Below are 57,671 nucleotides of genomic sequence, written 5' to 3'. Positions count from 1 at the left end.
CTGGGTCTATCCCCAGAGTCTTTAAGATTGCCAGTGATTGAGACGCAAAAGCTTCATTCAGTTCGAACAAATCAATTTGATCCAAGGTCAAACCAACTTGTTTTAGAACTTTAGGAATAGCCTTAATCGGGCCAATACCCATAAGCTCCGGTTCCACACCTGCCATGGCAAATCCACGCCAGACAGCCAAAGGGGTTATGCCTAAATCCTTAACTTTCTGTTCCGACATTAAAAGAGTCATTGCCGCTCCATCACTGGTCTGAGAAGAATTTCCAGCCGTGACTGAGCCACCGGCCTTGAAAGCAGGTCTTAATTTTGCCAAAGACTCAACCGTGGTTTCCGAGCGTATCCCCTCATCTTTGCCAAACCATTTTTCTCCCGGTTTTCCCCATGTTGGCAATGGAACAGGCACAATCTCATCATCAAAGCGCCCACTGGTTTGAGCAGCCCAGGCTTTCTTATGGCTTCCGGCGGCAAACTCATCTTGTTGTTCACGGCTCACTTCATACCTTACCGCTACATTCTCAGCAGTAATGCCCATGGAAATATATGCTTCAGGGCAGTTTACAAGCATATATGGATTCGGAGCAGGTTTGGCGCCACCCATGGGAACCATCGACATGCTCTCAATCCCTCCGCCAATCATAACATCTGCTTCACCCAAACGAATTCGGTCTGCTGCCATGGAAATAGCCTGCAGCCCTGATGAGCAAAAGCGATTAATCGTTACTCCGCACACATCAATTGGGAGACCTGTGCGCAAAGCCATAATCCTGGCAACGTTCATTCCCTGTTCTGCTTCGGGAAAGGAACAACCAATAACAAGGTCTTCAATGTCTTTGGTGTCAAGAGCCGGAACACTTTTAAGGATGTCTTGGATAACATAAGCGCCTAAATCGTCGGGTCTGACTTGGGCCAAGGATCCTTTCCCCGATTTTGCAATAGCAGTTCGTTTAGCTTGTACAATAAAGGCTTCTTGCATTCTTCTCCCCCCTAATTCCGTAATGGCTTGCCTTTGGCGAGCATATGACGAATACGATCTTGAGTCTTCGCTTCGCCTAGTAAGCTCATAAAGGCTTCTCGTTCAAGATCCAAGAGATATTGCTCATCAACGAGCATTCCCGCAGGTCGATCCCCACCGGTCATAGCATAAGCAAGTTTTTCACCCATATGTTGGTCATAATCCGAGATATAGTTTCCTTGGCGCATGCCATATAAGCCCAGTTCCAAAGTACCACGAACACCGGAACCAGCAATTTTAACCTTCTTCGGCAGATTCGGCCTGAAGTTTCGTGCCAAATCAATCACTCGGGCCTTAGCATCTAAAATGATATGTTCAGAATTCATGCTATAACGATCATGATCACGCAAGTAACCCAGCTGCCGGGCTTTTTCGGCACTTGTTGAAACTTGGGCCATAGCAATTGCTTCAAACCGCTTAGCAAAGAAATAATCTGGCGCCACTTGAATACCAGGAAGAATACCTTCCATTGCTCTTACAGCCATTTCTTTGGTCCCACCGCCGCCGGGGATTAAGCCAACCCCCATTTCCACGAGTCCCATATAGGTTTCTGAAGAGGCTTGAATAGCGTGAGTATGCAAGCAAATTTCTGCGCCGCCACCAAGTGTCATGCCAAAAGGAGCCGCAACAACAGGTTTCTTAGCATATTTCAAAGCCATCGTCTGATCCTGTAAAGCACGAATCATTAAGTCAATTTGATCCCAATTCTCTTCTTCCGCTTCCATTAGAATGAGCATCAGGTTTGCACCCACGCAGAAGTTCTTTCCTTGATTTCCGATAACCATACCCAGGTAATTCTTTTCAACTTCTTGAAGTGATTTTTGGATCATGGTTACGATATCTTCACCAATAGAATTGTTAGGGGAGTGAAATTCTAAGCAAGCGACTCCATCTTCAAGATCAATTAAGCTTGCTCCGGCGTTCCCCATAATAACCTTACAAGCTTTATGAGCTTGCTTAAAGGAAAAGGCATAAGGGCTTACGGTTTTTTGATGATAATTCCCATCCCCATAATAGGCTGTCTGTCCGTCTTCAGTCTTTTGATAGAAACTTGTATATCCTTTAGAAAGTAGTTCTTCCACAAGGGGTGGAATGGTGCCGCCTTCGGCTAGGATACGATCAGCAATTGCTTTAACTCCCAAGGCATCCCACAATTCAAAGGGACCCATTTCCCAGTTATAACCCCACCTCATGGCTTGATCGATGGCAGTAATATCCTCGGCAATATCCTTGACGATGGTAGCAGCATAAAGCAGGGATGCTTTCAACACATTCCAAGCAAACTCTGCTCCCACATCGTCACCATTAACTAAGGTACGAAGCTTTTCCTGCAACCCTTTAGCCTGTTTTGCCTTTTCTAAGGAAGCAAATTGAACCTTCTTCTGTGGGCCATAGGTCAAAGTATTAATGTCCAAGACTTCGATGACTTTACCTTGTGGCCCTTTAGTCTTTTTGTAAAAACCCTGCTTGGTCTTATCCCCTAACCAACCATTTTTCAACATAGTATGAATAAACTCCGGCAGTATGAAACTGTCTTTTTCGCCAGGCACGCCTTCAGCAACATTATTGTTTGAATGAATAAAGGTATCCAACCCAACAAGGTCTATGGTGCGGAATGAGGCACTCTTTGGACGACCCATAACCGGTCCAGTTAAGGCATCGACTTCCTCTACAGTTAATCCTGTTCGGAGCATTTCCTTAAGTATTACCGGTGAACCTATAGCACCGATCCGATTGGCAATAAAGTTAGGGGTATCCTTGCACATAACCACTCCTTTGCCTAAGACACGTTCTCCAAACTCGACAACGAATTTGACAACCTCAGGATCAGTATTGGGGCCAGGTATGATCTCCAGTAGTTTCATATAACGTGGCGGATTAAAGAAATGGGTTCCCAAGAAATAATTAGTAAAGCTCGCTGGCAGCCCCTCAACCATTGCTTTTAGGGAAATCCCTGAAGTATTTGAACTAACAATAGTCCCCGGCCGAACAATCTCAGCAATCTTTTGGAATAGATCAATCTTTATATCGAGGCGCTCGACCACAACTTCAATGACCCAATCTACTTCATTTAAGCGTCCTAAATCATCGCTCAAGTTTCCTACCTCTATACGATCTGCAAACTCTGGCACTAAAAGTGGAGCGGGATTCATTTTTATCAGCTTGCCTTTATTCCCTTCGGCAATGCTATTTCGAACCTTAGGGTCTTCAAGGGTCAATCCTGCAGCCTCTTCCTTTGCTGAAAGCTTAGATGGTACAATATCCAGTAACAGGCTTGGAATCCCGGCATTAGCCAAAAGTGCTGCAATTGTACTTCCCATAACACCTGATCCTATTACCGCAACTTTATGAATCTGCATTTAAATCCTCCTCTCATTTCTTGAGTTTCCTGGTACTTTTTACCTCCTATTTAATGGTTTCATAATTATTCAATTGACCAATCCCCAATTTTAAAACCATCCGCCTCTTTGTAACGACCTATTAAGTAGTGCCGAAAACGCACATACTCTTTATAGTCGCACCTAATCCCCTCTTCATCCAAGGCCTCAACGAACTTTTCTAAATCAGGCGGACACCCCCAAAGTGGGATAGCCTTCTTAATATTGGGATTCTCTTTATTCAAGTGACAAGCGCACTTGCCAAAGAGAACTGTCTTGTCAAAACCGCTGGAGGCGAGCTTCTGCTTGCCGCTGACTAGCTCTACATTAGGGAAAGGCTCGCCCTTAAAGGCTGATCCTAAAAGTATCAACATTGGATTGTACTGAACTGAACAGCCTGTGCACAAACTGCTGTCATACTTGCGAATTGACAGTCCAGTTATTCCCCTTTTTTGAAATCCGATGGGCCCGGTGTCATTTTCTGACCATTCCCAATCATAGTCAACATATTCCTGATGATCTTTAACACTTTCCCCTCTGACCTCATAATCTGCCAGTTCTAAACTATAGCCGTGACGTTGGGCATAATTGGTTAGATGGATCACCTCCTTCGCTTCATAACCTAAGACAGCCGACCCTACAAGATCACAAGCAAAAGGATCACGAGACGCTATCAAGAGATCTTTTCTAAACGCCTTTCCAGTTGGTCCGGGACCTTTTTCTAAGGTATAAAGGCCATCTATTATAGTCAAGGCGACGGGTAACTTTTCAATAATTCGAGGAAACATGCTGCTTAGTTCCTTATCACCCACACCATGACAAGTCTGTTTTGACTTCTTATTGAGGCACCCTTTGAGATTTTTGATGCCCAAAGACACTTTTGCTATATTGTGAGTTTTTAAAACCGGTACGTTAATAATTTTGTCTGCTTCCAAAGCAGATTTGGCCATATCAAGTATTAAACCTTCTCCGTAGTCTACAGTTGTAAATTCTGCTTGGTTAAAGTCCACAAGTTTAACACCGAAACGTTCTTGTAACTTTTTATATCCAATCCTGTCATAAACAGCATCTCCCTGCGGCTTTGACGTAAGAACTGCACCTTCACCAATTGTCAAATCATTAAAACCATGCTCCGCCAAAATACGAACTAAAGCACCCATCACTGCACTAGTGGTAATGACACCGTAAGGAGGAAAAGGCAAATCAAAGTCCCAACTGACGATGTTCGGTTTAATTAGGATCTTATCATTCGTATTTAGACCAGCAAGTCCATCGCACAATCTCAGACATTCTTGAAGAGATTCATAAACATCCTTTACTTTAACAAGTGAAACTGCTTTTTTGATCATTGAAACTACCTTCTCCTTTGAAAGATTGATTGGTGAGATGGCGGAGTTCACTCATAAGCGTAAAAACCTTTTTTCGTCTTCCTACCCCATTCTCCCTTAGCAAACTTCTCTACAATTAACGGCGAAGGCTTATCTTTAGGATCTTGAGTCTCTTGATACCTTTCCATACCGATATAATAAGCTAGGTCTATGCCCGTGAAATCCAGCAAACGGAAAGGGCCCATGGGATGACCTAAGGCATTGGTTACTGCCACATCAATCTCCTCAGGTGTGGCAATCCCCATATCAGCCAGAAACTGAGCCTCATGGTGAAGTGCTGCAAGGATTCGATTAACTAAAAATCCGTAGATCTCCTTCTTGAGTAAAACACCATTCTTGCCCATCTTTTCGCATAAATCCATTGTTACCTGCGCAGTTTCCGTAGAAGTATGTGGGCCTTGCACTACCTCAACAAGCTTCATGACAAGGGCAGGATTGAAAAAATGCATATTGCATACTTTATCTGGCCGTTTCGTGGCATCTGCTATCTTAGAACTAACAATAAAAGAACTATTGGTTGCCAAAATAGCTTGAGGAGGTGTAATCCTGTCTAAGTCTGCAAAGAGCTTGCGCTTTACATTAATCATTTCCACAGCAGCCTCAATGACAAAATCTGCATCTCCCGCTGCCTCTTCAAGGCTTTGGGTAAAGGAAATATTGGACAATCCTTGGTCTGCCGTTTGTTGAGTTAATTTGCCTTTGCTAACTCGCTCCGGCAAATAGGTGCGGGCAAATTCTTCGGCTTTTTCAAGCATTTGGAGGCTAATATCCGTACAGATGACCTTAAAGCCAGCTAATGCTGCACTCAAAGCTATTTGATGCCCCATATTTCCTGCGCCAATGACACATATTTTCTTAACATTCTCTATTCTCATTGTTACCCTCCTAAAGAAAACTTGACTGTCACCCGAAGACACTGTCTTCTCACATGTTGCCTGAGGACTAGAACCGAAAAACCCCGAACAGTTAAAATGCCCCTTCCGGAATATCAATAGCCGAAGTATCTGCTTCCTTAATAATCTTCACAGTCGCCATGACATCAGGCAAAATATTTAGGATATAAAATCTGGCACTCTGTACTTTCCCTTGGTAGAAGTCTTTATCCTCATTGCCTTGGTTTAGTTTTGTCTGCGCCACAATTGCCTGTTGTATGAGTAAATAACCGCTATACAGTTCCGCAGTAATCCTAAGAATTCTTGTACTGTACAAAGGAACAAGTCTGATATTTTCTTTGAAGTAGCCTAACACTGTACCTAACAAGTCTTGATATGCCAACAATGCTTTGCCCAGCACCTGGAACTCCCGGGCAAAGGTTTCATGATTCTGGTTCACCTGCACAAACTCAGCTATTTCCATAATCCATTCTTTGAAGATGGTTCCTTTATCCAAATTCCATTTGCGTGCCACTAAGTCCATGGATTGAATGAAATTGGTTCCTTCCCAGATTGAATAGATCTTGACGTCCCTTGCTTGACGAGCCACCGGATACTCCTCTGTGAAGCCGTACCCTCCTAAAACCTGAATGGCTTCGGTAATCATCAACCAACCTTGGTCAGAGCAGTAGGCTTTAACAAGAGGTGTTATAACTTCAATGAAACGTTTTGCCTTAGCTACATCAGCAGGATCATCCCCAAATTCAATTAAATCCTGAAAGAAGTAGCCTTGAAAAATCATCGCTCTCATTGCTTCCAAGGTTGCCTTTTGAGTCAGCAACATACGACGGATATCTTCATGTTGAATGATCGGAACTCTATCCCCTTTGGGATTGTGAATGGGTCGACCCTGAACACGTTCTTTAGCATAATGTACGGAATTATTGTAGGCTACAGTTGCCACTGCCAGGGCGCTGTGTCCTGTATCTAACCGTGATCCATTGATCATCTTAAACATCTGGGCCATGCCCTGTCCAAAACCTCTCTCATCAGGTGCGCTTCCTAATAACACACCCCGACATTGACCTTCTTCTCCAAAACTAAGCACTGCCGTCGAAGATCCCTTAAGACCCATTTTGTGTTCAATTCCAACTGTAGAAACGTCGTTGGACTCTCCCAAACTTCCGTCTTCATTAACCCAGATCTTGGGTACAATGAATAAGGACAAACCTTTTGTGCCAGGTGCCGCTCCATCGACCCGAGCTAATACTAAATGAATGATGTTTTCAGTCAGATCGTGATCTCCGCCGGTAATAAAACACTTTGTGCCTTTCATCTTATAAATTAGGGGATTCTCTGTCGCATAAGCTTTTGAGGTCATATCTCCAACATCAGAACCCCCACCGGGTTCAGTTAAACACATAGTTCCTTCCCAAATCCCCTGGAACATTTTTGGCGTATAAAGGGCAATCTGTTCCGGTGATCCAAAGGCTTTAATCACCGAACCAATACCACCACTCAAGCCGATATAGGGGGACATTGACGGGTTAGAAGCAATAATAAACTCCCGTACAGCTTGGTTAAGGATCTCCGGAAGTGCACCCTCTCCTTCTACGTCACTATTGCTGGCCCCCCACCCGTTTTCTTGGATATATTTGTAGGCCTTATGAAAGGATGGCGGAACAGATACTTTTCCATCCTTGAAAATTGCTCCTATTGTGTCCCCATCATCGTTTGTAGGAGCGACAACCTCTTTGCACACTTTTAAAGACTGATCGAGAATTCCATCGACATCCTCAATACTCAGATAGTCCTGAAAGCGTTTTAAGCCTAGAATTTTCCCTCCATCCAGCCACTCTTTGATGATAAATTTATGATCCCGATTGCTAAAAAGGAAATTACTAGCCATGGCAACCATCCTCTCTGTTTAGCCATTAATTACTACATTTCTTGATAAAATTCTGAAATCTTTCGTATAAGAATACATCTTCTTACGGTTATTTTTTTGTAGGCCTTGCTGACATACCTGCAATTGCCCGCACAATATCCTTTTTTGATTCAAGATCATATTGGGATGTAATGGCAATCTGCTCCATAATTGGCGATCCACCGCCATGATAAGCACCATATTGAGTAGGCCCAGAAAAACTGGAAAGTCCAAAGTCAACAAAATTCAGCCAATACTTGATTTGATCCTCAATGGGGATTTTTGGATTTCTGTTCAGGTATTTTTCCAACAATTGTTTAGTTTCTGGATTTGCAAGGTCTTTTTCATAAGGGAAGGTTGCCGGCATACCACCAGCAATATTGCAGAGAATTTCTTGCTCATGGAAAACTGCCTCTCCGGTTAGACACCTGCCTACGTTGGCATAGATTGAATTGGGAATATAGCCGCCGGGCCCATACTTCATAACTCCAACACCTGGAATATAGACTTCAGGCTTACCTAAATCAGAAGCAGTATAACCTGCTGCATAACCCAGTTCACCTGTCATGATTAGTTTCGATAACATCTCACGCACATGGGGCGTATTCTCAATACCATTAATTTCTGCTGCCAGACCGCTCAGACCGATGACATAATCGAGCATGGCCGGCTTACATCCGGAGTAGGAATGCCTATGGAACAAGGCAAACAAAAGAGCAGCAATACCTCCGTGCTGAACTTCCCCACATAGGAAAACTCTTTCCCAAGGAATGAAACAATCCTCAAAGATGATATAAGAATCGGTATAGCCATACTCAATTCCCCTCTCATAATGGTCACGCTTACGAGGATTGTGTATATGAACAACCTGCTTTATTCCTTCGTAGTCAGATGGTACAGCAAAAGCCAAGGCATAAGCTTCTTCACCCTTTTTGAGAGCCCGATTAGGAACAACCAGGATTTCATCAGAGATGGAGGCTTCAGAGATGTGAACTTTAGAACCACGAACTATGATGCCGTCGCTCCTTTCTTCCACCACGTGCACATACATGTCAGGATCATCCTGTTCTGCCGGTCGTTTAAGACGTGCACCTTTAACGTCTGTCTGGGCGCAGCTTGCGACTAGATCCTCCCTCTGAAACCTTTCCAGCCATTTAAGCCAGTTATCGTGATAAGCAGTTTTAGCTTTTGGTGACTTTTGTGCTTCGTATGAAACTGCATTAATGGCATTTGCAGCATCTATTCCCATACACCTTTGAATACACTGCCCCACCTTATTACACATAAATCTAGTCATATCTTGCTTTTTGTGCAGATCCTCTACGCTCTGATGAATATGGTTAAACCGATTAATAATTTCTCCGGTAAGATGAGATGTCACAGTACATAGTTCCTTACTAGCCGGATCCCAAGCTGCATCAAAGGTTAAGCCCATAACATTAATCGTTCCTTCTTGACGCTCATCAAGCCTATCCATTTTCTGTCCATTGCAATAGAGGTTGTTGTTCATCTTTCCTAATCTCTCAATATACTGAGCTCTAGTCCTCATATTCAAACCCCTTTCAATTCATGGTTAGTTTTAAAATCGACAGGATTTTCTAAACAATCTAACCCATTAAGTATTCCTTCATAGATTCCTAACGGCCCAGAAATTTTGCCGGTCTCTTTTCCAAAAAAGCTTTCATCCCTTCTTTTTGATCCTCAGTTGCAAAAAGAAGGCTGAAACACTTATGTTCATACTGCAGCCCTGCTTCAAGATCCATTCTAAGCCCCTCATTCACGGAGGATTTAGCCATACGTAAAGCCACAGCCCCTCGATCAGCAAATCGCTTGGCCATTTTCTTAGCTTCAGAGAATAACAGATCAGCAGGCACGACTTTATTGACTAGACCTATGCGTAAGGCCTCTTCAGCTTTGATAAAATCCCCGCTGAATATAAGTTCTTTTGCTCTACCAGCACCAATTAAACGAGGTAAACGCTGGGTTCCTCCTGCTCCCGGCAGAATGCCCAGCTTTATTTCCGGCAAGCCAAACTGGGCGTTGTCCGCTGCTATGCGCACATCCGCTACCAGGGTCAGTTCACACCCGCCTCCCAAAGCATATCCTGCAATGGCAGCAATGACAGGCTGAGGCATATTTTCAATGATCTGGAGGGCTCGATGGGAAGGTCTGTCACTAATTGTCACTTCAACTGCGGTAGCAGAAGCCATCTGCCCAATATCCGCACCGGCTGCAAACACCTTCTCACCACCGGTAATAATCATTACCCTTACCGAGGGGTCATTCCCAATCTTCGCAGCGGCTTCTGCCAGTTCGCTGAAAACTTGATCATTAAGAGCATTAAGTACCGCAGGACGATTAAGCGTAAGCATTGCAATCCCGTCCTCTATTTCTACAAGGATTGTTTCATAAGCCATTTCATTACCTCCCTACAAGAATAGACTTCTTTAAATTTTCTGAATACTGACTCAGCATTCAAGACTAGCAAAAATCATGCCTGATTAGAAACTTATTTTAACAAACTCCTAAATTGGTCAAATTTGAATAATAGAGACATTAGCGCTAGAATCCTTACCTAGTAGTAAAACCAGCACTAGTCGGGTTCCTCGTTACTTATAACAGGGAAAAGTTACCCATAAAAAAACCAGCACTATCAAGTTATTTCTGCCAAGTGTAAAATAAACCTCCAGTCAAGCAAATTTGCCTGACTGGAGGTTTACAATCTGTATGGAAATTGGTACAAAGCTTAATTCTCGATTTTAAAACCGTGCGCAAAACGCACAAATCATTGTTAGTCTATACCATATCTGTGTAACTTATCGTAAAATACTCTCCTTGAATAGCCCAGAGCCTTCATTGCCTTCGTACGGTTGTTTTTATGAGTTACTAAGGCTGAGAGGATTAGTTCTTTTTCAACGGAAGCAACAATTTCTTTAACCGAAGAAGGTTTCTTCTGTTTTAATTGCTCCTCATGCGTTGGTAATATTTGACCTGGCAGATGATACATCTCTATTGTCAGGCCACTGCACACTATACTTGCGTGCTCTAAAACATTCTGCAACTCTCGAATGTTGCCCGGCCAGTCATACTCTTGGAAAAAACCAACAACCTGGGGAGAGAGAGTTAATTCATGCCCAACCTCACGGGCAAACTGATCCAAAAATGTTTTAGCGAGAGCTAAGATGTCATCTTTGCGTTCTCGTAAAGGATTTAGATTAAGGGGAACAATATTTAAGCGATAATATAGATCTCGTCGAAAAGTACCTTGTTTAATCATACTTTCCAAATCTCGGTTGGTGGCCGCGATCACCCGAATATCTACCTTGATAGTTTTAGTTCCCCCGACTCTTTCAAACTCTTTCTCTTGCAAGACTCTTAGTAATTTCGCTTGCATTGTATAGCTCATATCCCCAATTTCGTCTAAAAAGATTGTACCGCCATGGGCCAGCTCAAATTTACCAAGTTTACCTCCTTTTTTTGCCCCGGTAAAAGCTCCATCTTCATAGCCAAATAGTTCACTCTCGATGAGATCTTCAGGGATTGCAGCACAATTTACTTTAATCAGAGGTTTATCTTTACGACGGCTGCTATTATGTACCGCTCTAGCTAATACTTCCTTACCAACACCACTTTCACCACGGATTAATACGGTACTATCCGTGCGGGCAACCTTAGCAGCCAAGATTAAGGTCTCTTTTACATTTCTATTTTGTCCTACATATTCTTTAAAAGATAGGGGCAGGTGTTCCCATTGTTCTAACTGCTCTTTTAAATAATCGGCCAAACCTTTTGTTTGTTGAAGTTCACGGTTTAATTGAACAACTTCTGTTATATTCTTGAATGTTGAAACACAACCAATAATTACTTCTCCATTATATAAAGGGAAGGAACTGCCTACTACATCGATACCTAAAGATTCTAAGTAGTCTCTGCCACTGGTTGCCTTACCTGTATGTAATATCTCTATAGCTGCTGCTTTTGGCTCAATTTTATCTAATCTCCGTCCTAATACTTTGGCCACAGGTACCCCGAGAATTTTTGCATAAGCCTCATTTGCATAAACAATCGTTGTATCGGAATCAATAACGAGCACAACATCATGGATACTATCCAATATTTGGAACAAAAGTTCTCTATCCCATCGTGGAAAATCGCTGGTTGTGACTGCATGGGCTCCGACACTCATGATTATCCCCCATTTAAACTTATTTTGTAATTATTATATAGGAGTAAGCCAATTGAAGTAAAGGAAAATCTCTAGTAATAGTTTAAATATTCTTAATATTACATTATATTTAATGCCCCAGAAACACAAAAAAGACCTAATCTAAGTCTTTTTTGTTTCTGGGGCATTAATTTCTTAAAGAGTATACAAATCCGCACAGAAGGATCTTGAATGAACGTTCATCGCCTGAGTGAAACATGTGCTAGTCCTGACATAACTCGTTTCTGTTGGTTGTTAAAGGCCTCCAAATTACAAACCAAGGTGTTTTCAGAGCGGACTTTTATATTACCAGAACATGTTATTATATCTCCTGGTCGTACTATTTGTTCAAAACGCACATTGAACTTACTGATAATTCCTTCTTCACCCATCCAATCTGTTACCATGGCCGCCATTTGGGCCATAGTTAACATTCCGTGTACAATTGTTCCCTCCAAGCCTGCTTGGCGTGCATAATCGTCATCAAGATGAATAGGATTAAAATCCCCTGAAGCTTCGGCATACTGGCGAACTTGCAAATCGCTTGGGATCCATTCACGGACAGGAAGTTGATCTGAAACCTGATAATCTAGAAGACTTTTCATTCCCCTTCCTCCTTAGATGGCTGGATTAGGACAGAACTACTGGAAAATACCAATTCCCCAGCCAAATCATACCCCGTTGTTTCAAGCACGAGAAAGGTGTTCTTTCCGAACTTTCCGCGACCTTCGTAAACATCTTTGATGCTCTTCTTATAAGTAAGGCTATCCCCCACATTGAGTGGTCGATAGTATGTTATTCTCTGTTCACCGTGAATCATACCGGGAGTCGGCAATTGTACTCCCGGTATGTTTGCTTGAACCAATGTTCCTACAAACGTAGCAGGAACTCGGTCATCGAACCGCACTCCTATGGCTTCAGCAAACCTACGTACATCTTCAAGTCTAATTTTAAAAGCTATTGCTTCACTTTCGCGGCCGATTAATTCTTTATTAATCATACTCCTCTGCCCACCTTTGCTAAATGGTATAGCCATTTTCTTTAAAGGCCCATCTTTCTTTTCAGTTCACTAAGCTTTTCAATAATAAATTCAGAGTCTGGATCAAGGGCACCGGCTACCATATACTCATTTAAAGCTTCATAAAGGTAACCGGCACGCTCCTTGAGAATCCCCTCTCCTAGATGCCTCATAGCCAAACTTTCATGATCCAGATCATCTGCGTTATGTCCGATGTGCACAGTTGGCCTCCTTATTGCTTTTGAAAAGCGAGTTCACATAGCCCGCTGTCGTTAGCATCGTTATTACAAGTCATTTTGACTGGAACTCCAACCTTTTCTGCTGCTGCTTGATAAGCCGCGAAGCAGAATGTTTGGCAATTACTTATTCCTTTTTCAGCAAACTTTTTTCCTAAAGAGCAGTTAAAACTGCGAACCTTTAATTGTTTTGTAGTGGCTTCGGTGACAGTCCAAGCATCTCGGGGACGCAGAGCCAAAATTGCATGCTCAACATATCTTTCAAAGACGTGAGGAAAACGAATTCCGGTTTGCTCTGCAACTCGTTCGATCATATCCGCAGTCCGATCTCGGAAGGCTTCTGAATCTGTGTTCTTTATCAGGACTGCCATAAAAGACTTTCCCCTTTCTTCCAAAAAATCCGCGCTAATTTCTTTATCCGAGTTAAAAAGGCTTTCCACAGGAAATTCTGCATTTACAGCATAAATTAATTCCTTAGGCAAATCATAGACATAATCCTGTCCGGGGTTAATCTTTAACCTTCGCTCAGGGGCTACCTCAGTGCTAGGGTTGCCTTTTATTTTTTGCAAGACCTTAAAATCCACAGCCATACTAAAAACTCCCCTTCAAATTCATAGTTTCAGTTCCGGGAATGTTAAGAATTGCGTTCTTTAATTTGAGCCGCTCTTTCTTCTTTGAATTTCTGGACTAATTGATCACGGGGGACAAAACTGAGCTGTATAGCATTGAAAGGACACACCTTCACACAGTCGCCACACCCTGAACATTTGTCAAAATAACGACCTACGATCCGATATTCACTCGGATCACTCTCTCTTCCCTTCCAGACCTTTGTAGGGCCGCAAACGAAGACCACTGATGGACATACACTTAAACACTTTCGACAGTTCAAGGGATCTTTACATAAGTTATAGTCAATGCCGATTTGAGCAATCATTAACAGGTCCCTCCCCTTACCAGTTTTCAGCTATTCCAGGCAAACTTTGTCTGTCTACTAACTCAATAGCTTCACTTGGACATGCCGTCACACAGAGTCCACAACCAAAGCATTGATCCAAATCTATATACGCTTTGCTCGTATAGACTTCAAGATTTAGTGCTTTAAACTGACAACGGCCTAGGCAGCTTTTACAGCCAATACATTTTTCTCGATCGACTTTAGCAACTGTATGCCCTTTTAATAGAAACTTAAAATCATAGTCAATTCTATTTCTTACTGCAACACATCCAGGATACTCACATTGACAAAGCCCTCCGATATATGGAGTACCAAACACATCTACTGTTTGCACACGACCTTCTTTGTGGTTCATCATAGCCCATTCTTTAGCTTCTTCCGGTGTGACAAACTCTACCCCACCATGATAAGTCTCAGGCCAACGTTCCCATTTATACATACCGGGTCCAATACCCATGCAGGTGAAGTTCTCATCATCAGGCATACCCCTTTGCACTCGACGACATCCGCAGGTCATTTTCGCTAAAGGATAGGCAATATCTAGAATTTGAAGATATTCATCAAGTGTAACCACTTGTCCGAAGTGAGTCTGATAGGCATGTTCTAGGGCATCGCTTTTGATCTCGTTTTCCCACTCCAAGTCCCCACTGATACGGGCTTTGACTAACTCTGCCACCACACCCGCACCCATTCCTGCTGCCTGAGGGTCGGCATCTGCTCCAGCAGCTTCTTTGCCTTCTTTGCGCACCTTATACAGGCGCCGCGCATAGTTTTCCGGGTTGAGATACCACTTTTCCCCATTACCATATTTATCACATACCCAACACATTACGTAACCTCCTTTTTCTTTGCTCGAATACGTCCTTTTCGCAACTGAGCTACCAATTGGGCCTCATTACGAATTGAATCTTCAAACACGGTTATACAAGATCCAACACTGAGTATATTGTGTGCATCGCTTCCTCCGGTTCCAATCTTACCTAAAATGCTCACAGCATTTCTCGCGGCACGGATTTCCTGCCAATTGCTTCGACCATTGTAGACCTCTAAAGCATCTACAAAGTCAAATATTGGCCTCCGGTACATCACCTCCACTTCGATTGGCTCCAAGCCACGTTCTTCCCTTGAAAATACGGAATAGGCAAAATCGGTTCTAAAGGGATGAGCAGCAACCATCACGCCCTTCGAGTCATGCACAAATTGTGCTAACCTGGGTAAGTCATCGCGAAGATTTAATAATGATTGGTGAACTCCATATACCAATATTTCCCCTACTGAGGTACTTAGTTCTATTCCACCATAAATTTGTATACCACTTTCAGCACTAAATTTGGCCAGTTCTCTTGAATCCCAACAATAATCATGATCTGTAACACAAATGCCGTCTAGACCCTTCTGACACGCTGCTTGAATCAAGTCCCAAATGTTCATACGACTGCAAGCTGAACCTTGACTGGTATGAGTATGCAAATCAAACTCCATGCTAGATTCCTTCAAATCCTCCCTTTTTAATTAAATGAAAGGTTTTACATCTCAACAAGCAAGTTTCATGCCACTTTTAACTCTGACGAGTCTCAACGGTTTCCCATAGGCTATTCCGAGAATATTATCTTAATAAAGTCGCTAATCCCCATGCACCTTCTTGGTTCGTTTGAATAAAATATTATATTACCTAATTAAATCTAAAAATTCTGAAATAATTTTTCCCAGAAGGTTATTAATGTCCTGAGATGTTTTAATAACGTACATTTTATTAATTCAATGTTTCCTTTTTTGTACTATCAGCTTTAGAAGTGCAAAAAAGAAGGGCCGTCTTATAATGAGTGTCCTCAGACATTCATTATGAGACGACCTTTGATGTTTATAACCTAGGAGTAATTTTACAATGATAACTCTTGTTAAACTGACAAAAATAAACCTAATCCAGGGCATGTCCAACAATTCGACAGCGCTGTCGAATTGTTGGACATGCTTAATTGTCTTTAGCTGGAATCCCCCGAACAGATCTGTCTCATAATGATGTCCTCGGACATCATTATGAGACAGCGATCTTGGTTCTGAAACTCGATGTATAGCTTAGCTTAAGAGTTGACGAAACTTGGACCAGATTAATTATGGCATCTGTTCAACGATAAATGCACATCCAGGACCTCCGCTGGCACACATTGTTGCACATGCATAGCGCCCGCCGCGCCGATTCAACTCATTGATAGCCGCCATTATTATGCGCACACCTGTCATGCCTACCGCGTGTCCTAAAGAAATACCAGACCCTACTGCATTAACCCGTTCAAGAGGAATATCAAGTTCCTTCTGACAACCTAGGAATTGAGCTGCAAATGCTTCATTGATTTCCCAGTAGTCGATATCATTTTTCTTGAGACCCGCAAATTTCAGCGCTCGCTCTACAGCAGGGACTACACCCATTCCCATAATTCTGGGTTCAACAGCCCCAGAAGCAGATGCCACTACACGAGCCAACGGTTTTAATCCTAATTCTTTGGCCTTTTCAGAGGACATCATAATTATTGCTGCAGCACCGTCATTTAACCCTGAAGCGTTAAAGGCTGTAACCGTACCGTCCTTTTTAAATACAGGTCTGGCCTTAGCAGCTATCTCGATGGTTGCATTGGGATTGGCATGTTCATCAGTGTCGAAAATTTTAAGACCTTTTCTCGTCTTAATCTCCACTGGAACAATCTCATCCTTAAATAAACCTTGTTCAATAGCTTTACATGCTCTTTGATGACTGAGCAAAGAATACTCATCTTGCTCTTCACGAGTAATCTTGTACATTTCCGCAATATTCTCTCCCGTAATACCCATGTGGTAGCCCTCAAAAGCGCACACCAAACCGCCAATCATTAAGCTATCCTGGATCTTTTCAGCATCATTCAGTCGATATCCCTTGCGCGCTTGCATAAGCAAGTAAGGTGCGTTAGTCATGCTTTCTTGACCCACTGCGGCAGCAACATCAATCCTGCCTAACATTATCTCCTGAGAAAGAATATCTGCCGCACGCATGGAGGATGGGCATTGTTGATGAATGGTCGTTGATATAGTTTCAACAGGACATCCTGACTTAAGCGTTACCCAGCGGGCCGAGTTTCCTGGAGAACCCGCTTGATTACATTGGCCCACCATAACCTCTTCAACAACGTTAGGGGAAATGCCGCCCTTCTCCATGGCCCCTTTAAGAGCTATTACACCTAAATCGTGGGCTTTTAAGCTTTCCAAAGAACCTTGGAAATCACCAACCGCAGTCCTGGCAGCGCTGACAATAACAACTTCTTTCACAATTCGAGCTCCTTTCAACATAACTCTGCCAAAAACTATTATTTAAACTCAGTGTTGACTTATTAAAAGTAAGAATTACTGCCAATCAACGTCAGTATTCTTCTGAACCCCCGCAAGTCTCTCTGCCAGGTTCTTGCGATGTGCTAAGTTAATCATTCGACTGATCATTATACGTTGCGCCTGAGGGGAACCTGCTCCGTGCATTGATTCAGTTAAATAACCGACAGCTGCTGTACCCATTGTTAAGTTTTCTACTAATCTCAGCATGCGCTGCCGGTTTTCCGCTGAAACATCAGCCTTACCTATAAAGTATTTCTTAATTAAAGCTCCTACTTCTGAATGGTCAAAATCTTTTTCGGATGGCATTGTAACAAATGCTCCACCGGCAACATCTTGAGCTAAGCGTGCAATTTCATAGGGAAAACGTGTAACATTCTGTTTGCAAATATTAGCTAACAAAATGTCAACAAGATAATTGCCTGAGGCTGTTTTATGTCCCTCTGCCGAGCAAGCAATTCCGCAAGAATACAAGGACTCGTTAAGATGGCACATCTCCACAATCTTGTCCTTAATATGGGATGCTTTAGAAACACCATTGTACTCAGCCATTGCTTGAGTAGCTCCAATTAAGGCATCTCCCACTCCAACTTTACACCCCCCATAACTCTGGCGGTGATATGAAGCGAATCGCTCAACCAGCATAGTCGAAAAATCCGTTTCCCCATCCATAAATACCCGATTCCAAGGTACGAAGACATCATTGAAAATCGCCATAACTTCTTGCCCACCGAAATATTGGTTACCCACATCGATGCTGCCGCCTTCCAATTTACGAGTGTCACAGGATTGTCGTCCATAGACATAAATAATTCCTGGGGACTCAAGAGGTATGGCAAAACTGACTGCCCACTCTTTCTCATTTTCTTTAAGTGAGTTATTAGGCATTACTAGTATTTCATGGGAGTTAATCAATCCCGTCTGATGCATTTTACAGCCTCTGACAATAATGCCCTCTTCATTCCTGCTAACTATGTGAACATAAGCATCTGGATCGACTTGTTCTCCGGGGCTTTTTGAACGATCTCCCCGTGAATCAGTCATACAGCCATCCACAGCAAGATCGTTTTCTTGCACATATTTTAAAAACTCAACAAATCTTTTATGATAGTTTGTTCCGTGTTTTGCATCAATTTCAAAGGTTGTGTTAAAGACAGCATTAAAAGCATCCATGCCGACACAACGTTGGAAACAACAGCCTGTCTTTTGTCCTAAAAGACGTTGCATTTTTACTTTCTTTACCAAGTCATCGGTACTTTGATGTAGGTGTGTGAAACGATTGACCTTTTGACCTGTAAGATTAGAGGTTGCAGTCATAACATCTTCGTATTCGGGTTCCATAGCCAACTTATAGGTCAAGGCCATGGCGTTCAATGAGGGCCGTACCATGGGATGATCAACGTAATTTTCAATTTTTTCACCAAACATGTAGAGATCAATTTTCATATTACGGATGTCATCAATATATTCTTGCGGCGTTTTCAAAGTCATCCTTGTCACCTCTTTGTTAATATTGTTTAAAGCCTTCTCCGGTCGAACCCCAGGGAATGGTAGTCACGCCAGATTAGGCCCCTGTGTGGTTGCAGTAGATAATAACTGCAATTACTGTGCCAAAATCCGATAAAACTGTATAATCTAGCCCCTTCATAACAATATTGCACTTAATATAAGTAGTTATCGAATCCAAAAAAATTGCAATCTTCAAGAACTTTTTTCCCTAAGCTCTTTAAAGATTGCAATACTGTATACATTTGATACAACAATAAAAGATTAGCGAAAATTCAGTATATAAAGTACACAAAGATTTCTTATACTCTATTGTAATATCTATGGAGGTAATCTTTAGAATAATCCTGACCTAAGTCTACTTCATAGATAAATAATTCCTTTCTAAGTGAAACTCCTTATACAAACGTCAGATATTAGTCTTGACTTGCAGCTGCGGCCTGCATTTTGGCCTTTTCTTCTTCAACTAACTGGCGACGAAGCACCTTTCCAACAATAGTTCTTGGCAATTCACTTCTGAACTCCACTAAGCGTGGAACCTTATAGGCAGCCATCCTTGATCTACAGAAATCTACAAACTCCTCTGCTGTTGCTTCTACATCAGGTTTTAAGACTATATAAGCTTTGGGAGTCTCTCCTCGATATTTATCCGGAACACCTGCTACCACTACTTCCTTAACCTTGGGATGTTCGTAAAGAACCTCTTCAATGTCACGCGGATAAACATTATAGCCCCCGGCGATAATCATATCTTTTTTACGATCAATGATATAAAAATATCCATCCTCATCTTTTTTCGCGATATCCCCTGTATGAAGCCAACCGTCCCGCAATGTTTCAGCAGTTGCCTCTGGTTTTCCCCAATATCCTTTCATAACTTGTGGTCCTCGGATGCATAATTCTCCTATTTCTCCTGCAGGAAGTTCTTTTTCCCCTGTCTCTAAATCTACAATTTTAGAATCCGTGTCTGGGAATGGTATACCTATCGAACCGGCTCTGTTTGGTCGATCAAGGGGATTACTATGGGTTACCGGGGAAGCCTCAGAAAGTCCATATCCTTCAACTAAATTCCCTTCTCCATCTGTCAGTTTTGCAAACTTTTGAGCAACTTCCAAGGGCAGTGGAGCAGAACCACTATTACACACTTTTATTGCCGCTAAGCTATCTTTATAGTCCGAGATTCGAGGGTGACTATTAATAGCCATATAGACAGTTGGTGCACCTGGAAAAAGGGTGGGTCTATATTTATCAATTGTTTCCATAAAATGATTCAATTCAAAGCGGGGTAAAAGAATTTGAGTAGCAGCTGTGGCCACGGCGTAGTTTACACAGTTTGTCATTCCATAAACGTGAAACACAGGAAGAATTGTTAAAATACGTTCTTCTCCATACTTTAAATCAAGAGACCATGATATACTTTGGATTGTATTGCAGACAAGATTTTTATGAGTAAGCATAACCCCTTTGGATACTCCTGTTGTTCCACCCGTGTACTGTAGAACAGCTACGTCTTCTCCATGATCAATCACTACTTGAGGAGGATTTGGTTCATACTTGGCAATTAACTCATCGAAGGAATGCAAATCCGGGGTAGATTTAACCGGAGCAAGAAAGTTAAAGCCAATAACCTGTTTCAATGAGGTGTTTTGGATAATATTCTTCACTCTAGGATACAACGGTTCAAAGACAATGATTGATGTCGCGCCAGAATCATTCATTTGATAAGCTATCTCTCGCTCTACATACATCGGATTCGTTTGTACCACGATGGCCCCCAATTTGAGTAAAGCGAAGAAAGCAGTTTCCCATTGGGGACAATTCGGCCCCATCAGCCCAACTCGCTCACCTTTTACAATGCCCATGTCCGCCAAAGCTGTTGCAAATCGATTAACTTGATCGCCAAATTCTTTATAGGTAATCTCTCTTCCTTCAAAGATTATGGCTAGAGTATCAGGCATCTTTTCAACAGTTTCATCAAACATTTGCCCGAGAGTTTTTGCGGGATAGTCTAAGTTTGGGCTGACATAGGAAGGATAGCTTTGTAACCATGGCATCTCTTTAACTTGCATTCTGACGAACCTCCTCAATTTCAATGATATCCACTGATTAAACATAATATTTCAAACCTTTAGAATATCTCCTTTCTTCATAATATTCTGATAACTTTTTGTATTGATATAGCAATATCTGTGCCATCATATAAAGAGTTTTGAAAATGCCTCTTTAGGCAACTCTTTACTATTCATATCTATTACATATGTATGTATTGTATACACTTCATGTGATTATTCGCCTTATTTGTATGTAAAATATACATGACCATGCAATGATTAGTGTGCCACAATCAACGCATGGTCTGCAGTCCCCATTTTATCCTTTTCATTACCACACATAATAGTTTTTAGCATATTTATGCACATAAATTATTAGGAATTCTAAAACCGGTCTGGGTAATTACCTTGAGCATTTAAGGATAAGTATAGCATTTAGAATTATCCGTATATTAAATATACAATTATATGTTTGGACGCTCATAGGGAGTAATCAACCATTTGACACAGCCATCTTCATGATCTCCAAATATTTTATAACCCTTTTCCAGATCATTTAACGAGGCACGATGAGTTAGCATGAATTTGGTGTCAATTTTCCCGTCTTTAATCCACTCCAACATTTCCTCTAAACCTTCGCTCTTCTGAATCCCCATTTTTAATTGAATATTTCTGAGAATCATATCCAATAAGGGCATAGGTACTAAAGGTTCACTAAATACTGCAATCGTAGATACTATTCCGCTCGGCCTTGTTGCCGCAACAGACATTGCCATGGTTTCTTCAAGTCCCGGAGTTTCAAGAACTACATCAACCCCTAACCCACCTGTTGCTTCCTGAATTTTCTTTACAACTTCATCCGTATTAGGATTAAAGCCTAAATCAGCGATACCTTGGTTTAAGGCCATATCCACTCTGTTTTGTAGTATATCTACTGCTATTACCTGTTTTGCACCAAATACCTTTTTCGCTAAAACACAGGCACTTAGTCCAACCGGCCCAACACCAATCACAGCAAGAGTTTGACCCTCTTTGAAATCTGCGTTTTTCAGTCCATACCACGCAGTCGCCAGCATATCGGGAAGTAGAATAACATCTTCCTCAGTCAAGCCTTCCGGGATCTTAATCAAACCGTTCTTATGATGGGCATAAGGAATCTTTACATACTCGGCATGACATCCTTCAAGTGGTCCACGACTGCCAAATACTCCGCCATTTTTGCACGCCACAACAATCCCCAGCTTACATGCCAAACACTTTCCACAGGCTACGCCGGGATTAACAATGCACAAATCTCCAGGCTTAACATGGGTTATTTTCGATCCAACCTCAACAACTTCCAGACAACACTCGTGCCCCATAGTCTTAGGATAGTGAACATTTTGAAGTTCGCCTTTGACTGTATGAATATCACTAGTGCAGATTGCTCCCAAAGTTACTCTGCCGATTACATCATGTGGATCAGAAATAACGGGCATTGGAACATCTTTGAGGCTATACTTATCGGGCCCTTCATATACTAGTGCTTTCATAGTCTTTTGTTCCATCAGCCCAGTCCTCCTATGGCATATCATTTATTTATCCTCGTTTATTGCTATTACGCCATAATTTTAGTTTGTCTGCTTCTTTTATAAGATCTTCACGGAAATCAGGGTGAGCTACACTGATTAATGCCTCTGCCCGTTGCCAGGTGAATAAGCCCTTCAGGTTAACTATCCCATGTTCAGTAACCACATGATGGACTGCTGGACGAGTATCAGTAACAACGGCTCCATGTGCTAACAGCGGCTTAATGCGAGAATGAACTTGTCCTTGCTTATCTGTAAAGGTTGAAGCCATACAGATGAAACTACGTCCGCCTTTAGAATGGTAAGCGGTTTCAACAAAGTCTAATTGTCCACCGGATCCACTAATCATGCGAGGACCAACGGATTCTGAACAAACTTGACCAGTAAGATCAATTTCTAGGGAATTGTTAATTGATACAACATTGTCATTTAAACTCGCAATCTTGCGGTCATTAGTATAATCTGCTGTATAACCTGCAACAGCAGGGTTATTATCAATAAAGTCATAGAGTTTTTGGGTTCCTAAGGCAAAGGTATAGACGATCCGTCCTGGATCAAGCTGCTTTTTCCTCCCGTTGAGTACTCCTGCATCGACCATATCCACGAAAGCATCGCACAACATTTCCGTATGAGCACCTAGGTTTTTTAAATCAGATTTTGCAATTAACTGACCTAAAGCACTAGGCATAGCTCCAATTCCCAGTTGCAAACAGTCTCCATCTTTGATTTCTTTGATAACATAATCTGCAATTTTCGCATCCACTTCGCATGGATCTTCTGAAGCGACCTGAGGCATACCGCAGTGACCTGCTTCAACAATATAATCAACTTCAGAAATATGAATAAAATGCCCATATCCCCCATGTCCAATAGGCATATCTTCATTGACCTCAACAATAATGATTTTAGCAACATCCATTGAAGCTCTGTAATGGGAAATAGTCGGTCCGAGATTAAAGTTACCATGCTTATCCATAGGAGCTACTTGAAGCATTAAAATGTCTACTGTCAAATTCTCACGAATGTAGCGCAAAATTTCTGAATATTTGAGGGGCATATAAAAGACACTACCTGTTTGAGCCATATAACGGTCTGCAGCAGAGAAATGAGAGCAGTTCCAGGTAAAGTGCTCACCATGTGGGTCAGCTTTAAACCAATCGTAGATCCTTGAAGATACTCCGCCGATAAGTTTAATGTCAAAAAGTTCAGGAGTACGTGCTGCCAGGGCCTTGTCCAAAACCGGTAAAACATTTGCAGCATACGAAGAACCGATCCAATCACCACTTTTTACTACACTAACGGCTTTCTCAGGGGAAACAAGCTTACTTTGGTATTCCTTTAACCATTTAGACATTGCTATCTTCCTCCTCCATCTTATGAGCCTCAACTCCTGTGGTATCCCCTACAATTAACTTAACAATACAAGCACGGTCCCTGGTTCCTAACCCGGGTCGACCAGAAACTAACATATTTGAACGGGCAATTAGCCCCTTACTTGGACGACCCCAATTTGACCCTTAACTTTCACACCCCACGTCCGTATCCCAGCTCCGCTGCCTGAAACTAAGGGGCCAATTGCACAGTGAACACTTTAGTGAAGTTCGCGATACAGCGAGTGCCGATGCTGAAGGCCAATTGCGCCCAGGTTCACTCCCTCGAGCGACCCAGAGGTTGGCGCAATTCCTTCTGCATCCAACGAGCCAGCGAACGTAACGTGTGTGAACGGGCAATTTGACCCTTACTTTCACGACCCCACGTCCTTATCCCAGCCCAGTCGCCAGAAACTAAGGGGACAATTGCCAAGTGAACACTTTAGTGGAGTTCGCGATACAGCGAGTGCCGATGCTGAAGGCCAATTGCGCCCAGGTTCACTCCCTCGAGCGACCCAGAGGTTGGTGCAATTCCTTCTGCATCTAACGAGCCAGCGAACGTAACGTGTGTGAACGGGCAATTTGCCCCTTACTTTCACAAGACCCTAAAGTAACTCGTAAACTCCTGCGGCTCCCATACCTCCACCGATACACATGGTTACCATACCATATTTCAGCTTCCTTTTCCTCATTTCAGATAATAAGGTTGCTGTGAGTTTAGCACCGGTACAACCGAGGGGATGCCCAAAGGCAATCGCTCCACCATTAACATTCACTTTTGCCGGGTCAATCTCCAGCGTCTTTAAGATCGCCAGCGACTGTGAGGCAAAAGCTTCGTTTAATTCAAATAAGTCAATTTGATCTAGAGTTAAACCGACTTGCTTCAGAACTTTAGGTATTGCTTTAATCGGTCCAATTCCCATAAGCTCCGGCTCTACGCCAGCTACAGCGAATCCGCGCCAAATTGCGATAGGTTTAATACCCAAGGACAATGTTTTTCGTTCTGACATCATAAGAGTCATAGCAGCTCCATCACTAGTCTGGGACGAGTTCCCAGCCGTTACCGAACCGCCTGCCTTAAAGACCGGTCTCAATTTACCCAATGACTCAACAGTAGTCTCAGGACGGATTCCTTCATCTTTATTGAACCATTTTTCTCCAGGTCCTCCCCAGGTTGGCAGAGGAACCGATACGATCTCATCATTAAATCGTCCACTAGTTTGAGCGACCCAAGCTTTTTTATGGCTTGACGCAGCAAATTCATCTTGCTGTTCCCTGGTTATCTCATATTTTGCGGCTACATTCTCAGCTGTTATACCCATTGAAATATAGGCTTCCGGTGTGTTTACAATCATATATGGATTGGGTGCTGGTTTTGCTCCACCCATCGGAACCATGGACATGCTTTCAATTCCGCCACCGATCATAACATCTGCTTCACCCAAACGAATTCGATCCGCCGCCATAGAAATAGCCTGCAGTCCCGATGAGCAGAAACGATTGACAGTTACACCGCAGACATCAATTGGAAGACCTGCACGCAAAGCCATGATTTTAGCTACGTTCATTCCTTGTTCCCCTTCAGGGAAGGAACAACCGATTACACAGTCTTCAATATCTTGAGCATCAAGAGCAGGCACATTTTTAAGGATGTCCTGAATAACATAAGCACCTAAATCATCGGGTCTGACTTGTGCCAAGGAACCTTTGCCGGACTTTCCAATAGCCGTCCGTTTGGCCTGAATTATATAGGCTTGTTGCATTCTTGTCCCCCCTAATTCCGTAATGGTTTGCCTTTAGTAAGCATGTGACGAATACGATCCTGGGTCTTAGGTTCGCCAAGCAAGCTCATAAAGACTTCACGTTCAAGATCTAAAAGATATTGTTCTTCAACAAGTGTTCCTGCAGGGAGATTTCCACCAGTTATGGCATAGGCCAATTTATTTGATAGATATTGATCATAATCAGATATGAAGTTTCCTTGACGCATTCCATACATGGCCATTTCTAATGTAGCGCGAACCCCCGAACCAGCTGTTTTATACTTTGTTGGCAGGTATGGCCGGAAATTTCTAGCTAGGTCAATTACTCGGGCTTTTGCATCCAAAATGATATGCTCAGGATTCATGCTATAACGATCGCTAGCTCGTAAGAAGCCGAGTTGTCGAGCTTTTTCAGCACTCGTGGATACTGCTGCAGTAGCAATCATTTCGAAGCGCTTAGCAAACAAGAAGTCAGGAGCTACTTGAACCCCAGGAAGGATTCCTTCCATTGCTCGAACCGCCATTTCCTTAGTTCCTCCGCCCGCAGGGATTAAGCCGACTCCAACTTCAACAAGACCCATGTACAGCTCTGAAGAGGCTTGAATGGCCGTGGTATGCAAACAAATTTCAGCACCACCACCTAGTGTCATACCAAAGGGAGCAGCTACCACCGGTTTTTTAGAATATTTTAAGGCCATAGTAGCATTCTGCAAGTCGCGAACTCCTTGATCGAGAACCGCCCAGTTTCCTTTTTCAGCCTCTTGTCCTAAAAGTACAAGGTTTGCACCAACGCAGAAGTTCTTTCCTTGGTTGCTGATAACCATCCCCTGATAATTCTTTTCTACTTCTGCCAAGGATTCATTGATCATGTTGACAACGTCTTCGTTAATTGCGTTATTGGGTGAGTGGAATTCCAGGCAGGCAACCCCATCACCGAGGTCTACTAAGCTAGCTCCAGCATTTCCAAGAATCTTCTTACCAGCTTTATGAGCTTGCTTCAAGGAGAAGGAGTATGGGCTAATGGTTTTTTTGTGATACTCTCCTGCATCAAAGAAAGCTTTTTCCCCTGTTTCAGTTTCTTGATAGAAGCTATCCAGTCCTTTGGCAAGCAACTCTTCCACAATAGCTGGTAAAGTGCCACCTTCTGAAACAATTCGATCAGCAGTGGCTTTGACACCTAGTGCATCCCATAATTCAAAAGGACCCATTTCCCAGTTATAACCCCAACGCATTGCTTCATCAATACCTGTGATGTCTTCTGCGATCTCTTTAGCAAGTTTTGCAGCATAAATAAGCGAAGGTTTCAATATGTTCCAAGCAAACTCTGAGCCGGCGTCATTGCCACTAACTAAGGTGCGTAATTTATTGGGTAACCCTTTAGCAGCTTTAGCTTGATCCAGGGAATCAAATTGTACTTTCTTTTGCGGCACATAGGTCATAGTATGTGGATCAATTACCTCAACTACTTTACCTTTTGGTCCTTTGGACTTTTTGTAGAAGCCTTGTTTGGTTTTATCACCCAGCCAGCCATTAGCCAACATCTTGTGAATAAACTCAGGTAATACGAAGTCTGCTTTCTCAGCAGGTACGCCTTGTGCAACGTTATTAGCTGTATGAATAAATGTGTCCAAACCAACCATGTCAATTGTACGGAACAAAGCGCTCTTAGGACGTCCCATGACAGGTCCGGTTAAGGCGTCTACTTCGTCAACCGTTAGGCCCATACGCAACATTTCTTTAATCATTACCGGTGAACCAAAGGAACCAATACGATTAGCGATAAAATTCGGGGTGTCCTTACACATAACTACACCTTTGCCCAAAACTCTCTCGCCATACTCTACCATAAAGGAAAGCACTTCTGGGTCAGTATTAGGTCCTGGAATAATCTCTAAAAGCTTCATATAACGAGGTGGATTGAAGAAGTGGGTTCCAAGGAAATATCTTGTAAAGCTTTCTGGTAATCCTTCAGTCATCGCCTTAAGAGAGATACCTGATGTATTGGATGTTACAATCGTTCCAGGACGAACGTGCTCAGCAACTCTTTTAAAGAGGTCAATTTTTATGTCTAGTCGTTCTACAACAACCTCTATAACCCAATCGACTTCTTTTAAACGTCCTAAATCATCACTTAAATTACCAACCTCGATCCTGTCCGCAAACTCCGGGACTAAAAATGGGGCTGGATTCATCTTTTTCATAGCTGCTTTATTTTGTTCGGCGATACTATTTCTAACTTTACGATCCTCTAGTGTCAAGCCTGCCGCTTCATCTTTAGCAGATAATTTAGAAGGAACAATATCCAACAATAGGCTTGGAATACCAGCGTTAGCTAAGTGTGCTGCAATGGTACTTCCCATTACGCCTGATCCCAGTACCGCTACTTTATGAATCTGCATTTCCATCCTCCTCTCGTTTCTGTAGGGTGACAATTTGTTTTCTTCCTTTTGGTTTTCGTAAACGAAGTGCCCCTTTAAACAACGTCAACATCGGCTCGACGCAAGTCATCAGTGCCTGCGGGTTACGAGCCATCACCCAATCTGTTGTGGCCTCATCTAACGATCCAAAAATCAGTTGCCGGGCCGTCCGCAAATTAATTCTTGGTATTTCTTTGCGCTCTATCCCTTGCTGAACCACCTCCTCGATAAGGCTAAAGTACTCTAACAAGGGACCACTAATAGCAGAGCGCACATGTTGGTTGGGCTTTCTAAGCTCCAATCTAACTACGATAGCCAAAGATCTGTTTTGCTCCATATAAGAAAAATGTGTCTTGACAATAGTCCGCAAGCTTGCCTCTGTCGTCTTACAGTTAGAGAGTTCTCGTCGCATACAGACAATAAAGTCCCCTAGTCGTTCTTGAAGAAGCCTAACAAGTAGTTCTTCTTTATTCTTGAAATATAGATAGATCGTTCCGTCAGCAACTCCCGCGAGATGAGCAACTTTTGATACAGGGGTTTGATGATAACCGGATTCTGCAAAAGCTTCTGTAGCTGCATTTAAAATTCGCTCAAATTTACTTACGTATTGTACTGCTTGCATTTTTTCATTCATAGGAATAAAAACCCTTCTTTGATTTCCTGCCCCATTCTCCCTTGGCAAATTTTTCAACGATCAAAGGAGATGGCTTGTCCTTAGGATTGCCGGTTTCTTGATATCGTTCCATATCGATAATGTAGGTAAGATCATTTCCTGTGAAATCCATTAATCGAAAAGGCCCAATAGGATGCCCCAGAGCATTTGTTAAGGCTAGATCAATTTCTTCCGGGAGTGCTACTCCCATATCGACAAGATACAATGCCTCTCGATAAATTGCTGATAAGAATCGATTGACTACAAAGCCATAAATTTCCTTTCTAAGCCAAATTCCATTATTACCCATTTTTTTGCACAAATCCATGGTTATTTGCGCCGTTTCAGTGGAAGTATGCGGGCCCTGCACTACTTCCACAATTTTCATCATTAGAGTAGGATTAAAGAAATGCATATTGCATACTTTATCTGGCCGTTTCGTTGCATCAGCAATCTTAGAACTGACGATAAAGGAACTGTTTGTTGTAAAAATCGCATGTGGAGGTGCTATTCTATCCAACTCTTCAAAAAGCTGCCTCTTAACGCTAATTTTCTCCACCGCAGATTCAATGACGAAATCAGCATCTTTTGCCGCTTCCTTAAGATCTGTAGTAAAAGAAGTATTTTTTAAGGCTTGATCGACTTGCTCTTGGGTCCATTTCCCCTTGGAAATTTGTTGGGGAAAATAGGTACGCGCAAAGTCTTGAGCTTTATTCAGCATCTCTAAACTAATGTCAGTACAGCTGACCTGGTAGCCGGCCAATGCAGCGCTATAAGCTATTTGATGCCCCATACTGCCTGCCCCAATCACACAAATCTTTTTAATGTCTTCAACTTTCAAGGTTAGAAACGCCTCCAACGCTCATATTGTCGGTTTTACTCCTTAATCCCAGCAAGATATTTGGCAAGATTTTTCTTGGCTTTCATGTCATATTGGCCTGTAATCGCAATCCGTTCCATGATAGGCGAACCGCCTCCATGCACACCAGCTACTTGAACCACCCCAGCATGCGAAGAACACAACAAATCGCTAATCATTCGGAAACAACGGTGTTGAGCTTCAGCAGAAATTCCATCTTTACGCATGATATACTTATCCATCAGTTGAGAGATTTCGGGATTCGAAAATTCCTTTTCCGAAGGAAGAGTAGCAGGTAATCCTCCGGCAATTTCAGCAAGAATTTCATGTTCGCGGTAGACATTAATTCCGGCATGATAGCGCCCCACATTGGTATAAACGATATCTGGAATTTGGGTTCCTGAAGGGGCTTTAGTGGATTTAACAGATGCTGCAATACCTGCGGCAAATACCAACTCGGCCATTGTTACTAAATCCGCCAACTCTTCCCTTACCTGGCTGGATTTTTCCACACCATTGTACTCCGCAACTAATGCAGTCGCTCCCATGAGCACATCCGTAGTAGCTGGCTTACATCCCGTATAACTATGGCGATGATAGGTTGCAAATAAAGAGGCTAGTTGTCCGGCGAATTTATACTCTCCACACATAAAGACTCTTTCCCAAGGCACAAAGACATCATCAAACACCGTCAGGGAATCTGCTGATCCATAATTATTAAATGGTGCCAGCAATTCTTCTCTTGGTCTGGGATTGGAAACTCGGACAACCTGGGAGACTCCCGGTGCATCAGCTTGAATAGCAAAAGCCACTGCCCATTCAGCATCTTTTTCAGTCATCATCCGTGTTGGTACGACAATGATCTCATCTGCATAAGGAGCAATCGTGTTATGAGCCTTACAACCACGGACGATAATTCCTTCATCTGTTTTCTTCACAACTCGAAGGTAAAGGTCTGGATCTGATTGTTGATGGGGACGAAGGGAACGGTCACCTTTAACATCGGTTTGAGCACAATTTGCTACCAAGTCTTCTTCTTGGTACTTTTTCAAATAAGCTAGAAACCGCTCATTATATTGAGTCCCCATCTCAAGATCAATGTTTTTGGTAACTACCGATAAAGCGTTAAGAGCATCAATCCCCATGCACCGTTGGATACACCCTCCGACTCTCTGACAATACAATCGGGTCATCTCCTGCTTTTTTAGTAGATCCTCTGAAGATTGATGAATGTGGCAGTAACGGTTGATTTTCTCCCCGGTGAGATGGGACTTTGCTGTAAGCAATTCCTCATTGGCAGGATCCATAGCCCAGTTAAAGGTTTCTGAAATTGTATTGACCCCAAATCTTAGGCGCGGGTCATCTCTTGATACAACTTCACCGTTCAAATAAATGTTTGAACGCATTATCTTCAATTTAGCAACATATTCTTCAGCTGTTCTCAAATTATTTCCTCCTTAGTTATGTTTTACTTTCCTTGAAATTGTGCCGGCCGTTTTTCTAAGAACGCTTTCATACCTTCTTTTTGATCTTCCGTTGCAAAGAGCAGGCTAAAGCATTTATGCTCATATTCAAGCCCGGCTTCTAAATCCATTCTTAGCCCCTCATTGACTGATGCCTTAGCTAAACGTAATGCCACTGCCCCACGGGAGGCAAACCGTTTTGCCAATTTTCTTGTTTCAGCAGCTAACTGATCCGCCGAAACCACTTTATTCACTAGACCTACCCGCAAGGCCTCGTCTGCTTTAATAAAATCCCCACTGAAAATTAATTCTTTGGCTCGCCCGGTACCGATTAAGCGCGGTAACCGTTGAGTTCCACCTGCACCCGGCAAAATACCCAGCTTTATTTCAGGCAAACCAAACTGAGCATTGTCCGCAGCAATGCGCACATCCGCTACTAACGTAAGTTCACATCCACCACCAAGAGCATAACCGGAAATAGCAGCTATGACTGGTTTGGGAAGATTTTCAAGAAGTTGAAAAGCCCTGTGGGAGACCTTCTCCCTAGTTGCCACGTCGACGGCTGTAGAATTAGCCATCTGACTAATGTCCGCACCTGCTGCAAATACTTTATCTCCACCAGTGATGATAACTACGCGAACAGAATTATCAGCACCCAAACTCAAGGCCGCTTCTCCCAACTCATTAAACACTTTGTCATTTAAAGCGTTTAATACCGCCGGGCGGTTTAAGGTTATCGTTGCGATTCCTTCTTCGATTTCCACTATGATTGTTTCGTAAGCCACTTATTTTACCTCCTTGTTTGAGAGTCTGTTATTAACTGAATACACTCCTTTTTTTTAATCTTCAGGATTATTCTATTATTTATATTAGCAATAACTATGCCATTTACGAAAAATCCCCCTTTAGGCCTGAAACAGGCCTAAAAGGGGGGGGTTCCTGTATATAATTGAAACAACACAACTTTTTCTTAAGAGCATTGAGTATATAAAGTACACAATCTTTTAATCTTCATCAATCCCATATCTTCGCAATTTATCATAAAATGCACGCCTGGAAATTCCTAAGGCCGTCATTGCTTTACTACGATTATTATTATAAGCGGCTAATGCAGAAACGATCAGTTCTTTTTCCACTCTGCTTACGACTTCCTTTACATCAAAGGGCTTTTCCGTACTAGTTGCTCGCTCATCTGATGCCGGAATTAAGTGGGCGGGCAAGTGGTGAAGTTCAATCGTCATTCCACTTGCGACAATACTGGCATGTTCAAGGACATTCTGTAATTCCCGTATATTCCCAGGCCATTCATACTCTTGAAAAAACCTTATTACTTGAGGCGATAGGGTCAACTCGTGACCTAACTCTCGGGAAAATTGATCAAGAAAAGTTTTTGATAATGCCATGAGGTCATCTTTTCGTTCACGTAGAGGAGTTAGCTTAAGTGGAACAATATTCAGACGATAATATAAGTCTCGCCGAAAAGTACCCTTTTCGATCATACTCAGTAAATCTCGATTAGTTGCGGCGATCACTCGAATGTTGACTTTGATAGTTTTAGTGCCCCCTACGCGTTCAAACTCTTTTTCTTGTAACACACGTAATAGTTTTGCTTGCATGGTTATACTCATATCGCCAATCTCATCAAGAAAAATAGTACCGCAATGAGCTAACTCAAATTTCCCTAGTTTCCCGCCTTTTTTCGCTCCCGTAAAAGCACCATCTTCATAGCCAAATAGTTCACTCTCTATTAATTCCTCCGGTATGGCTGCACAGTTCACTTTAATTAGTGGTTTATCCTTCCGCCGACTACTATTATGCACCGCCCTAGCCAGTACTTCTTTGCCAACCCCACTTTCACCAAGGATTAGGACTGTACTGTCCGTACGTGCTACCTTTGCAGCTAACACTAAGGTTTCCTTTAGACGGCTGTTTTGTCCCACATATTCCTTAAAAGAAAGGGGCAAATGCTCCCATTGTTCTAGTTGCTCCTTTAAATAATCTGCTACCCCTTTCGTCCTTTGCAACTCACTATTTAATTCAACGACTTCTGTAATATTTTTAAAAATTGATACCGCTCCAATAACTTCCTTATCATTGAATAGAGGAAAGGAATTCCCAATGACATGGATGTTCAAAGACTTAACATAATCCTGACCCGTACTAGGTTGTCCGGTGTGTAAAACTTCGATTATTTTCGCCGAAGTCGTTTCAATTGTGTCCAGCCTTCTACCTAGCACCTTAGCAACAGGCACTCCTAAAATCCTGGCATAGGCCTCGTTCGCATAGACAATAGTTGTTTCAGAATCTATTACCAGCACTACATCATGAATATTATTCAGGATTTCAAATAAGAGTTCCCGATCCCAGTGCGGAATTATGCTACTTGTTATGGCATGGGCCCTTACACTCATTTCCATCCCCCATTTACATTGTATCCTAAGTAAACATTATATAAGAATATCTTTGGATAGAAAAGCTTATTTTTTGATGTTTGTAAATTTTCAATCTTCTTCTCCAATTATACTTATTTAACTAAAGCCCTTTTAAGCATAAAATTTACTTTTAAATCTAGAATGCTCAACAATCTTAGGGGATTTTAAATTGAATTATTCAATATCCACAGTGTATCCTGCATCAAAAAAGAGTGTGCTTTTTAAGATAAGCACACTCCCTAAGCTTTACACCTTAACACAAAATGCTTTTATGGTCTAATAAGCTAAATATCTGATTCCATTAGTTGAGATTTAAACTGAAAGGTTTTCAACGATTGTAGAGATACCCTGACCTCCTCCTATGCACATAGTTGCTAGGCCATATCTCTTGCCTGTACGCCTTAATTGATTGAGTAATTTTATCATAATAATCCCACCTGTTGCGCCTAAAGGATGTCCAAGAGCAATGGCTCCTCCATTGACATTTGTTTTGTTGAGATCCAGTCCAAGCTCTTTGATCACTGCCAATGACTGAGCGGCAAACGCTTCATTTAATTCTATTAGGTCGATCTGATTCAGGGACAACCCGGCCATCTTAAGTGCCGCTTGAGTTGCTGGTACTGGCCCAATCCCCATAATTTGGGGAGGTACTCCCTTGGCCCCTATCCCAACAACTCGGGCTAAGGGTTTTAATCCAAATTCTTTGGCCTTGTCTGGGGTGGTCACCATCAATACCGCTGCCCCATCATTTCGACCACTTGAATTCCCTGCGGTTACTGATCCATTCTCTTTAAACACTGGCTTTAATTTACTCAACTGAGTCATGCTGGTTTCCCTTGGATGTTCATCCTTATCAAAGATCACGGTATTCTTTTTATCTTCGATTTCATAGGGAACTATCTCTTCTTTAAACAATCCCTTCTCAATAGCATTTAAGGCTCGTTCTTGACTTGAGAGGGCAAATTCATCCTGCTCCTGGCGGCTGATCTCATATTTCTCAGCCAAGTTCTCTGCTGTTAATCCCATTGTCAAATATCCATAACGTTCCTGAGGCTGACAGCGCGGCTGACTCTCTGTATTAGAATCGATAATCTCCGCATTTCCCATACGATATCCGTACCGAGCGTTCCTTAGATAGTAAGGAGCTGTACTCATGCTTTCTGCTCCACCGGCCATAACCGTTTCGGAAGTGCCTGCCCAGATAGATTTTACTGCATTATTTAAAGCTGTCAGAGCTGAGCCACACTGTCGATGTACAGTGTAAGCAGGTATCTCTTCCGGCATCTCTGCCCTTAAAAGGGCTAAACGAGCAAGGTTGGGATTGTCACCACTTTGTTTGGTATGTCCAAAGATAACTTCATCGACCGCTGGGTCTGGAATTCCGCTGCGTTTGAGCACTTCCCTGATCACATGGGCTGCAAGATAGTCTACATCTACATTCTTAAGAGTACCACCTACTCTTCCGATCGCTGTACGCACCCCTGCTACTATGACTGCCTCCTGCATCTCGTAACCTCCTTAACTATAAGGCATATTCCTTTTTCAGCTGGGCTGCAATAATATTACGTTGAATTTCCGAGGTACCTTCATAGATGCGGGCAATCCTTGCATCACGATAGAATCTTTCCACTTGACATTCCCGCATATACCCCATACCGCCATGAATTTGAACAGCCAAATCAGCTACCCGACCGAAGGCTTCCGAACCAAAGGCTTTTACAATAGCAGCTTCTTTTATGATCTTTTCACCTTGATCTATTCTTCGTGCAACGTCATAAGTTAAACTTCGCAGGGCCTCTATTTCTATAGCCATGTTAGCCAAATAATGCTGGATAATTTGGTTCTCGAAAATTGGCTTACCGAATTGCACACGTTGTAATGCGTATTGCATACTCAATTCCAATAGTTTTTCGCAGGAACCCAAGTTCCTGGCCGCCAGTCCGGCTCGCCCGTTAGCTAAGATCTTCAAGGCATTAACATAACCTTGCCCCAACTCGCCTAATACATTTTCAACCGGTACTTCACAATCCTCAAAGATTAGCTCTGCCGTTAGAGAACCATGCAAGCCCATTTTTTTCTCGAATTTCCCCACATTAAAACCTTTAAAGTTCCGCTCTACGATAAAAGAAGTAATCCCTTTACTTCCTTTGCTTTTGTCAGTTACTGCCATTACCGTAAAAACACCTGCAACGTCACTGTTGGTGATGAACTGCTTAGTACCGTTGAGAATATAATGATCACCCTTAAGCACTGCCGTCGTCTTTAAACTGCCAGGGTCTGAGCCGGCAGAGGCTTCCGTTAGTGCAAAAGCTCCGATCAGTTCACCGCTTGCCATTTTAGGCAGATAACGCTCTTTTTGTTCCTCATTGCCACACTCCACAATACCGACACTGCCAATCCCATTATGACAGCCTATAATGGAACAGAAACAATTCGGGCCTTTACCTAACTCTTCGTAAACGATAACTTTTCCGACCATTCCAGCCCCTAAGCCACCATACTTTTCAGGCGTGCTCAAGCCGAACAAACCAATCCCAGCCGCTTTATCTAACAAACTGCGTGGAACATGGTCCTCTTCTTCCATCTGCTCACCTAAAGGTTCTACCTCTTTCTTGATGAAATTTCGAATAGTTTGCTTAATAATATTCAGCTCTTCGTCAGTGATTTTCATAGCTACTCCTCCTCATGTGTACTGGCAGATGATGAATTTCTATAAGAGCACAAAGAAAGTGCAACTATCGGATGCACACTTTCTTTGTGTTCTATTCGATTGTCCAATCACTTAGTCGAAAGCTTTCATCGATTTTATATCTATCGAACAAGTAGTTACGAAAGTGGACATATTCTTGATAATCGCACTCCATCCCCTCTTTAGCCAGCTCTTCAGCAATCATTCCTAAATCGGGAGGACAACCCCAGAGATAAATTGATTTCTTAATATTGGGGTTATCTTTATTATTATGGCAGGCACACTTACCAAAGAGTACGGACTTGTTAAAGCCCGCCGAAGCAAGCTGTTGTTTACCGCTGACAACCTCTACATTAGGAAATGGCTGGCCTTTATAAGCTGATCCGAAAAGGATTAACATAGGATTAAATTGCACCGAACATCCCGTACATAGACTATTATCATACTTGCGGATCGCTAGCCCAGTAATTCCCCTCTTTTTAAACCCGGTTGGCCCGGTATCATCCTCTGTCCAACCCCAATCATATATCGTAAATTTTTCATGCTCAGAGATTTTTTCCCCTTTAACCTCATAATCTGCCACTTCCATACTATACCCATGCCGTTTAGCATAATTAGTAAGATGTTCAACCTCATTGCCTGGATAACCCAAAATAGCCGCTCCTACAAGGTCACAGGCAAAGGAATCGCGAGAAGCAATAAGAAGATCTTTTCTAAAGGCTTTCCCTGTTGGTCCAGGCCCTTTTTCTAAGGTATAAAGGCCATCAATAATTGTTAAAGCTACAGGCAGTTTTTCAATAATTCGAGGAAAAGTCCGCAACAGATCATTCTCACCTATACCATGGCAAGCTTGCTTTGATTTTTTATTGAGGCATCCTTTGAGATTTTTAATCCCTAAGGATACTTTAGCTTGACTATGTGTTTTCAAAACAGGTACATTGATAATTTTGTCGGCTTCAAGAGCAGCTTTAGCAATATCTAATTCAAATCCGTCTTCATATTCAACTGTCTCAAATTTCTCTACGTTAAAGTCTACTAGTTTAACCCCGTAACGTTCCTGTAACCTTTTATACCCTAAAGCTTCATAAATAACCTCACCCTTGGCTTTAGCATTGGGCAAGGGGCCTTCTCCAATCGTCAGATCTTTAAAGCCATGCTCTGCCAAAATACGAACTAAGGCACTCACTACAAGACTAGTGGTTACCACACCATAGGGAGGAAACGGCATCTCAAAGTCCCAACTAACGATATTGGGCTTAATCAGAATTCGATCATTAATATTTAACCCTGAAAGCCCATCGCAGAGCTTTAAGCTCTCTTGAAGAGATTGATAGACATCAGTTACTTTCACGATAGATACGGGCGCTTTTTCCATTATTTCCCCTCTTTCTAATTAATTTTACCACTCTATCTGCATAATAATTTTCTGTATATATTAAAGAATATTCTGAACTATTAAATCAGAATTCATTTTCTTTTGTAATTTTCGAACTTAATGTTATTTACTCTTTTCTAAACAAGCAAGGCAAGACCCCCTGATCTTTATAAGATCAGGGGACTTTTTAAATACTTACTAAACCATTATACTCTTTCCAAGATAGTGGCAATTCCTTGCCCACCACCAATGCAAGCTGTAATTAGTCCAAATTGAACGTCCCTACGATTCATCTCATATACCATTTTCGTAGTTAGAATTGCGCCGGTAGCTGCAATTGGATGACCATGGGCGACGGCCCCACCATTGACATTAACTTTACTCAGATCAAAATGCAGCTCTCTGTCTACAGCTAATACTTGAGCTGCAAAAGCTTCGTTCAATTCGATAATGTCCATATCTTCTAAAGAAAGTCCGGCTCGGGCTAATGCTTTCCTTGTTGCCGGAACTGGTCCGATCCCCATAATGTTAGGATCTACACCGGCGACAGCAAATGTGCGGATTTTAGCCAATGGTTTTAAACCAAGGGCCTTTGCCCTGTCGGCGGACATAACAACTACTGCTGAGGCCGCGTCATTAACACCTGAACTGTTCCCAGCCGTGACAGTCCCTCCGGCCTTAAAGGCTGGGCCAAGCTTAGCCAATCCTTCCATTGTCGTTTGCGGACGGGGGTGTTCATCTCTGTCAAATACAATAGTTTTACCTTTGCCAGCAGGTATAGTAAGGGGAACTATTTGATCTTTGAAATAGCCGGCCTCCATGGCTTTCCCCATTTTTTGTTGGCTGCTTAGGGCAAATTCATCCTGTTCTTGACGGCTAATCTGATATTTATCCGCTAAATTTTCAGCAGTAATTCCCATTGGTGGATTTCCAATTTCATCAGTTGATAACTGAAAGCTGCGGAATTTTGGCGGTGTTCTGCTGAAGAAATCAGTATGTTCCATAACATAAGGTGTCAGAGAACAGCTTTCTGTTCCACCGGCAAGATACACGTCTCCCATACCGGCCATAATTGCTTGGGCTGCCATGTTAACAGCATTTAAACCCGAGCCGCACTGCCTATCTATAGTAATACCAGCAAGGTCCATAGGCAAACCTGCTTGTAGGGAGCATAAATGAGCAATATTGCCACCAGCATTTAAACAATTTCCCATGATTACATCTTCGATCTCGTTTGGATCTAAACCTATACGATTCACTGCTTCTTTCAAAACTTCCGCTCCATATAAATGGGGAGGGATTCTTCCCAGTGTGCCTCCGGCTCGGCCGATAGCAGTTCGGACTGCGGATACAATAACCGCTTCTTTGGACATTCTATAACCTCCTTACATTCTATTTTTGTGGAATAAGAGGGTTTTAGTTCCTTACTCGTATGAGTAAAAACCTTTTTTGGACTTAACGCCATATTCTCCCTTAGTGAATTTTTCGACAATCAGTGGAGATGGCTTATCCTTCGGATCTCCAGTATTTTGGTAACGTTCCATTCCAATATAGTAAGCCAAATCAATTCCTGTGAAGTCTACTAAACGGAATGGTCCCATAGGATGCCCTAAAGCATTTGTGACTGCAATGTCAATCTCTTCAGGGGTAGCAATTCCCATGTCGGCAAGGAACATAGCCTCCGCATTGAGAGCTGCTAAGATTCGATTAACAAGGAATCCATAGATTTCTTTTTTCAGTAATACCCCGGTTTTCCCCAGTTTAGCTGTCAAATCCATGGTGATTTGAGCAGTTTCCGGTGAAGTATGAGCTCCCTGTACAACTTCTACTAATTTCATAACTAAGGCAGGATTAAAGAAGTGCATGTTGCAGACTTTGTCAGGTCTTTTAGTTGAATATGCAACTTCAGAACTAACGATAAACGAACTATTAGTAGCCAAAATTGCATGGGGAGGGGTGATTCTATCTAAGTCCGCAAAAAGCTTTCGTTTAATGTCCATTTTTTCAACAGCAGCTTCGATGACATAGTCCGCATCTCCTGCAGCTTCCTCAAGACTTGTAGTGAAGCTAAGATTAGCCATTGCCATATCAGCTTGTTCTTGCTTCAGTTTTCCTTTCGAAACACGCTCAGGCAACCACTTCTTGGCAAAAGCCTCCGCTTTATCTAACATTTCTTGACTAATATCTGTACAGGATACTTTATACCCCGCCAAAGCACAACACACTGATATTTGATGACCCATGTTGCCGGCCCCAATAACACATATTTTCTTAATATCTTCAACCTTCATTAGTAAGCACCTCCAAAATATTATTCCAGTACTTTATAAACAATCTCTTCTATATTTATCCTTGGACGTAAAGGGGGGCTTTGATCAGGAAATCCAACTGGCATCAAGGCAGTGATCACCAGATTATCGGGCAATTCCAGAATCTGAGCAATTTTCTTTGCTTTCATTAATTGCACCCAACAGGTACCCAGACCCAGGGACACAGCTCGCAGGGCAATATGCTCTATTGCAAGAGCAACATTCAGCATGGCATGGGGAATAAATCCCTTCAATGCGTTAGCATCCAGTTCTTGATCAATGCCCGGATAGTTGTCAAAAGCTTCTGACCCAAATACTCCTGCATCAACTAATTCTTGTACCCTTTTTCTGGTGTTTTTGGCATAGGAAGAAAGATCTGCACAACAAACAAGCAAAATTGGAGCTTCACATAGAAACTTTTGGTTAAAGGCTGCCTCTCGGATTTGTTCTTTAATGGCCTGATTCTTAACCACAATAAAACGCCATGGTTGATGATTGGTACCCGAAGGAGCCAAGCGAGCTGCTTCAAGCAATTCTTGCAGCAAATCGTCTGGAACAGGATCCGATTTGTATTTACGGATACTTCTCCGCTCTATGAGTGCTGTTTTTACATCCAAACCCATTACCACCTTTCAGGCATAAGCCTTATACTTTTGATTCGCCATTAATTTGACCTCTCCAAGCCCCATTAAGTGCCGAAGGTGTTTTCCAATCATGACCTCTTCAAAATATCTATACAGGCTTTGAGGTTCAGGATAGTGATCATATATGATTTTCATTTCCATCAATTCTTGTTTTGACCTGGGGACACGCAAGGCTTGTAATAGTTTCGTTGCTCGCAGGTCAATTATCTCAGCGTATTCTTTAAGTCGTTCGGGGATATTGTCTGAAATGATCGGGGAATGACTTGTCACGAGTACTTTGGGGTTTAAATCAATTAGTCGTCTAATCGACTTAGAAAACTCCTCCAGATTCGAACTTGTATTTCCATAAAACGGCCCAAACGGAGACAAATCAATATCCCCGGAAAACAATATGCCTTCCTTTGGTTCATAGAGGGAGATATGCCCGGGTGTATGGCCCGGGGTATGAAGCACTTGTAAGACTACATTTCCAAAGTCCAAGATCTCCCCCTCTGCCAGTTCTCTTCCTACCGCTCGACCTGGCATGCCATGGGGAAAGGGATATCCCTCTGGGAAATCCGGTGTATGATCTAGTCCTGAATAGGCCAAAAATTCTTTTTTACTTCGCAGGGCAGGTGCATCAAGGACGTGAGCCCATATTTCTGCTTTGGGGAAATATTTGTTGCCAAAAGCATGATCCAGATGAAAGTGTGTATTTATGATTACATCCACATCGCCGTTTCTAAGTATTTCCTCTCTGCGGCTAAGTCCAAACCCAGCATCGACAAGCACTCTTAAGCTGGAATCGATCAACAAACCATTGCTATAAGGGAATCTCCCCTTACATTCCCCGGGGATAAAAAAGAACTTCGGCATAAGCTCTATAAGCATATCTTTACTCATTTTTCTATTCTCACAGTTCTCTGAATACTAGACTGTTTATTAAAAACTTAGCTAAGGCCAAGCTAGAAACAGTCTAGCTCTTCAGCACCTAGAATCTCTAAAAGGCTTCTTCTGGCATATCAATGGCGGATGTATCAGCATCTTTAATGACTCGAACAGTAGCCATAACATCAGGTAAAATATTGTGCACGTAGAATTTAACAGTTTGGACTTTTCCGGGATAGAAAATGTCTGTAGCTCCTTCTTTGATTTTTGCACTGCAGACCAAAGCTTGTTGCATTAACAAGTAAGCAGCATAGAGCTCAGCCGTAATCCGTAGAATTCTTGTACTGTACAACGGTACCATTCTGATATCGCCTTTAAAGTAGCCTAGCACAGTCTTCATCATGTCTACGTAGGATTGCAATGCTTCTCCAAGTAATGCAAATTCACGAGCAAATTCGGTATTCCCTTCGTTGCTTTGTACAAAAGCGCCGATTGCTGTCAAGAACTCCTTGAATATATTACCTTTTTCCAGATTCCACTTACGGCCAACAAGATCCATAGATTGAATAAAGTTAGTACCTTCCCAAATGGAGTAAATTTTGATATCTCTGGCACATTTAGCGACTGGGTATTCCTCTGTAAAGCCATAGCCTGCAAAGACTTGAATTGCTTCCGTAACCATTAACCAGCCTTGATCTGAGCAATACGCTTTAACTAATGGGGTGATAACTTCAATAAAGCGTTTTGCTTGAGCAACATCTTCAGGTTCTCCGCCGAAATCAATTAGATCAAGATAGTAGTACCCTTGGAAAATCATTGCACGCATAGCATCTAACGTAGCTTTTTGAGTAAGCAACATACGACGGACATCTTCGTGTTGGATAATAGGAACCCGTTTTCCTCTGGGATCAGTAATTGGACGACCTTGAATACGTTCTTTTGCATACTCAACTGCATTATTATACGCAACAGTCGCTACACCTAAAGCACTATGCCCAGTATCCATTCTGGATCCATTAATCATCTTGAACATTTGGGCCATGCCTTGTCCGATTCCTTTTTCGTCCGGTGCACTACCTAAGAGCCAACCTATGCACTTATCATCATCACCGAAGCTGAGTACTGCTGTTGAAGAACCTTTCAAACCCATTTTGTGTTCGATTCCAACAGTTGTGACATCGTTAGGTTCGCCGAGGCTTCCATCCTCATTAACCCAAATTTTAGGTACAATAAATAGTGACAAACCTTTTGTTCCCGGAGCAGCACCATCAATCCTTGCCAATACTAGGTGGATGATATTTTCAGTAAGATCGTGGTCTCCACCCGTAATAAAACATTTTGTCCCCTTAATTTTATAAAAATTCGGCTTCTCAGTAGGATACGCTTTAGAGGTCATATCTCCTACATCGGATCCGCCACCAGGCTCTGTCAAACACATTGTGCCGTTCCAAATCCCTGAAAACATTTTTGGAGTGTAGAGATCTATCTGTTCTTTTGTAGCAAATTCTTTAATTACAGATGCGATTCCACCTGCTAAACCGAAATAAGGGGTCATTGATGGGTTAGCAGCTATCATAAATTCACGAACAGATTCACTTAGAATCTCTGGCAAAGTGCCTTCTCCATCGATATCCTTGTTGCTTCCACCCCAGCCATTCTCTTCGACAAACTTAAATGCTTTATGAAAAGATGGTGGAACGATAACTTTCCCATCAGTAAATTTTGCACCAATAGTATCTCCGTCGTCATTGGTCGGAGCTACTACTTCTCTACTCATTTTTAAGGCTTCATCGAGAATTGAGTCAACATCTTCGAAGCTCAGATAATCCTCAAAACGTTTCAGCCCAAGGATTTTCTTTCCATCTAACCACTCTTTAATGATGAATTTGTTGTCACGGTTTTTGTAAATATATTTGCTAGCCAAAAAAAACACGTCCTTCTTTTATTATTTTAAGTACAAATTACAAATGGGTATTTTCTCACCTCACTCAAGCACAAGTCTCTCAATTCGCCTTTTACATAGAGATTTTGTAAAGGCTACCATTTCTTCATTACAAAAAGCATGCCAACTGTCACAACAGAAGAAAAATACTTTGAAATACTCGGACAATTTTTATCATTCTTTATTCGCCTAGGGCCCCGCAACTAATTTTGATACTATCGGTACAAATTTTTTCAAAAAGAAAGACCTCTTGGTGGATTTGTTCCACTAGGATTGGGTAGTTAGACTTGTATGGAATTGAAACAATCAGATTAGGCATTTTATATTTTCCAGTATATAAACCATACAGCTTAATGAATACATAAAAACACCCACTTACTATGAAGTAGGTGTTTTAAACCTAGAAATTATTTATAGCTTAAGCAGTAGTTCCTTGATTATTCCCGGCACCTCAAAAGGAAGTTCAACAATCTTTGCTCCAGCCTCTGTCAATGCCTTTACCTTACCTTCGTAAGTTCCCTTACCTCGCTCGATGATGGCTCCTGCATGACCCATTTGTTTACCCTGGGGAGCACTCTTTCCAGCAATGTAAGCCACTACTGGTTTGGTCATTTCTTTAATATATTGAGAAGCTTCTTCCTCAGCAAATCCTCCAATTTCTCCAATTAATACAACTACTTTAGTTTCCGGATCTTGCTCAAATTTCTTAAGGACATCGACAAATGTAAGCCCAACTACTCGATCACCGCCCATCCCGACAACTGTTGATTGTCCAATATTTTGCGCTGTGAGATTCCCAACGATTTCGTAAGTAAGAGTACCGGAGCGAGCTACAACACCCACTGGGCCAGGAATAAAGAATTGATTAGGCGGAATACCGATTTTACATTTACCCGAAGATACAATTCCAAATGTGTTTGGTCCTATAACAATCGAATTAACCCGCTTTGCATAAGCAACGATTGCCATTTCGTCATGAACAGGGATATGTTCAGTAACAACTACAACTACTTTTATTCCCGCCGCCAAAGCTTCCAAAGCCGCATCTTTGGCCATGGTCGCAGGAACAAAAACTACCGACGCATCAATCCGATGCTTCTCAATTGCAGCTCGAACGCTATCATATACTGGTATTCCCTCGATAGTGGTTCCACCTTTTCCGGGGGAAGTTCCTGCTATAACCTTGCTTCCATAGGTTAACATTTGCTTTGTATGAAAAAAACCTTGTTTCCCAGATATCCCCTGAACCAGCACATTCGTTGTTTCATCAATAATAATGGCCAATTCTAAGCCCTCCCCTTCTAATTACCTAGAAAGCTCTACAACTTTCTTAATCGCGTCCTGCATAAAATCATAGGCTTCAATACCAACTTCTTTAAGTATTGCTCGACCAGCTTCTTGGTTGGTACCTACTAATCGTACGACCACAGGAACTGGAATACCAATATTTTTTTTCACAGAAGCTAGGGCTCTTGCAACATCATCGCAACGAGTAATTCCACCAAAGATGTTAATAACTATTGCCTTAGGATTCCTAGATAATATTAATTCTAACGCTTTTGCAGTACCTTCCTCACCTGTTCCTCCCCCGGCGTCAAGGAAGTTAGCAGATTTTCCTCCATAATAAGTAATAGTATCAAGTGTACCCATAGTAATCCCGGCACCATTGGCCATAACCCCAATATCACCATTGAGCTCAACAAAAGATAGTCCTAAATCATGAGCAGTTTTCTCCACAACTGTACGCTCTTCTACCCGTGGTAGTTCTATCTGTCTATAAAGTGCAGCGTCATCGATAGTTATTTTTGAATCCGCTGCGATGACTTTATCACCACTAATAACTAACGGGTTTATCTCCACTAACTCAGCATCTATCTCCACAAAAATCCTATACAAAGTTCGTATCGTTCTTACAAGTTCTTTACCTAGAGGGCTATTAAGAGTTACACCCATTCGTCTGACAATATCACTGGCAATAAAACTCTGCATACCTAATTCTACATCGATTTGTTCTTTAATAATGTAATCTTCAGCGACTTCTTCAATATCCATGCCACCCTTGATCGAGGCAATGATGACAGGTCTCTTTGCTGCTAAATCTATAGTGATAGCCAAATAAAATTCCTTGTCAATTTTTAGCTTTTCCTCTATAAGCAAAATCTCAACTGCATGTCCTTGAACGGTCATTTCAAATATCTCTTGTGCTGCAGCTTTGGCCTGTTCAGGATTATCCGCAAACTTAATTCCACCTGCCTTGCCACGTTTTCCAGATAACACCTGAGATTTTATTACCACAGCTCCGCCGATATCCTTCGCTATAAAAGCAGCATCTTCCGAGTTGTTCACCATTCTCCCCTTCGGCACTTTAAGTCCGTATTTTGAAAATATTTCTTTCCCCATATATTCAAACATTTTCACAATCCAGTCACTCCTTTCTGGTTTTAAGAGAATTCTAATCAACTTGTTTAGCTTTTAGTGAACATCAGTCAGGACGCAACATGACTTTTCCTTAGCTAAAGTCCACTGAACTCGATGAGCTAGCCCCAATATGACTTTGCAACCTTTACATATTCAAAGCAACCGATCATTATTGCATCTATAATACTCCTCCCTTAAAACTTCAAAAGTTAATGGCAATCTGAATATTTTGCAATTAACATGCCATCAATTAGGAATTGTTAAAAAGTCTAAACTATAAAACTATACGAAAAAATGTATATATTGTATACATAGTGTATACCTATGAAACAATTTAACTCAAAAGCACCTCTTTCTAAGGCCTGTGTATCTGTATCTTTTTCTAATTTCTGGAAACACGAACCTCGCAATCTACACTAATCCTTACCAATGACTTATGCCACTCTCTATATATTAGATAAAACTTGTATTATGAATAGATGTTTGTTGATTTTTGAATATTACAACAATTATGGCATCGAAGTTGCATATTTGTGGAGCGTAACCAATTCGTCAGTAAGCTGGATTAACTGGATACCGGCAACAAAGAGAGGGGGCTTAGAGTTATTTTTTGATTTATTAAGAAAATTTTAATTAGGAGGATGAATAAATGGCTTCTCTAAGCGAAGTTTTTAACAAATTAACCTTTATCTTTTTAGCCTTATTACTAGTTGTTATTATGGCGGGTGAGTTAATTTTAGAGCCGAGACATTTAGCTACCTGGCCGGCATTTTTAATTATGATTTTTTACTTCATGTCACACATGAACATCAAAGAAGCACCAGCTATCTTAATCGGAAGTGCCTTCGGTTTACTTAATCTGGTTCTGATAACTTATTTTTTGGGAGTAATTGTACCAATGATGGGCGGAGACATGGCCAAAGCCACCGACCCTCATAATGCAGAAATTATATTCATAGGAAAATTAATCTATATCGCGATATTTGTCGCTGCCATTGTATTTTTAAAGGACATTGTTCCATGGGTCTTCAATAACTATGCATTTATGTGCTTTACCGTTGCTGGTGCCGTATCTGCCGGTTACACAGTAGCAACCATAGCAGCACATACAGTTGCTGGATACGCAAACGCTGTTGTTGCAAAGGGAGGTAACCCTGAAGCTATTGCCGCCATGAAGGCTGCGACTGACAAAGCTATTGCTGCCACGGTTCCACACGTAAATGTGTTTGAATGGATTGGAATTGAACTGATCGGTGGAGGTATCTTCATTGTTGCTATTTATGGCATCAATAAGCTGGTAACCAAACTTGCCATAGCCGCAGCTGCTAAGAATAATGTCCAAGGATAATATTTTTAATCAATTCTGAGTCTCCCCATTCCGACATTTTTAGCAGAGCGCTCACCAAAGAATATCTTTAAGTGGGCGCTCGTTTTATAGTTTATAGCTACTATGCTAATTCAAGGAATAACGATGTTAATCTAAATTAGAAGGTCTCACACTTTTTATTGAAATCATTCAGAAAGAGGCGTATCTTAATGGAAGACTCTATATCAACGAATACCATCAATGAAAATGATTTTTTTGAGATTATTGGAAAAATCGCATCGTTATTTCACCAGGTCATACCGATTGAAAATACCGTTATTGTCACTGATCGAGAAAAATTCAGACATTATTTCATGGGCACCGAAGCCGTTATCAGCAAATCTGATTTAGTCGGTAGTCCTATTCCTACAAGGGGACATATACCCATCTCATTAACAACAGGTGCTCATAAAGTTGGCATTGTGCCAAAAGAGCAGTATGGAGTAGCCTTTAAATCTTCAACTATGCCAATTAAAGATTGGTCAAATAGTATTATTGGAACTTTAACTCTTGCCCTTAGCTTGAAAGGCCAAACTGCACTGCAAGAGATAACTGAGAATATTTCATCTTCCGCTGAACAACTCTCGGCAACGACAGAAGATTTAGCATCCTCAGCTCTAGTATTATCGGAAAATATTGCTGAGGTATTATCCCAAACTCAAGACATCTTGAAATTAATTGAGCAAACTAATAATATTTTAGATTTTGTTAAAAGTGTGGCTACAAATTCAAGATTATTAGGTTTAAATGCCGCTATAGAAGCTGCAAGAGCAGGCGATTTTGGCAGAGGTTTCACTGTTGTGGCTGATGAGATTCGCAAAATGGCAGAAAATAGTGCAAAGTCGGTTAATGATTCTAAAACCTTAATCTCGACTATCAATGACAAGGTTAATCATCTTATGAATAAGGTGGAGGAATTAACAAGCGTTGCACTTACCCAAGCCGCAGCTAATCAAGAAATGACTGCAACAATTCAAAGCTTCGCCGCCACGACTCAAAATATGCGTAAAGTTTCGGAAATTATTTAAAAGGTCTAATTATAAATTCTTAAGTACTTCGGTAAATTTAAGTTCGCTTCATAGTACCAGAAAAGACACCCACCAGGGTGTCTTTTCTGGTACTATGCATGAACCTACAGACTTGAAATTTCTATTTAGATTTAGTTAGGCGTGGTAAATCCCAAAATTCCTTTTTTAATGGAACTTCATAAGTAATCTTGGTATATTGCGCTTTATCATATGTCTGCCCTCTTAATAAATCTACCAAAAAACGTTCACCACTCCGTTTGTCTTCAATAACAACCATGCGACTTGGATTGCTTTGCTGTCTTTCCAAAATAAAATCCCCTTATCTTCATTAAAGTCTGATAGAAATGTCATACTATGTAACTTCGCTAAATAATAACTTATTCCTTCTTTGCTTAAGTTGATAAAATCTATCATTGTGATTCATCTAATATATGATTACCTATCTGGGGATAATATATAAGTAATGCCGTCCAGTAATTTTTAGTTAAGAAGAGATTGTATTTAAACTAAATATGAAAGTAGGTTGTTATGGAAAATTCATGGGTCTCGCTTTTGCCTTTTTTAGTGGTTATCCCAATATCAGTTTTGTCCAAACAAGTTCAACCAGGCCTTTTTGCAGGTTTAATCTTAGGCAGCTATCTTATTCAGCCGGATCTCTTTGGTGGCATCAAAACACTCATATCTTATCTTATTAACAATTTGGTAAAACCCAACAATATTAGAATTATTATATTTCTTTATGTTTTTGCCGGCCTTATAAACTTGACTAAAATAATGGGAGGAATGAAGGGATTTGTTAACCTTGTGGGCCGCAAGGTTAAAACCAAACGCTCAGCTATGCTGCTAATCTGGCTTTCAACATTTGGAACTTTTAATAACCCCAATTTTAGAATTGTGACCGTTGCTCCCATTATGAAATTATTGAAAAGAAGGCTGCCAATCTCTTTGCAGAAAATAGGCTTTATGATTGAAGTAACAGCTAATCCGGTAGTTGCACTTGTTCCCATAGCAACTGCATTTGTTGGATATATGGTATCTTTAATTGGAACATCTCTACAACAAGTGGGAATTAACGAATCCCCCTACAGTGTGTTTATAAAAAGCATACCTTTTAATTTCTTCTCACTCTCCATAATTGGCATAGGACTTTACTATAGCTTTTTTAAAGAAATGAGAAGTGAAACTCAGGAGGACTTGGTTGATACCTCCGAAGCGCAGCACGAGGAGGAAGCACTTAAAAAGTGTATTGAAAACTATCAGAAAGAAACCCCCAGCAAACCAATAAATCTCATTCTCCCCCTATGTGTGATCTTAATCATGACTCTCTTCTTAAGTTGGAGAGACGGCCGATCTCAAACCAACAACTTCTTTGAGACCTTTTTAAAAGCTGATTCCCTAGGGGTTATGCTTGAGGCTCTTTTTGTAACATTGCTTTTGTCATTGCTTTTCTTCCTTTTACAGGGTATTAGTGTCGCTAAAATCGTAACTCATTTCGTTGAGGGTGGCAACGAACTGGTTTCTGTTATCCTAATGCTTGCATTAGTTTGGGCCTTATCGGCTGTTTCCGAAGATTTGGGATTCTCAACCTATATTGCTTCAAATTTAGTAGGTTGGATCCCTAAAAGCTTTATTGCACCAATTGTTTTTATTTTAGGAAGTTCTATTGCTTACTTCATCGGTTCATCTTGGGGAACCTGGGGTTTATTGATGCCCCTGGCAGTAACATTAGCTCAAGAAACCAGTTCAAGTATTATCCTTGTAATTGGAGCTGTTTTCGCTAGTGGTACCTTCGGTGCCTTTGCCTCTCCTTTAAGTGACAATTCCATAACTTTATGTACAATTCTTGACCTACCAGTTATGGAATATGCCAGGTCGAAGTTAATACCATCATTAATTGCAGCTATTATCACTACTGTCTTATTTACGGTTGTTTCAATATTGATATAACACTCTTGAAGCCAATCAATCAGGCAATTTGGAAAGTGCATTTTTGCTGCTGACAATGACTAATACATCCTTGTCTTCTATTATATAAGCAGGGCCGGGCGCAACCACAATTTCGCCCCCCTTTTTCTTGACTGCCATAACATTAATTCCATACGCAGCTCTCAGATCTAATTCTCCAATACTTTTCTTAAGAAAGCGTGTAGACGCGGCAATCTCAAAGATACTATAATCCTGAGACAATTCTATAAAGTCCAGCACGTTTGAGCGAATTAAATTATTTGCTAGGCGTATCCCCATATCTTGTTCTGGATAAATGATTTGATCTGCACCAATTTTCTCTAACACTTTTCCGTGTTGAGTTGATTGAGCTTTTGCTACAACCATTGGAATTCCCATTTCTTTTAACATAAGTGTAATTAAAATATTAGCTTCCAAGTCATCTCCCATTGCAACAATTGCCACATCAAAGTTCCTAACCCCTAAAGCTCGAAGTGTTTCCTCTTCTCTTCCGTCAGCCTTTACTGCCTGGGTCACATCATTCATTAGAGCATGAACTGCATGCTCATTTTTATCCATTGCAAGGACATCATGTCCTAGATCACTTAAAGTTTTGGCTACACTCGTTCCAAATCTGCCTAATCCTATAACTACAAATTGTCTGCGCACTAGTATTACCTCCTTTTAGCCAATTGAATTCCTCTCGTCCTAATATTTCCATCGGTATTATGTTTCTTAACTCATCAATAACACTTTGTCTTCTTTAAAACATTGGTAAATAATTTTCAATTCCATTTGACGTATATTCAATATAGTATTCGTCTAAAAGGATGCAAGGCGGTGAACGATATTTGCATTATCATGCTCAAACCATCCTTAAAGAGGATGAGGAAATAATTCAGGCTGTCCTAATTGGAAATGGCGAGCGATACGGCGATATCGTAGATCGCTATCAGACGAAATTATATCGGGTGTCTTATTATTATACCCAAAACATCGAAGATGCTCGGGATCTGGTTCAAGATATTTTTATAAAAGCCTACAACAATCTTTCCAGCTTTAAACAGGGTTCGGCCTTTTCAACTTGGCTCTACAGAATTGCCGTCAACCATTGTCTTGATTGGTGTAGGAAGAAAAGGCCCCAATATGCAGAAGTAAGTTGCTTGGATATTTTTTCCGCAGAAGAAGAAGGCCCCGAAGACTTATATCTTCGGCAGGAGGTTGCCTCTGAAATCCAGGCAGCTGTTGTAAACTTACCAGCAATTTATAGTACAGTCTTAATCTTATACTATTTTGAAGATTTTAGCCCCCAGGAAATCGCTGAAATAACAAATACGTCTAAGCGAACCGTTGAAACCCGCTTATTTCGAGGCCGAAAAATGTTACGGGATAAACTGCACTCAAAGTCCTCTGGAGGTGAAGGTCATGACTTGTTATCGAAGCCAGGACAGTTGGCACAGTTACGTTAAACAGTGTTTGAGGGATTCAGAGCGAAACGAAATGGCCTCTCATCTAGGGCATTGCCCCGAATGCCGGGATATTGTTTCTGATATCAAGAAAACGTTAGAGATAATATCAAACCCAGACATCCCTATGCCTCAGTTAGATATCAAAGTCAATATTATGGATTCAATTGACAAGAACAGGTATAAGCAGAACTTAGTGAGTGTTAATACTTTTCGTCTTTTCGAGTTGAGAAATTGGGGCTTTAGTATGATCGCTGCCGGAGTTTTCCTGTTTGCCTTTAATCTAACCTCATTTAGCTCAATAATTAAAACAGATCAGGTGACAGAACTTGGCTCTTCACTTAGCAAACAAATATCAATTCCCTTAGACAAAGTAAGTCAGGCTGCTTCTTCTTTTTTAAACCACTTAATTCCTAATTCTCGAACAAATTAGATTAAAAATTCAAGGAGGACTAATCATGAATTGTAACTATCATCCTAACCAAGAGGCCCAAGCCCTTTGTGTGAAATGCAAAAATCCAATCTGCCCGGAATGCACAATTAAGGTAGACGATAAAACAATCTGTCGTCCATGCCTAGAACGTAGTCTTAGTTTTATTTCAGCTCCAAGTTTATCAACAGAAATATTTCCAAAGAAGACATTAATAGAGAAATTTCTATTTCTGTGCTACAGTCTAATTCCAGGTGCAGCTCATATGCATCTGGGACTATTTCGTCGAGGAATACAATTAATGATTATTACCTTTGGAGGAATCGCAGTAATTAATTTTATTGGTCTAGATTTTATTATGCCATTTATAGTAATTCCTGCTTGGTTTTTCAGCTTCTTTGAAAGCCACCATCTAAGAAGACGAGTTGAAGAAGGGCAGACTATTGTTGATCAGGATCTCTTCGACCGTCAATTATTTGATTACACCCCACTTTTAAAGAATCATCGTTTAATAGGAACTACTATAATCATCCTAGGCCTTCTCAGCCTTATCCACCAATTAGACAGATATTCATTTATAGGAAATCTAATAGGTAATTGGAATTTGTATAATTTACTAAGAGGAAGCATAGTCCCGCTAATGCTGATCTTAGGAGGTATTTACCTAATTCTTAGAACCTCACGACCACAAATGTTGGAATTAACACCTGAGATTCCAAAAGTTTTGGATAAAGAGTAACTCTATCTTCTTGCTTAAAGACTCGGAATAAACCTAATTTCAGTGCAAAAGATTATTATAAATCATCAAACATGCAGTCAATTTGTTAGGATGTACGTTTTTGAATATAAATTTGGATAATATTATAAAGATTATCCTATAAAAAGAATGATCCTAAATAAAAACAGTAGCCTCTGGGTATACTCTATTATTATCGAGTTTAAATCAGGAACCGACTCCTGAAATGACGACGATATTTACAACAAACTAAAGAGGTGTTTGCAATGTTTAATGACAAGATTTTGACTTGTCGAGACTGTGGCCAAGAATTTATTTTCTCCGCATCCGAACAGGAATTTTTTGCAGAAAAAGGGTTTACGAATGATCCTGGAAGATGCCCTCAGTGCCGCGCCGCCAAAAAGGCACAGACTCGATCTTCCGGTGGATATAATAACCGTCAAGAACGGGAAATGTTTCCCGCCGTCTGTGCCACCTGTGGAAAGGAAACAACTGTTCCTTTTCGCCCCTCTGGCGAGAAACCTGTGTATTGCCGTGACTGCTTCCACCCCACCCCTCGTAATAATTGGTAGTTTTCCTTTACCAATCAGCCTCTTCGGTTAGAGCCGAGGAGGCTTTTTTTCGTGTTCTAACCTTTGCTTTCATGTTTCATATAATTCTTTAGAACAGTCAGGATAAATATCATGTGTAAACTCCGCCTCAGAATGTACCTCTAGATGTTTCTGCGCTGATTAATTTGTCTGAGGTGAGGTGATTTCATTTGCGATCATCATCGAACATGCTTAAGTAATTACCGTAACCCTCTTCAATTAATGCTTCTTTAGGTATAAAGCGCAGGGCTGCAGAGTTAATACAATAACGCAACCCACCACTCTGCTCAGGGCCATCTTCAAAGACATGTCCCAGATGGGCTTCCGAGTTAGCACTAAGAACTTCGGTACGTTTCATTAAAAGACTGAAATCAGGTTTTTCTGAAATTACTCCTGTTTGAATTGGTTTCGAAAAGCTGGGCCACCCACAACCAGACTCGAATTTGTCCTGAGAACTGAAAAGCGGTTCCCCAGAAATCACATCCACATAAATCCCTTCTTTAAAATTATTCCAGTAGTCATTTTGAAAAGGGGGTTCGGTTGCTTTTTCTTGTGTTACTTTATACTGCATAGTTGTCAGTTTTGGTTTCAAAAGTTCTTTATCTGTATGCTTCCCCCAATACTCATTAAGAAAATCATCCCTGCCAGACCCTTGACGATAGGCACCATATCTCAATGGAAACTTTTTATAATAGGACTGGTGATATTCTTCAGCAGGATAAAACTTAACCGCCGGCAAGATTTCTGTCACGATAGGTTTCTTAAATCGCTTACTTTCGTCAATATCCATCTTGGATCTTTCGGCAAGGTTCCTTTGTTCCTCATTATGATAAAAAATTGCAGTTCGATATGCATGTCCCAGATCAACAAACTGACCCATTGGGTTCGTCGGATCAATCTGTTTCCAGTAAGTATCTAACAATCGATGATAAGATACTAAAAGTGGATCAAAGGTAATCTGTACCGCTTCAAAATGTCCAGTCTTCTTAGAGCATACATCCTCATAAGTAGGATTCTCTACACTTCCACCGGTATACCCCGCCTCTACCTTAGCAACACCAGGCAATTCTTCAAAGGGTTTAACCATGCACCAAAAACAGCCTCCAGCAAAGGTAGCAAGTTGCAATCCGTCACTGTTCATAAGTTATACCTCACTTCTTCCTTATCTAATACACAAGTAAAATGTTAGCTTCTCAAACCTTTTTATCTCTGTAATATAATGTTAATTCACGGTTATTCTCTGCCAAAACTGAATAAATCATGCTTGCTTGTTTCTCTAAGTAGATAAGAAGGATGTCTAAATTATTCATCCTTAAACTCTGAATGAGAGTTTTCTCTTCCTTAAGAATAATTTAAAGGTTATAGGCAATGTTTAACTTTACATTCTTTACATTTGTGAGATAATTAAGACAATTGATGAATACTTGTTCATTATACTACATGAAAGAAAGGTGTGAGGTTTTTGTCCCTCTTACTTAATCCCCAAAACTATCAAAGTCCGCAACATGATTCGTTATCTAAGGAAATAATGGAGAAAACTATCCATTTTTTTGAGGACAAAGGACTCAAAAGTATCAAGGAAGATGATCAGGCCAGCCGCTGGTATACAGATTTTCTAAAACTAATAAAAAAGGAACAAATATTCTCAACCCTGTTAACTCCAGCAGGCTATGGAGCATCGGATTCTCGATTTGATTTGTTTCGTGTCTGCGAATTCAACGAAATCAGTGCCTTTTATTCATTATCTTATCAATATGCTTATCAGGTTTCTATTCTCGGACTTGGACCTATTTGGATGGGGGATAATGAAAAGGCTAAACACTTTACCGCCCAGAAGTTAAGGGAAGGGGCAATTTTCGCCTTCGGATTATCCGAAAAAACCCATGGAGCGGATCTCTATAGTAACGAAATGTCCTTAACTTTAAATGGCGAGGGGAGCTATCTTGCAAATGGTGGCAAGTACTATATTGGTAATGCAAATGAAGCTGCACTAGTATCAACATTTGCGAAATATAGCGAGAATAATGACTATGTGTTTTTTGTCGTTGACAGTCAGCATCGGAACTATAAATTAAACAAAAAGATCTCCACCTCAGGCGTTCGTGCCGCCTACGTTGGAGATTATGAACTTATTGATTATCCGATTACTAAGGATGAGATCCTATCGAGCGGAACCTTGGCGTGGGATTCTGCTCTATCTACTATAAATATCGGTAAATTTCAATTAGGGTTTGCCTCAATTGGAATTTGCACCCACGCTTATTATGAAGCTCTAAATCATGCGTCTTACCGTGAATTATATGGGAAAAAAGTAACAGACTTCCCACATATTCAGAAGATTTTTACTGAATCATACGCTCGCCTGATTGCTATGAAGCTCTATGCCTTGAGAAGTTTAGATTATTTCCGCTCTGCTTCCGATGATGATCGGCGCTATTTACTATTTAATCCTATTCAAAAAATGAAAGTTACTACTCAAGGCATGAAAATAATTGAGATGCTTCTTGATGCAATTGCCGCCAAGGGTTTTGAACAAGACACTTATTTTGAAACTGCCATTAGAGACATTGGTATGATTCCTCGTTTGGAAGGAACTACTCACGTAAATATTGCCTTAGTTATTAAATTCATCAACAACTATTTCTTTAATCCAGTCGAATATCCGGCAATCCCCAAACGGGATGACTCTGCAGATGACTCTTATCTTTTCCGTCAGAAGGCTGGAAAGCTGGCTTCGGTACGTTTTCCTGATTACCACTTACCCTACGAAGGAATACAGATACCTAATGTGATAATTTTCCTAGAACAAATCGAGCTCTTCCGAACTTTCCTAGAACAGGCCGGCCCCAATCACGAACAGTTGAAGAATATTGACTATATGTTGGCCTTAGGTGAAATGTTCACCTTGATTGTATATGCCCAACTAATTTTAGAAAACTCTAAGCTCAACCCAATATCTTCAGAATTACTCAGTGAAATCTTTAGCTTTATAGTTCGTGATTTTGCCCAATTCGCTTTAACCCAGATCTCCAATTATAACAATACTATACAACAGGAGTATTTTCTAAAAGCTATGCTGAAGAAGCCTCACCTAGATTCGGAAATAACAGTTAAACTTTGGAACAATGAGGTTAAACCTTTAATAGGCATCTATCAATAAGCATTAAATACTTCTTATTTAATTCTTCGTAATTTAGCTTGACTTTTTGTTCTTGATAATGGATAAACATCAGTCGTTTTAGATTTTCGCCTCTTTTCGTTCTTGATCTGACGGCTTCTAGACCAATAAGCGAAGATTAGGACTAACCCCATAGCAATTGTTAACGTCATATAACTCATATGCACTCCCCCCCACCCTCGTTTATGAGCCAATGTTTTCTAATCACACTGCTGATTGTTATGCCAATTATTCTTCAATCTATTAATAATTATGTAAAGGTCTTCTAAATAGTATTATGAAAAGAACCCCTAGGATAAAAATCCCACGGGTTCTTGTTTTTTTATTCAAACTCAATCCCAGCCCCAACAGTTCCCGGCCCAGTGTGCACCCCTATAACTGGTCCCACTTGGGTAAAGGCTGTTGTCGGAAGTTGAAAAGCATATTCTAAAGCTTCCTTTAGATATACTCCGGCTTTTTGTGCAGCACCGTGAACTACCACCAATCGGATTGCTTTTCGCCCTTTTGCTAAATCTTGACATGCTTGGACAACGTTATCCAGTGCCTTTTTTTGACTATGTGCCTTTCCGTATGAGTGGTATATCCCGTCATCTCCTACTCTAATGATTGGTTTAATATTTAACAATGAACCCATAAAACCTTGAACCTTACCGATACGTCCTCCCTTTTGCAGATACTCCATAGTATTTAAAGTAAAAAGGGTTTCAATATTTTTTCTGGCCTTCTTAACATTTTCTAGAATCCACTGAGTATCATGACCTTCTTTAATATTCCTAGCAACCTCCATCACCATTAGCCCTGCCCCTAAACTAATCGTTTTGGAATCTACGAGGTGAATTTTTTCCTTAAACTTTTCCTTAGCGATATTTGCAGCATTGAACGTCCCGCTAAGTGCTGAAGAAATATGCACGGAGATTACTTCCTGATACTCCTCTAGCAACTTACTGTATAGCCGACTAAACTCCTCTGGAGTGGGTTGAGATGTCTGGGGGAGTGTTTTCTCTTCCATCAGACGTCGATAGAAGTCCTCACTCGTAAGCTCACCGTCAATAAATTCTTGCTCCCCGAACCTCACTTTAAGAGGAATTATATGGACATTACAATCCTTTATTATTTCTTCTGTTAAGTCAGCCGTACTATCCGTTACCAGGGCAATTTTTTTCATTTTAAGTACCATTCCTTTCGCTATGCTCAAGGCACAAAAATTTATGAAAGTGACCCCTGCTGGTTATAATCCAATTGGATAAGCAGA

At 41.3% G+C, this 57,671-nt stretch carries 51 protein-coding genes (1 of these 51 running past the window's edge); 8 read left to right on the top strand and 43 right to left on the bottom strand.

Annotated elements, in window-relative coordinates:
• The 38 genes from BLS16_RS18830 to sucC all read right to left on the bottom strand — a co-directional run.
• Window positions 1-982, bottom strand: partial view of an acetyl-CoA C-acyltransferase gene (locus BLS16_RS18830; RefSeq protein ID WP_092335201.1) — the 5' portion only. It extends 176 nt beyond the left edge of the window; 982 of the gene's 1,158 nt are visible here — the first part of the coding sequence; its start codon is at window positions 980-982; its stop codon lies off the left edge, out of view.
• Between the two features lie 11 nt (window positions 983-993).
• A complete protein-coding gene (locus BLS16_RS18825; RefSeq protein WP_092335200.1) occupies window positions 994-3,381 on the bottom strand; it encodes a 3-hydroxyacyl-CoA dehydrogenase/enoyl-CoA hydratase family protein in 2,388 nt (795 codons plus the stop codon).
• A 65-nt stretch (window positions 3,382-3,446) separates the two neighbouring features.
• A complete protein-coding gene (locus BLS16_RS18820; RefSeq protein ID WP_092335199.1) occupies window positions 3,447-4,748 on the bottom strand; it encodes a DUF362 domain-containing protein in 1,302 nt (433 codons plus the stop codon).
• Between the two features lie 47 nt (window positions 4,749-4,795).
• Window positions 4,796-5,662, bottom strand: coding sequence for a 3-hydroxyacyl-CoA dehydrogenase family protein (locus BLS16_RS18815; protein ID WP_092335198.1), 867 nt, complete (start codon window positions 5,660-5,662; stop codon window positions 4,796-4,798).
• A 91-nt stretch (window positions 5,663-5,753) separates the two neighbouring features.
• The gene (locus BLS16_RS18810; RefSeq protein ID WP_092335197.1) at window positions 5,754-7,568 is read right to left on the bottom strand and encodes an acyl-CoA dehydrogenase family protein; all 1,815 of its coding nucleotides are present in this window, start codon (window positions 7,566-7,568) and stop codon (window positions 5,754-5,756) included.
• An 88-nt stretch (window positions 7,569-7,656) separates the two neighbouring features.
• Window positions 7,657-9,135 carry a 4-hydroxyphenylacetate 3-hydroxylase family protein gene (locus BLS16_RS18805; protein ID WP_092335196.1) on the bottom strand — a complete coding sequence of 493 codons (1,479 nt, stop codon included), beginning with the start codon at window positions 9,133-9,135 and terminating at the stop codon, window positions 7,657-7,659.
• An 88-nt stretch (window positions 9,136-9,223) separates the two neighbouring features.
• Window positions 9,224-10,003 (bottom strand): enoyl-CoA hydratase/isomerase family protein, encoded by a 780-nt coding sequence (locus BLS16_RS18800; protein ID WP_092335195.1) that lies wholly within the window; start codon window positions 10,001-10,003, stop codon window positions 9,224-9,226.
• 374 nt (window positions 10,004-10,377) lie between these two features.
• The gene (locus tag BLS16_RS18795; protein WP_092335194.1) at window positions 10,378-11,772 is read right to left on the bottom strand and encodes a sigma-54 interaction domain-containing protein; all 1,395 of its coding nucleotides are present in this window, start codon (window positions 11,770-11,772) and stop codon (window positions 10,378-10,380) included.
• 218 nt (window positions 11,773-11,990) lie between these two features.
• Window positions 11,991-12,395 (bottom strand): MaoC/PaaZ C-terminal domain-containing protein, encoded by a 405-nt coding sequence (locus tag BLS16_RS18790; protein ID WP_014901817.1) that lies wholly within the window; start codon window positions 12,393-12,395, stop codon window positions 11,991-11,993.
• Window positions 12,392-12,790: an FAS1-like dehydratase domain-containing protein gene (locus BLS16_RS18785; RefSeq protein WP_092335193.1), complete on the bottom strand. Its 399-nt coding sequence runs from the start codon at window positions 12,788-12,790 to the stop codon at window positions 12,392-12,394. Before BLS16_RS18785 ends, BLS16_RS18790 begins: the two co-directional genes overlap by 4 nt.
• Before the next feature lie 41 nt (window positions 12,791-12,831).
• On the bottom strand, window positions 12,832-13,029 hold the full coding sequence (locus tag BLS16_RS18780; RefSeq protein ID WP_092335192.1) for a hypothetical protein: 198 nt from the start codon (window positions 13,027-13,029) through the stop codon (window positions 12,832-12,834).
• Window positions 13,030-13,040: 11 nt separating this feature from the next.
• A complete protein-coding gene (locus BLS16_RS18775) occupies window positions 13,041-13,634 on the bottom strand; it encodes a hypothetical protein (protein WP_092335191.1) in 594 nt (197 codons plus the stop codon).
• Window positions 13,635-13,678: 44 nt separating this feature from the next.
• Window positions 13,679-13,981 carry a 4Fe-4S dicluster domain-containing protein gene (locus tag BLS16_RS18770; protein WP_092335190.1) on the bottom strand — a complete coding sequence of 101 codons (303 nt, stop codon included), beginning with the start codon at window positions 13,979-13,981 and terminating at the stop codon, window positions 13,679-13,681.
• Between the two features lie 16 nt (window positions 13,982-13,997).
• Window positions 13,998-14,831: an ATP-binding protein gene (locus tag BLS16_RS18765; RefSeq protein WP_034598359.1), complete on the bottom strand. Its 834-nt coding sequence runs from the start codon at window positions 14,829-14,831 to the stop codon at window positions 13,998-14,000.
• Window positions 14,831-15,484, bottom strand: coding sequence for a DUF6282 family protein (locus tag BLS16_RS18760; protein WP_092335189.1), 654 nt, complete (start codon window positions 15,482-15,484; stop codon window positions 14,831-14,833). Before BLS16_RS18760 ends, BLS16_RS18765 begins: the two co-directional genes overlap by 1 nt.
• 630 nt (window positions 15,485-16,114) lie before the next feature.
• The gene (locus BLS16_RS18755; RefSeq protein ID WP_092335188.1) at window positions 16,115-17,299 is read right to left on the bottom strand and encodes a thiolase family protein; all 1,185 of its coding nucleotides are present in this window, start codon (window positions 17,297-17,299) and stop codon (window positions 16,115-16,117) included.
• A gap of 75 nt (window positions 17,300-17,374) precedes the next feature.
• Window positions 17,375-18,847 carry a 4-hydroxyphenylacetate 3-hydroxylase family protein gene (locus BLS16_RS18750; protein WP_092335187.1) on the bottom strand — a complete coding sequence of 491 codons (1,473 nt, stop codon included), beginning with the start codon at window positions 18,845-18,847 and terminating at the stop codon, window positions 17,375-17,377.
• A 431-nt stretch (window positions 18,848-19,278) separates the two neighbouring features.
• Window positions 19,279-20,931 (bottom strand): long-chain-fatty-acid--CoA ligase, encoded by a 1,653-nt coding sequence (locus tag BLS16_RS18745; protein WP_092335186.1) that lies wholly within the window; start codon window positions 20,929-20,931, stop codon window positions 19,279-19,281.
• Between the two features lie 446 nt (window positions 20,932-21,377).
• On the bottom strand, window positions 21,378-22,460 hold the full coding sequence (locus BLS16_RS18740) for a zinc-binding dehydrogenase (protein WP_092335185.1): 1,083 nt from the start codon (window positions 22,458-22,460) through the stop codon (window positions 21,378-21,380).
• A gap of 31 nt (window positions 22,461-22,491) precedes the next feature.
• Window positions 22,492-23,835, bottom strand: coding sequence for an acetyl-CoA hydrolase/transferase family protein (locus BLS16_RS18735; protein ID WP_092335184.1), 1,344 nt, complete (start codon window positions 23,833-23,835; stop codon window positions 22,492-22,494).
• The gene (locus BLS16_RS24705; RefSeq protein WP_282433773.1) at window positions 23,828-23,950 is read right to left on the bottom strand and encodes a hypothetical protein; all 123 of its coding nucleotides are present in this window, start codon (window positions 23,948-23,950) and stop codon (window positions 23,828-23,830) included. The genes BLS16_RS18735 and BLS16_RS24705 overlap by 8 nt, the downstream gene beginning before the upstream one ends.
• Window positions 23,951-24,456: 506 nt before the next feature.
• The gene (locus BLS16_RS18730; protein WP_092335183.1) at window positions 24,457-25,614 is read right to left on the bottom strand and encodes an acetyl-CoA C-acyltransferase; all 1,158 of its coding nucleotides are present in this window, start codon (window positions 25,612-25,614) and stop codon (window positions 24,457-24,459) included.
• A gap of 11 nt (window positions 25,615-25,625) precedes the next feature.
• A complete protein-coding gene (locus tag BLS16_RS18725; protein WP_092335182.1) occupies window positions 25,626-28,013 on the bottom strand; it encodes a 3-hydroxyacyl-CoA dehydrogenase/enoyl-CoA hydratase family protein in 2,388 nt (795 codons plus the stop codon).
• Complete coding sequence (gene fadR, locus BLS16_RS18720) at window positions 28,000-28,665, bottom strand: fatty acid metabolism transcriptional regulator FadR (RefSeq protein ID WP_242876368.1); 666 nt, start codon at window positions 28,663-28,665, stop codon at window positions 28,000-28,002. Before fadR ends, BLS16_RS18725 begins: the two co-directional genes overlap by 14 nt.
• A complete protein-coding gene (locus tag BLS16_RS18715) occupies window positions 28,658-29,524 on the bottom strand; it encodes a 3-hydroxyacyl-CoA dehydrogenase family protein (RefSeq protein WP_092335181.1) in 867 nt (288 codons plus the stop codon). The genes fadR and BLS16_RS18715 overlap by 8 nt, the downstream gene beginning before the upstream one ends.
• A 35-nt stretch (window positions 29,525-29,559) precedes the next feature.
• Window positions 29,560-30,987, bottom strand: a complete 1,428-nt coding sequence (locus tag BLS16_RS18710) for a 4-hydroxyphenylacetate 3-hydroxylase family protein (RefSeq protein WP_092335180.1) — start codon at window positions 30,985-30,987, stop codon at window positions 29,560-29,562.
• Window positions 30,988-31,010: 23 nt separating this feature from the next.
• The gene (locus tag BLS16_RS18705; protein ID WP_092335179.1) at window positions 31,011-31,790 is read right to left on the bottom strand and encodes an enoyl-CoA hydratase/isomerase family protein; all 780 of its coding nucleotides are present in this window, start codon (window positions 31,788-31,790) and stop codon (window positions 31,011-31,013) included.
• A gap of 219 nt (window positions 31,791-32,009) precedes the next feature.
• Window positions 32,010-33,416: a sigma-54 interaction domain-containing protein gene (locus BLS16_RS18700; protein WP_092335178.1), complete on the bottom strand. Its 1,407-nt coding sequence runs from the start codon at window positions 33,414-33,416 to the stop codon at window positions 32,010-32,012.
• Between the two features lie 333 nt (window positions 33,417-33,749).
• Window positions 33,750-34,943, bottom strand: a complete 1,194-nt coding sequence (locus BLS16_RS18695; RefSeq protein ID WP_092335177.1) for a thiolase family protein — start codon at window positions 34,941-34,943, stop codon at window positions 33,750-33,752.
• A gap of 16 nt (window positions 34,944-34,959) precedes the next feature.
• Window positions 34,960-36,108, bottom strand: coding sequence for an acyl-CoA dehydrogenase family protein (locus tag BLS16_RS18690; RefSeq protein WP_092335176.1), 1,149 nt, complete (start codon window positions 36,106-36,108; stop codon window positions 34,960-34,962).
• 91 nt (window positions 36,109-36,199) lie between these two features.
• A complete protein-coding gene (locus BLS16_RS18685) occupies window positions 36,200-37,501 on the bottom strand; it encodes a DUF362 domain-containing protein (RefSeq protein ID WP_092335175.1) in 1,302 nt (433 codons plus the stop codon).
• A 206-nt stretch (window positions 37,502-37,707) separates the two neighbouring features.
• Window positions 37,708-38,874: a thiolase family protein gene (locus BLS16_RS18680; RefSeq protein ID WP_092335174.1), complete on the bottom strand. Its 1,167-nt coding sequence runs from the start codon at window positions 38,872-38,874 to the stop codon at window positions 37,708-37,710.
• Between the two features lie 51 nt (window positions 38,875-38,925).
• Entirely contained in the window at window positions 38,926-39,792 is an 867-nt protein-coding gene (locus tag BLS16_RS18675) for a 3-hydroxyacyl-CoA dehydrogenase family protein (RefSeq protein ID WP_092335173.1), read from the bottom strand.
• A 20-nt stretch (window positions 39,793-39,812) separates the two neighbouring features.
• Entirely contained in the window at window positions 39,813-40,433 is a 621-nt protein-coding gene (locus BLS16_RS18670) for a nitroreductase family protein (protein WP_242876367.1), read from the bottom strand.
• Between the two features lie 9 nt (window positions 40,434-40,442).
• Window positions 40,443-41,336, bottom strand: coding sequence for an MBL fold metallo-hydrolase (locus BLS16_RS18665; protein WP_092335171.1), 894 nt, complete (start codon window positions 41,334-41,336; stop codon window positions 40,443-40,445).
• A gap of 97 nt (window positions 41,337-41,433) precedes the next feature.
• Entirely contained in the window at window positions 41,434-43,245 is a 1,812-nt protein-coding gene (locus BLS16_RS18660; protein WP_092335170.1) for an acyl-CoA dehydrogenase family protein, read from the bottom strand.
• 429 nt (window positions 43,246-43,674) lie between these two features.
• Complete coding sequence (gene sucD / locus BLS16_RS18655) at window positions 43,675-44,547, bottom strand: succinate--CoA ligase subunit alpha (protein WP_092335169.1); 873 nt, start codon at window positions 44,545-44,547, stop codon at window positions 43,675-43,677.
• Between the two features lie 21 nt (window positions 44,548-44,568).
• The gene (sucC, locus tag BLS16_RS18650; RefSeq protein WP_092335168.1) at window positions 44,569-45,681 is read right to left on the bottom strand and encodes an ADP-forming succinate--CoA ligase subunit beta; all 1,113 of its coding nucleotides are present in this window, start codon (window positions 45,679-45,681) and stop codon (window positions 44,569-44,571) included.
• 649 nt (window positions 45,682-46,330) lie between these two features.
• Here sucC and BLS16_RS18645 point away from each other — a divergent pair.
• On the top strand, window positions 46,331-47,029 hold the full coding sequence (locus BLS16_RS18645; RefSeq protein WP_092335167.1) for a hypothetical protein: 699 nt from the start codon (window positions 46,331-46,333) through the stop codon (window positions 47,027-47,029).
• A gap of 188 nt (window positions 47,030-47,217) precedes the next feature.
• The gene (locus BLS16_RS18640) at window positions 47,218-48,075 is read left to right on the top strand and encodes a methyl-accepting chemotaxis protein (RefSeq protein WP_092335166.1); all 858 of its coding nucleotides are present in this window, start codon (window positions 47,218-47,220) and stop codon (window positions 48,073-48,075) included.
• Window positions 48,076-48,196: 121 nt separating this feature from the next.
• On the opposite strand, the gene BLS16_RS18635 is transcribed toward BLS16_RS18640, so the two are convergent.
• Window positions 48,197-48,382, bottom strand: coding sequence for a hypothetical protein (locus BLS16_RS18635; RefSeq protein WP_092335165.1), 186 nt, complete (start codon window positions 48,380-48,382; stop codon window positions 48,197-48,199).
• Between the two features lie 221 nt (window positions 48,383-48,603).
• Between BLS16_RS18635 and BLS16_RS18630 the strand changes: the two genes are divergently transcribed.
• Window positions 48,604-50,022, top strand: a complete 1,419-nt coding sequence (locus tag BLS16_RS18630) for a Na+/H+ antiporter NhaC family protein (RefSeq protein WP_092335164.1) — start codon at window positions 48,604-48,606, stop codon at window positions 50,020-50,022.
• 15 nt (window positions 50,023-50,037) lie between these two features.
• Here the strand turns inward: BLS16_RS18630 and BLS16_RS18625 are convergent, their stop codons facing one another.
• Window positions 50,038-50,688 (bottom strand): potassium channel family protein, encoded by a 651-nt coding sequence (locus tag BLS16_RS18625; RefSeq protein ID WP_092335163.1) that lies wholly within the window; start codon window positions 50,686-50,688, stop codon window positions 50,038-50,040.
• A 182-nt stretch (window positions 50,689-50,870) separates the two neighbouring features.
• On the opposite strand from BLS16_RS18625, the gene BLS16_RS18620 reads away from it, so the two are divergent.
• The 4 genes from BLS16_RS18620 to BLS16_RS18605 all read left to right on the top strand — a co-directional run bounded on the left by BLS16_RS18620 (window position 50,871) and on the right by BLS16_RS18605 (window position 53,223).
• Window positions 50,871-51,488, top strand: a complete 618-nt coding sequence (locus BLS16_RS18620) for an RNA polymerase sigma factor (RefSeq protein WP_092335162.1) — start codon at window positions 50,871-50,873, stop codon at window positions 51,486-51,488.
• Window positions 51,445-51,918, top strand: a complete 474-nt coding sequence (locus BLS16_RS18615; protein ID WP_092335161.1) for an anti-sigma factor family protein — start codon at window positions 51,445-51,447, stop codon at window positions 51,916-51,918. Before BLS16_RS18620 ends, BLS16_RS18615 begins: the two co-directional genes overlap by 44 nt.
• Before the next feature lie 25 nt (window positions 51,919-51,943).
• Entirely contained in the window at window positions 51,944-52,654 is a 711-nt protein-coding gene (locus tag BLS16_RS18610) for a B-box zinc finger protein (protein ID WP_092335160.1), read from the top strand.
• 263 nt (window positions 52,655-52,917) lie between these two features.
• Window positions 52,918-53,223, top strand: coding sequence for a zinc-ribbon domain containing protein (locus tag BLS16_RS18605; RefSeq protein ID WP_014901799.1), 306 nt, complete (start codon window positions 52,918-52,920; stop codon window positions 53,221-53,223).
• 184 nt (window positions 53,224-53,407) lie between these two features.
• Here the strand turns inward: BLS16_RS18605 and msrA are convergent, their stop codons facing one another.
• A complete protein-coding gene (gene msrA, locus BLS16_RS18600) occupies window positions 53,408-54,382 on the bottom strand; it encodes a peptide-methionine (S)-S-oxide reductase MsrA (protein ID WP_092335159.1) in 975 nt (324 codons plus the stop codon).
• Between the two features lie 387 nt (window positions 54,383-54,769).
• Here msrA and BLS16_RS18595 point away from each other — a divergent pair, with 387 nt between their 5' ends.
• Entirely contained in the window at window positions 54,770-56,401 is a 1,632-nt protein-coding gene (locus BLS16_RS18595) for an acyl-CoA dehydrogenase family protein (RefSeq protein WP_242876366.1), read from the top strand.
• A gap of 14 nt (window positions 56,402-56,415) precedes the next feature.
• On the opposite strand, the gene BLS16_RS23825 is transcribed toward BLS16_RS18595, so the two are convergent.
• Both BLS16_RS23825 and BLS16_RS18590 read right to left on the bottom strand, forming a co-directional pair.
• Window positions 56,416-56,580, bottom strand: a complete 165-nt coding sequence (locus tag BLS16_RS23825) for a hypothetical protein (RefSeq protein WP_014901796.1) — start codon at window positions 56,578-56,580, stop codon at window positions 56,416-56,418.
• Between the two features lie 161 nt (window positions 56,581-56,741).
• Complete coding sequence (locus tag BLS16_RS18590; RefSeq protein ID WP_014901795.1) at window positions 56,742-57,584, bottom strand: DegV family protein; 843 nt, start codon at window positions 57,582-57,584, stop codon at window positions 56,742-56,744.
• Between the last annotated feature and the right edge of the window lie 87 nt (window positions 57,585-57,671).

It is taken from the genome of Desulfosporosinus hippei DSM 8344 (assembly GCF_900100785.1).
Taxonomy (GTDB): Bacteria; Bacillota; Desulfitobacteriia; order Desulfitobacteriales; family Desulfitobacteriaceae; genus Desulfosporosinus; species Desulfosporosinus hippei.
Note: the sequence above shows the minus strand (reverse complement) of the source record. Positions and strands in the feature narration are given on the sequence as shown.

What these genes read in the sequence shown, in the direction of transcription:
- BLS16_RS18605 (WP_014901799.1), top strand. Translation starts at nt 52,918, where the DNA reads ATGTTTAATGACAAGATTTTGACTTGTCGAGACTGTGGCCAAGAATTT.
- BLS16_RS18745 (WP_092335186.1), bottom strand. Translation starts at nt 20,931, where the DNA reads ATGCAAGTTAAAGAGATGCCATGGTTACAAAGCTATCCTTCCTATGTC.
- BLS16_RS18810 (WP_092335197.1), bottom strand. Translation starts at nt 7,568, where the DNA reads ATGGCTAGTAATTTCCTTTTTAGCAATCGGGATCATAAATTTATCATC.
- BLS16_RS18645 (WP_092335167.1), top strand. Translation starts at nt 46,331, where the DNA reads ATGGCTTCTCTAAGCGAAGTTTTTAACAAATTAACCTTTATCTTTTTA.
- BLS16_RS18825 (WP_092335200.1), bottom strand. Translation starts at nt 3,381, where the DNA reads ATGCAGATTCATAAAGTTGCGGTAATAGGATCAGGTGTTATGGGAAGT.
- BLS16_RS18590 (WP_014901795.1), bottom strand. Translation starts at nt 57,584, where the DNA reads ATGAAAAAAATTGCCCTGGTAACGGATAGTACGGCTGACTTAACAGAA.
- BLS16_RS18790 (WP_014901817.1), bottom strand. Translation starts at nt 12,395, where the DNA reads ATGAAAAGTCTTCTAGATTATCAGGTTTCAGATCAACTTCCTGTCCGT.
- BLS16_RS18735 (WP_092335184.1), bottom strand. Translation starts at nt 23,835, where the DNA reads ATGTCTAAATGGTTAAAGGAATACCAAAGTAAGCTTGTTTCCCCTGAG.
- BLS16_RS18700 (WP_092335178.1), bottom strand. Translation starts at nt 33,416, where the DNA reads ATGAGTGTAAGGGCCCATGCCATAACAAGTAGCATAATTCCGCACTGG.
- BLS16_RS18730 (WP_092335183.1), bottom strand. Translation starts at nt 25,614, where the DNA reads ATGCAACAAGCCTATATAATTCAGGCCAAACGGACGGCTATTGGAAAG.
- BLS16_RS18595 (WP_242876366.1), top strand. Translation starts at nt 54,770, where the DNA reads ATGGAGAAAACTATCCATTTTTTTGAGGACAAAGGACTCAAAAGTATC.
- BLS16_RS23825 (WP_014901796.1), bottom strand. Translation starts at nt 56,580, where the DNA reads ATGAGTTATATGACGTTAACAATTGCTATGGGGTTAGTCCTAATCTTC.
- BLS16_RS18740 (WP_092335185.1), bottom strand. Translation starts at nt 22,460, where the DNA reads ATGGAACAAAAGACTATGAAAGCACTAGTATATGAAGGGCCCGATAAG.
- msrA (WP_092335159.1), bottom strand. Translation starts at nt 54,382, where the DNA reads ATGAACAGTGACGGATTGCAACTTGCTACCTTTGCTGGAGGCTGTTTT.
- BLS16_RS18630 (WP_092335164.1), top strand. Translation starts at nt 48,604, where the DNA reads ATGGAAAATTCATGGGTCTCGCTTTTGCCTTTTTTAGTGGTTATCCCA.
- BLS16_RS18820 (WP_092335199.1), bottom strand. Translation starts at nt 4,748, where the DNA reads ATGATCAAAAAAGCAGTTTCACTTGTTAAAGTAAAGGATGTTTATGAA.
- BLS16_RS18775 (WP_092335191.1), bottom strand. Translation starts at nt 13,634, where the DNA reads ATGGCTGTGGATTTTAAGGTCTTGCAAAAAATAAAAGGCAACCCTAGC.
- BLS16_RS18685 (WP_092335175.1), bottom strand. Translation starts at nt 37,501, where the DNA reads ATGGAAAAAGCGCCCGTATCTATCGTGAAAGTAACTGATGTCTATCAA.
- BLS16_RS18610 (WP_092335160.1), top strand. Translation starts at nt 51,944, where the DNA reads ATGAATTGTAACTATCATCCTAACCAAGAGGCCCAAGCCCTTTGTGTG.
- BLS16_RS18695 (WP_092335177.1), bottom strand. Translation starts at nt 34,943, where the DNA reads ATGCAGGAGGCAGTCATAGTAGCAGGGGTGCGTACAGCGATCGGAAGA.
- BLS16_RS18750 (WP_092335187.1), bottom strand. Translation starts at nt 18,847, where the DNA reads ATGACTTTGAAAACGCCGCAAGAATATATTGATGACATCCGTAATATG.
- BLS16_RS18615 (WP_092335161.1), top strand. Translation starts at nt 51,445, where the DNA reads ATGACTTGTTATCGAAGCCAGGACAGTTGGCACAGTTACGTTAAACAG.
- BLS16_RS18690 (WP_092335176.1), bottom strand. Translation starts at nt 36,108, where the DNA reads ATGAAAATCACTGACGAAGAGCTGAATATTATTAAGCAAACTATTCGA.
- BLS16_RS18640 (WP_092335166.1), top strand. Translation starts at nt 47,218, where the DNA reads ATGGAAGACTCTATATCAACGAATACCATCAATGAAAATGATTTTTTT.
- BLS16_RS18680 (WP_092335174.1), bottom strand. Translation starts at nt 38,874, where the DNA reads ATGTCCAAAGAAGCGGTTATTGTATCCGCAGTCCGAACTGCTATCGGC.
- BLS16_RS18785 (WP_092335193.1), bottom strand. Translation starts at nt 12,790, where the DNA reads ATGATTAATAAAGAATTAATCGGCCGCGAAAGTGAAGCAATAGCTTTT.
- BLS16_RS18765 (WP_034598359.1), bottom strand. Translation starts at nt 14,831, where the DNA reads ATGTGTTGGGTATGTGATAAATATGGTAATGGGGAAAAGTGGTATCTC.
- BLS16_RS18795 (WP_092335194.1), bottom strand. Translation starts at nt 11,772, where the DNA reads ATGAGTGTCGGAGCCCATGCAGTCACAACCAGCGATTTTCCACGATGG.
- BLS16_RS18760 (WP_092335189.1), bottom strand. Translation starts at nt 15,484, where the DNA reads ATGGAGTTTGATTTGCATACTCATACCAGTCAAGGTTCAGCTTGCAGT.
- BLS16_RS18670 (WP_242876367.1), bottom strand. Translation starts at nt 40,433, where the DNA reads ATGGGTTTGGATGTAAAAACAGCACTCATAGAGCGGAGAAGTATCCGT.
- fadR (WP_242876368.1), bottom strand. Translation starts at nt 28,665, where the DNA reads ATGAATGAAAAAATGCAAGCAGTACAATACGTAAGTAAATTTGAGCGA.
- BLS16_RS18815 (WP_092335198.1), bottom strand. Translation starts at nt 5,662, where the DNA reads ATGAGAATAGAGAATGTTAAGAAAATATGTGTCATTGGCGCAGGAAAT.
- BLS16_RS24705 (WP_282433773.1), bottom strand. Translation starts at nt 23,950, where the DNA reads ATGTTAGTTTCTGGTCGACCCGGGTTAGGAACCAGGGACCGTGCTTGT.
- BLS16_RS18805 (WP_092335196.1), bottom strand. Translation starts at nt 9,135, where the DNA reads ATGAGGACTAGAGCTCAGTATATTGAGAGATTAGGAAAGATGAACAAC.
- BLS16_RS18725 (WP_092335182.1), bottom strand. Translation starts at nt 28,013, where the DNA reads ATGCAGATTCATAAAGTAGCGGTACTGGGATCAGGCGTAATGGGAAGT.
- BLS16_RS18800 (WP_092335195.1), bottom strand. Translation starts at nt 10,003, where the DNA reads ATGGCTTATGAAACAATCCTTGTAGAAATAGAGGACGGGATTGCAATG.
- BLS16_RS18675 (WP_092335173.1), bottom strand. Translation starts at nt 39,792, where the DNA reads ATGAAGGTTGAAGATATTAAGAAAATATGTGTTATTGGGGCCGGCAAC.
- BLS16_RS18665 (WP_092335171.1), bottom strand. Translation starts at nt 41,336, where the DNA reads ATGAGTAAAGATATGCTTATAGAGCTTATGCCGAAGTTCTTTTTTATC.
- BLS16_RS18770 (WP_092335190.1), bottom strand. Translation starts at nt 13,981, where the DNA reads ATGATTGCTCAAATCGGCATTGACTATAACTTATGTAAAGATCCCTTG.